Below are 56,371 nucleotides of genomic sequence, written 5' to 3'. Positions count from 1 at the left end.
ATTATTTCTGGAGAAGTTGGAATAGACCCGTACAGGATGAAGGATAAAAATCCATGCCAGTTCTGTTCCTATAAGCCTGTCTGCCAATTCGATGAGTCGATTGAAGGTTCGAAGTTCCGCAGGCTTGTTCCGAAGAATGACAAGGAAGCAATTGAGTTGATCCGAAAGGAGGTAAACGAAAATGAGTAAGGTTGTCATACCGCCGATGCCACAAGGGCTGAAATGGACGAATGACCAGTGGAAGGCCATTATGGCCGGTGATACCGATATCCTTGTTGCGGCGGCGGCAGGTTCTGGAAAAACTGCTGTCCTCGTTGAAAGGATTATCAACAAAATCATCTCACCAGACGATCCCATTGATGTTGACCAGCTTCTTGTCGTAACCTTCACCAATGCGTCTGCTGCTGAAATGCGCCACCGAATTGGTGATGCGCTTGAAAAGGCGATAAATGAAAATCCGGAATCCCGCCATCTTCGCAAGCAGTTCAGCCTGCTGAACAAAGCGTCGATATCAACACTTCACTCCTTCTGCCTCGATGTTGTAAGGAAATATTATTACCTGATAGATGTTGACCCCGGTTTCAGGATTGCCGATGACACAGAAGCCCAGCTTTTAAGGGATGAAGTGATGGACGCGATGCTTGAAGAGGAATATGGCACAAAGGGCAATGAACCATTTTTCCATCTTGTTGACACGTTTACCTCGGACAGGACTGACGAAGCACTTCTGGAAATCGTTTCTGACATGTTTGATTTTGCGCGGTCAAATCCAAATCCTGAACGCTATCTTGAGGCCATTGTATCAATGTACGATACTTCAAATACATCAAAGGTAGAGGAACTGCCTTTCATTGACGCACTTTTGTTCGACATTAAGCTTCAGCTAAAAAGTGCAAGGCATTTTGCGGAAAAGGCTTTGGCGGTTTCAAAGCTTCCTGATGGGCCGGCGCCCCATGCCGAGGCGTTTGTTCAAGATATAAACCTGATTGATTCAATGCTGGCTGTAAGCGATTCATGGGATGCGCTTTATGTAGCCATGCAATCCTATACCTTTGCTAAGGCAAGTTCGATCAGGAAGGGAACAGTTGATGATGAATTAAAGAAAAAAGCCGGTAAGTTCAGAGATAAGGCTAAAAAAATTGTCAACGACCTTCGAGATGAACTTTTTTCAAGAAGGCCTGAAAGCTTCCTCCGGGACATGGCTGATATGAAACCGGTCATTGAAACCCTGGTTTCGCTCGTGGCGAAATTTGCCGTCCGGTTTGAAGCAGCCAAGAGGGAAAGAGGTTTGGTCGATTTCTCTGACCTCGAGCATTATTGCCTTGATATCCTTGGGCAAGGGGAAACCGAAGAAGGGAACAGGATTCCTTCAGCAGCGGCACTTGCTTACAAAGAGCGGTTCCGTGAAGTCCTGGTTGATGAATACCAGGATACAAATATGGTTCAGGAGACGATCCTGCAGCTCGTTTCCGGAGGCCGTGGACAATCAGGCAACCTGTTTATGGTCGGCGATGTAAAGCAGTCCATTTACCGGTTCCGGCTTGCTGAGCCCAATTTGTTTCTTGGAAAGTATAACCGTTTTTCAAAAGAAGGTACCTTATCCGAAGGCTTGCGGATTGACCTTGCCCGAAACTTCCGGAGCCGTCGGGAAGTCCTGGATGCGACCAATTATCTGTTCAGGCAAATCATGGGTGAAAAAGTTGGCGAGATTGTCTATGATGAGTCAGCTGAACTCAAGGAGGGCGCGAAGTATCCTGCGGAGCCATTCCCGGTTGAGTTACTCGTCATAGATCAAGGCGCGAAAAGTGATAAAGAAGACACAGTGGAAGAGTTTGATGGTGAGTTGCTTGATGCTGAAGATCTTGAGCAATCGCAGCTTGAGGCCAGGGTGATGGCTGCGAAAATTAAGGAAATGATTGCATCAGGCCGGCCTGTCTACGATGCAAAAACAGACACATCAAGGCCCATCCGTTATCGTGACATCGTTATCCTGCTCCGCTCAATGACATGGGCACCGCAAATCATGGAAGAGTTCAAACAGCAAGGTCTGCCAATCTACGCGAATTTGTCGACAGGCTACTTCCAAGCAACTGAAGTCGCAATCATGATGTCTTTGCTAAGGGTCATTGATAACCCGTATCAAGATGTTCCGCTTGCTGCGGTACTGCGCTCTCCAATTATTGGACTGAATGAAGAAGAGCTCGCATTTATTAAAATCCAGGATAAGAAAGGCTCTTATTGGGACAGCGTGATTGCTTTTTGCAAAAAAGCTTCTCCAACAGGGCGAGAGGAGATGCATGAGAAAATCCGCCGCTTCAGTCAACGTCTTGAAGACTGGCGGTCGCTGGCAAGACAAGGCTCGCTTTCGGAACTGATTTGGCAGCTCTACCGCGATACAGGCTTTTATGACTTTGCTGGAGGATTGCCGGGTGGAAAACAGCGCCAGGCAAACCTGCGCGCCCTTTATGACAGAGCAAGGCAATATGAAGAGACTTCATTCAGGGGATTGTTCAGGTTCCTGAGATTCATTGAACGTATGATGGACCGGGGAGATGACCTCGGTGCGGCGAGGGCGCTGGGTGAACAGGAAGATGTTATCCGGATTATGACAATCCACTCAAGCAAGGGACTCGAATTCCCTGCTGTTTTCATTGCGGGGCTAGGCAGGAATTTCAACATGATGGATATCCGCAGTTCCTATATGCTTGACAAGGAGTTCGGGTTTGCCACAAAACACATCAATCCTAATAAACGGATTGCCTACCCATCACTCCCGCAGCTTGCTTTTAAGCGGAAAAAGAGAATGGAAATGCTTGCTGAGGAAATGCGCGTCCTATATGTAGCGATGACACGGGCAAAAGAAAAGCTCTATATGGTTGCGACAATCATGGATGTAAACAAAAAACTTGAACAATGGGAAGATATTACCGTCCATCGCGACTGGCTGCTCAGTGACTCCGAAAGGGCCGCTGCCAATGGCTACTTTGACTGGATAGGTCCAGCGCTTGTCCGCCATGCCGATTGCCTTCAGCTGCGCAGGAAGGAGATTGGCCCTGAGGTGGATGAAAGCATATGCAGGGATTCTTCCAAATGGGCAGTGCAAATAATTGAAGCTGACGACATCCAGCTGGAGACGGAACAAAACAGCCTGGAAAATGACGGTATGCTTGAAGCAGTCAAGGAGATGCGCCCTGTCCCGATTACGTCACAAAAGGAAACAGAAGTCGTCGGCAGGCTAACCTGGGAGTATGCCTTTAAAGATGCCTCCAGCCACAGGGCGAAACAGACCGTATCGGAAATGAAGCGCAACCGGGAAATTGCTGATGAGCAAAGTGGTACTGAAATCCTTAGAAAAACGAGAAAGACGATCCTTGACAGACCGAGGTTCATGCAGGAAAAGTCACTTAGCCCTGCTGAACGAGGCACAGCCCTTCACAGTGTTATGCAGCACGTTAATCTTGCAGAACCAATTACGGATGAATCGGTGAGAGAGCTCGTTAAGCGTATGGTTTCAGAAGAATTTCTTACTGAGGAACAGGCCGAAGTCATCGACCCGCAGCTTGTTGTCCGCTTTTTTGAAACTGAAATCGGAAAACGGATGATTTCAGCAGATAAACTTTATCGTGAGGTTCCGTTCACCGCTTCACTTCAGGCGCAAGAGGTTTATCCCGGCTGGAAGGATGAAAATGAGCAAATTTTCATCCAGGGTATTATTGACTGCGTATTTGAAGATAGCCAGGGGCTTGTTATGCTTGATTTCAAATCGGATCGGATTACCGGCCGATTCCATAGCGGCTGGGCAGGTGCGGCTCCAATCCTTGAAGAGCGTTACAGGCTGCAGATTGAGCTATATACCAAAGCGCTTGAAAAAATCTGGCGCCGCCAAGTTGATGAACGGTATCTGTTTTTCTTTGATGGAGCCCATATATTAAAGCTTGAAAGGGAAGGCTTGTAGTAAGTCATAAGGATGGAGGGCGTGTGATGAAATCTGCAATCGGCCAATGCGAGCTTTGTTTGCGTAAGGAAGTTGAAACAACGGTTCATCATCTGACACCAAGAGAGATGGGCGGAACCTTCATGCCTACTGCAGACCTATGCAAAGCATGCCATAAACAGATTCACGCTCTCTATTCTAATGAAGAACTAGCGGCAAGGTTATCTACAATTGAGCGATTGAAGGCTGACCCCGAGATAGCCAAATTTTTAAAATGGATTAAAAAACAGCCGGCTAGCCGCCTTCCGAGAGTAAGCAAGTCAGCCAGGAGAAAAAGGTAATGGCATGAACCAATTGGTTCATGCCATTTATTTGTTTCCTGTCATCGGCTGGTCTAGCAATTTTGTATCAAGGACGTTTGTGCCGCTTACAGCACTTCCTGTTCCAATTAACACACCGGTATTAGCACTGCCTGCCCCTGTAAAGGATTTTGAAGAGCTTTTCGGTGAAATATTTAGGGCGTCACCAAAGTGAACTGTCCCTCCACTGACATTATTGATGTGAATAGGACCAATGAGTGCTGGCATAGGATCGCCTCACTTTACTGTCATGTTTGATTTTACTGCTGGCCTTACTGGTAATCATCGCGCTCTTCAAGCTGGCGGATATGTTTTACTCTTCCCTCCAGGCTAATGTGATTAACATTACCAACATGGAGGAAGGAGCTTGACGAAATACCGTTTATTTTTATGGATCCGACTTTAATAATTGGATTTTCATTAAAAGAAAGGAGTTGAATCGGCTCATCAATAAGCGGAAGTGGAATTTCTTTGTAAAATACAGGAAATTTAGTGAATTCCCCTTCGCTACTAAAAAAAATTTCTTGCTCCCTGTGAACAGCGAGGGCTCTTGATATCCCATCTATCATCGATGTGTCTCCTAGTTGAACCGTTGAGGAATATTGGACTGATTCAACAATAATACTGTTTACAGAGGACGACCGCTGTAACATTAGCTTCCCTCTGGAGCAAGCGGGACGAATGGGCCAATAATTAACGATTCTGGAGGGGTATCAAAAGCGGAGGCAAGCAGGATTGTTTGGGCATCCCCAACCAAAAGAATCGATGAACTTGACACACCTAAAACCTTAATGCTGCCCACCGCCAGTTCTTTATTATAGACTTGAAAAATCATAAGGATCCGCCTTTCAATTGATCGGGTAGATTAGCAAGGAATGTCCGGATTCCGTTTTCAATTTCCTGTTTCAAAGCAGAGAGGATCATCTCATTTTCAACCTCTTGGCCTGTAGCACTTGCCCGTCTTATATGTGATTCAATTCTTCCGGGAAGCTGTTTTTTTACGTCACTTTTTATAAATGAAAGATAGTCATCGGATTTGGGGAGCCCCAATTCTTCCTGGAGATGCCCAAGTCTGGATGGAAGCTCTTGCTCGAGATACGTATGGATTGCATCATTAATTTCTGTGCTTCTCTGCATGAAGTTGGTTGGATCGATGGGCTGAATTGGTTGTGGATTATATCCGGGATTTCCTTCGAATCGCTGCTGGCCGGGTGAAGCAAAATCCCCTGGTGACCCAGGCTGACCTGGAAATCCATTTTGACCCTCAGCAATTGCCATTTCCTCGATCCCCTGTAGGTCATTCGGGTTCAAGCCGATACTTAAGGTGCCCTCTAGTGATTCTACTTTCAACTGGTCAAATTTATATTGAATAGTGCCAACCTGGATAGTAGGCTTCTCCTTCAGGAGTCTAATCTCCTCTTCAGCGCAGCGGAGCGATTCCTCCAAAACGGCAATTCTTTGATTGAATACTTGCAATTGTCCCTGCATCCATTGAAGGGCCTGATAAAGATCCATGGTCACACCTCAACTTTTCTGTATATTCAAGTATTTAAAGAGGAACCGCTGGCGTTTGCGATATAGGTAGATGGCCGCCTGTGTCCTGTTGCGGCGCAGGCTGGAATGGCTTTTGAGCCTTGGGAGCAGGACCCGTAAAGCCGCCTGTATTGGAAAGATAGGATGCAGGCTTAATGATGCCGGAACTGCCAATTTGAAAGACGGAGGAGTTCGAAATCCCTCCGATTCGAATGCTTTGGATATGGATGGATTGCTGGATATAGATATTCATTTACCGGCCTCCTTAGACATTGAATGTAATTGGCTGGTCAATTCCTTCGGTGTCATTAACATTTGTCGAGCTTATATGGTTGAGGTTTTGGATGGCATCACCTGTATTGAACGAGCCGGCACCTGCAAACGTCTTTGCGTTTGAAACCGGGGATATGCTATATACATCACCGATATTGAAAATTGAACTGCTTCCAAGTGAAATGACTTGGACAACTCCAACAATTGCTGGCATGGACTACACCCTTTTTCATCATTCTTCTTTTTATCCTATGTACATGGGCAGTATATGTGAGCAATTTGCCCGATTTTTACTAAGGTGTTCCAATGGATGTTTTTTCCGGTATAATGAAAACTTATTATATGAAGCTGCAAGGGGATGGATGAATGAAAGACTTAATGAGACCTACTAGGGAAAAGGGGAGAATAGCATCATTGGATGCAATGAGAGGTCTGGCGATTCTAGGTATCTATTTCGTCAATATGATGTCCTTCCATTCTCCATTCATGTTCATTGATCCTTTGGAATGGTGGGAGAGCGGTCTTGACCGAATTGTCTATATCGGAATTGATATATTTGCCCAGGCTAGCTTCTATCCGCTTTTCTCAATGCTGTTCGGCTTTGGGCTCGAATTGACAAGGGAGCGCGTACTTGAAAGGGGCGGCAGTTTTTCCAGCCTTGCTTTAAGAAGATTATTGTTCTTATTAGTTGTGGGAGTTATCCATGCCTTCTTTATCTGGCCAGGCGATATTTTAATTACATACGCAGTTATCGGCTTTTTATCATTATTTTTTCTTCGCTTGAGTGGAAAGGCGTTGCTCGCTGTGGGGATTGGTATGTATGCCATTCCTAACCTTATGCTGGGCTTGTTGTTAGTGGTGGCCGATTTATTTAGTCCTGGGGCTGCCGTTTCATATGAGCCGGAAGAAGCGGAAAAGGCGTTAAGCATCTATGGGCAAGGCTCTTTCCTTGAAATAACCCGGATGAGAACGGAAGAGTGGCTTTCCAACAACAATCCTGAAACAGCTCCAATTTTGCTGTTTTCTCTCCTTCCGTTGTTCCTGATAGGAGCGGCGATTTCAAAATTAAAATGGCTTGAAGAAGCGTCTAAACAGTTAAATAAATTGAGGATAGTGACCTTTATAGCTTTATTCATCGGCTTGCTAATTAAGCTGCTTCCTTATTTTATACCTGGCAGCTATCCAGCTGAATTTTTCCAGGATTTCTTTGGCGGGCCTCTACTGGCATTCGCCTATGCCGGGCTTGTGGCACTTTATACTGAAAAAAGAGGCGCTGGGAAAGGGTTTGTTTCAAATGTCGGGCGGATGTCGATGTCTAACTATCTTTTCCAATCTCTTGTATCAACAACTATCTTTTATGGCTACGGCCTTGGATTGTATGGAAAGGTAACACTTTTTCAAGGTGTATTGATTGTCATAGCAGTCTATTTGCTTCAGGTATTTTTAAGCAGGTTATGGCTGCAGAAATTCAGGTTTGGCCCGGTTGAATGGGTTTGGAGAAGTTTTACGTATTTATCCCGGCAAAAAATACGCAAGGGGGAAAGGGCATGAAGAAGAAAATTATGATTATCGGAAGTGGCGGAGCCGGTAAAAGTACTCTTGCCAAAGAACTCGGCAGAAAGCTTGGTATTCCAGTGCATCATCTAGACACGTTATTTTGGAAGCCTGGCTGGGTTCCAACCGACAGAGAGGAATTTCAGCAAATCCAAAATAGTATTCTAGCAGAGGATTGTTGGATTATTGATGGAAACTTCAGTGGAACAATGGACGCCCGGCTGGAAAAGGCAGATACAATTATCTTTCTTCATTACTCAACACTCCGATGCCTATACGGGATTATTAGGAGAAGGATTCAGTACCATGGGAAATCACGCCCTGATATTGGTGAAGGATGTCCTGAAAAACTCGAATGGGCATTTGTTAAATGGGTTGCCGAATTTAATAGAAAAAAAGCGCCGGAACTGCTAGAAAAGCTTAGTGCAACAACTGGTAATGATATCCATATTTTAAAAGGCAAAGAGGAAACAATTGAATTTCTGAGGGTTATAAGATAAAATAGGTGTTTTTCACTAGTAATTTTTCCTGAAAAATAGTGAAAAAGTCTGATTCTAATACCCCCATAAACGATTTACTATGAGTGTAAGAGAACAGTCGACAAGAATTGCACTGTATCTCGATAAAGGCAAAGCTGATGAAAATCAGTGACGCAAAGCTAAAGGGGCTAAGGTACTTAAGTACTATGCCAGCCAGTTACCGAAAGATCAGGGTGCACCATAGGTATGTCTTCCCATGATCCCCCTTTCGGTAAAGGCGGGGTCATTTTATTTTTTCGGAGGTGAAAATATTGAAGGTCGTGAATCTGTCGAACGGGACGGAAATTGCAGACAACATTGGATGCGCCGATAGCTTTTTCAAAAGGCTGAAGGGGCTGATGTTTACAAAAAATCTGCCAGCAGGACACGGCCTGTTGATCAAGCCCTGCCAATCGATCCACACATTCTTCATGAAATATCCAATCGACGTTGTGTATTTGGACGGAAACAACGAAATAGTCGGCCTGGATGAAGACATGAATCCTGCAAAGATTGGAAAAGTACACCGAAAATCAAAATCGGTGCTCGAGCTTCCATCCGGGACAATACGGAATGCAGAACTGAAAGTTGGTCATTATTTATCTATTAATTAATTACAAATATAACTAAAAAGGGAGTTTTTGAGAATGATGAAAAAAATGAAAGCATTGCTTACAGAAGAACAAGGACAAGGTATGACTGAGTACGGTTTGGTTTTGGGTGTAATTGCGCTGGGTGTTGTTGCTGTACTAGTTGGTTTTAGAGAAAAAATAGTTGATCTATTTGAAGATGCCAAAACTGCTCTTACAGATGCAGATACTAGGACTGAGTAATAAAGAAATCTCTTTCTATATTTTCAATTCGAATGTTTTTGTTGTTGTTAAAAGGAAAAGCCTTGCGTTTGTTTTAAAACGTGGGGCTTTTTTAAATCAAAGCATCTGCAAGAAAAGAGGGTTTCCTATGATTCAAGCGATTTTGCTTTTCCTGCTTCTGCTAATTTGTACAATCACTGATATTAGAGAGCGCAGGATTTATAATAAGGTTCTTTTGCCTTTCTTAATAATTGCCTTCCTGGTAAACGGGATAACAAGCGGATGGGACGGGCTTGAAATGGCCTTGTTTGGAACGTTTGTTGGTTTCGGAATTTTGTTGATCCCGTACTTGATGGGAGGGATGGGCGCCGGGGATGTCAAATTGCTTGCAGTGATTGGCGCGCTGATGGGGGCTAAGTTTGTGGCATTGTCTGCTATTTACATGGCAATTGCAGGAGGACTATTCGCTCTGCTAATTATTGCAGTTAAAAAAAGCCCTAAACAGTTGATAAAAAACCTGTTCTTTTCACTAATAGGGAGAGTAAATGGTTTTAAGATTCCTGTTCTGATTGATAAAGATTCCATGAAAGCTACCTACCCATACGGTGTAGCGATCGCAGCAGGGGCAGTCATACAATTCTTCCGGGCAGGAATGCTGCTATGAGAAAGGATGAGCGCGGCCAATCCTTAGTGGAAACAGCGCTTGTTTTGCCCCTTTTGTTGCTGTTAATTGTAGGAATTCTTGATTTTGGCCGTGTCACGTATTCCTATGCCCATCTTCAAATGGCAGCCCAGGAAACTGTCAGGAAGGGCGGTCTTGGCAAGACGGATGTCGAAATCACTTCATTTGCCAAAAACTATGTACATCTTGGAGATTCCAGCAAGCTGATTGTCGAAATCTCTTATCTTTCGGATAACACCTTACAACCAGTTGCAGTTGCGCCTGGTACAAAAGGAAAATCAGGGAATTATATAAAAGTTAAGCTTAAATATCCTTTAAAGTTATACACTCCTTTATTATCAAGCCTCTTCCCATCTCCGTTATATGCCGAAACAGAGTCAACGATCCGGGTTGAGTAAGGAGGGATACAGAGATGAGAAAATTTCGCAGGGACGAAAAAGGAAGTGCGATTGTTCTTGTAGCGCTCTCAATGGTAGCTTTGCTTTGTATAACCGGGCTTGCAATTGACGGTAGCATGCTGTATATGACAAAAAGCAAACTCCAAAAAGTCGCGAATGCAGCAGCTTTGTCAGGGGCGCAGGAGTTAACGAATACTGAAGAAAAGGTAACAAAGGTTGTAAACAATATTTTAACTTCCCATAAAGAACCAGATTCTTTAGAAGGCTTGGCAATTCTGGAGAAAAAGAAAGTGCAAGTAAATCTATCAAAAAGAATGCCATTATCGTTTGCAGGGCTTTTGGGCTTTCAAGCTGTGGATGTAAAAGCGGCCGCTGCGGCCTCAATTGCACCGATGGGCAGGGCTGTAGGTGCTGCCCCGCTTGGCATCGATGAGAGAGTCCCTCTTGAATACTATAAAGAATATAAATTAAAAACAGATGAAACGGGTGTTTCAAGCGGAAACTTTGGGATCCTGGCTCTAGGTGGACCGGGTGCGAGGACATATGAAGAAAATCTCCAATATGGTTACAGGGATGAAATTAAAGTTGGGGCTATTCTAAACACGGAAACCGGTAATATTGCCGGGAAAACAATATCAGTCGTCAATGAACTGGTCAAAGGGTGTACTTACCTCCCTGAAGATGTAAGTGAAAGAAATTGTTCCCGAATTATTCTTATCCCTGTCTATAAAGAGTACGATAAAACTTCCAACCAGCTGAAAGCTGTACAGGTCACTGGTTTTGCATATTTCTATATTACACAGCCAATGAGTAGCAATGACACATCCATCACCGGCATGTTCATAAAAAGAGCAGGTACAGGTTTTTCTGAAGTAGGAAGCCTAGATAAAGGTGCTTATATCATCCGGTTAACAGAGTAGGTGAGAGAAAATGCGTTCAAAAACAATCATGCTGCTGTCTCTCGTGATGGGCGTTATCACGACAGCATTATTTTTTCAATACATGTCCAAGTATGAAACACAGGAAACGGCTTCAGGAGCTTCTGTACCAATGGAAGAAATACTTGTTGCAAAGGATATCATCAATAAAAATGAGAAAATTACAGCTGAGAAACTTGAGGTTGTAGAAGTGCCTCAGCAAAGTGTAACTTGGCAGCCGCTAAAAACGGTTTCGGAAGCGGAAGGGAAGCTGGCGGGGGCCAAAATTGACAAAGGCGAACCGATCCTCGCCCACCGCCTCCTTTCGCAAAAGGATGAAACCGTATATGTATCCCGTAAAGTAAGGGAAGGCTATCGGGCGGTTGCTGTTTCGGTAAATCTTCCTCAATCCGTATCCAATCTGATTGAAGCTGAAGACAGAGTCGATGTCATTTTTTCCAAAGAGGATAAGGAAGCAAAAGCTGATAAACCAAAAGTAAATACGAAAGTGCTTCTGAAAAATGCAAGGGTCCTTGCAGTTGGTCGTAAATTGATCATTCCAGAGGAAGAGAAAAAAGAGGGAGAACAGCCTGAGGAATATACAACGGTTACGTTAGAATTAAAACCGGACGATGCATTTAACCTTATCAATTCTTCGGAAGAAGGAAAAATACACTTTATCCTTCATACACGGCCGGCAATGAACGACGACGGAAGCCCTTTGGAGAATGAAAATGAAGGCTAATTGATTGGTAATCATTTTAATGGGAGGGTAGAGAAAATGACAACTTTAGAAAGAAACTCTCCGGGAGCCCATGGCAGGATGATAGCCGTTTGTAGTGCAAAGGGTGGTATCGGCCGTACAATCCTTTCAGTCAATCTAGCCGTATCATTATCTAAAGGGAACAATACTGTCGCCATTCTCGATGGTGATTTCCAGTTCGGCGATGTGTCCCTTGCGATGGACCTCCAGCATAGCTTTACAATTAAGGAGGCTGTGGAAAGTATCGCTTCCCTCGATGAACACAGGTTAGAGGAATACATGACTAGACATACCAGCGGGGTACGTGTTCTTCCGGCACCCGACCGTCCTGAATTTGCTGATCTTCTTACAAAGGAATCAGTTTCAAAAATGGTGGATTTTCTTTTAAGTAGAAACGATTTTGTTGTATGTGACACAGGAGCCGGTTTAAATGAGCAGACGCTGAATCTGATTGAGAAAGCAGATGAAATCCTAGTCATTGCCACTCTCGAGATGGCAGCGATGAAGAACACGAAGCTCTTACTGGAAACACTCGGCATCCTCGGTTTGCGCGACAAAGTGAGAGTTGTTCTGAACAGGGCTAATATGGAGAGTGTCATTAAAGCAGAGGACGGAGCTAAAATTCTAGGTGAAGAGGCGCCTATTTATATTCCGAATGATTTTCAAATTTGTTCTAAATCATTGAATATGGGAACCCCCTTTGTTATAAGCCATTCCAAATCGGAGATTGCGAAATCCATTTTTAAAATGGCTGAAATAATCGGATCCAATGATTCCGGTACAGCTATTAAGAAAAAGGGAAAATCAATTTCGATATTTCCTTGGAGAAAAAAAGGGGGAACAGCTAAATGAAGCTTCTGGATCGTATTAATCAAAAAAATAATCCAGCTCCATTCGATCTCGGGCCTCAGCCAATGGAGACCTCCAATTCATCAATCCCGGCCATGAAGACCGAAATATTAGAAAATCATAAAACCATTGAACTTCCCAGAGAGCATGCAATTCAACCAATCCGCAAGAAGCAGGCGGACAAACAACAGGAATTAAAAAGTATCCTTCATAAACGCATTCTTCAGGAACTGAAGGATGAAGAAGTTGAGGTTATCATTCCAAAGTTGGATGGAATGGCGCTGGAGGCTATTAAAGATGATGATTCTTTCCGGGGAATCGTTGACCGTAAGTTAGTTGTGGAAGAATTGATCAATGACCTTACAGGATTTGGCCCGATCAATCCCCTCCTCCTGGATGAAGAAGTTTCGGAAGTGATGGTAAATGGACCCAATCAGGTTTACTGTGAAAGAAAAGGGAAGCTAATCCTGACAGACATTACTTTTCGCGATAATGAGCATGTCATGAACGTTATTGAAAAAATTGTTGCCCCAATCGGCAGAAGGATTGATGAGAGTTCACCGATGGTTGATGCAAGGCTTCCGGACGGGTCAAGGGTAAATGCAATCATTCCTCCTCTAGCATTGAACGGCCCGACAATCACAATCCGTAAGTTCTCAAAAGACCCTTTTCAAATTGAAGACTTGATTAATTTTGGAACAATCACGAAGGAGATGGCAATTTTTCTTGATGCTTGCGTAAAAGCGAGGCTGAACATTTTCGTAAGTGGAGGAACAGGGTCAGGTAAAACGACAACGCTCAACGTACTTTCGAATTTTATTCCGAATGACGAGCGTATTGTTACTATTGAGGATGCGGCTGAACTACAGCTTGGCCAGGACCATGTTGTTTCACTTGAGTCTAGACCGCCCAATATAGAAGGTAAAGGCGCCATTACAATACGCGATCTTGTCCGGAATTCTCTCCGGATGAGGCCCGACCGTGTCGTCATCGGGGAGGTCAGGGGCGCGGAAGCATTGGACATGCTCCAAGCAATGAATACTGGCCATGATGGTTCATTGGCAACCGGCCATTCCAATTCGCCAAGAGATATGATTTCCAGGTTAGAAACCATGGTGCTGCTCGGTGGAGTTGAACTTCCTATCAAAGCGATCCGCGAACAAATCTCGGGAGCACTCGATGTCATCATCCAGCAGTCCCGGCTAAAGGACGGCTCAAGAAAAATAACCAATATCACTGAGGTTCAGGGGATGGAAGGAGACGTCATTGTTCTACAGGACATCTTTGTATATGAACAGACCGGATTAAATGAAGCCGGAAAGTATGTCGGAAGGCTTGTGCCGACTGGCGTGCGCCCTAAGTTTTATGAACGGCTTGAGAATTCAGGGATTCACATTCCTCCTAATGTCTTCATTGAAAGGGAGGATTGACTATGAAGCTTATTTTCCTGGCACTTATACTCTGTTCTTCCTTTTTAATGTTCTACGCAGTTTTATCTAGTTTTTTTTCCCGCAGCCAGAAGATTGAAAAAAGGATGGAAAGGTATTTGGCTTCACCTGAGAAGGTTGAAGTGGACGATAATGATATTGACTTGTTTGCACGCTATGCGGCAGCCCGCAAAAATCTCACAAAAAGGTTTGTGACGAAAAAGAAAAATAGTAAACTCGAAACGATGCTTGCGAGGTCAGGAGTGCCCCTAAAGCCTGATGAATATGTTACTTTCCAATGGATAGCGACTGGTTTTTTCGGGATTTTGATGGTTCTATTGTTCACTCATTGGTTATGTGCAGTCCCCGGGGGAATCGCGGGTTATTTATTGCCAGGTTTTATTTTGAAAAAGAAAGAAAAAGAGCGAGTGGAGAAGTTTAATGAAGGACTTGCCGATATGATTTCGACAATAATCGGTTCATTAAGAGCGGGTTTCAGTTTCCCACAGGCACTGAAATCTGTTGCGGAGGAATCCGATTCACCCATCAAAGAAGAAATTGAATCGGTTATAAAATCCATGCAATACGGAAGTAGTGTCGAAGAGGCTCTTAATGAACTAAAGGAACGCATGCCGAGTGATGATTTGGATTTGATGATTCAAGCCATTCTTATTCAACGACAGGTTGGCGGGAATCTGGCAACAGTCCTGGAGAAAATTGTTGAAACAATTAGAGACCGGACCAAAATTCAGCGCCAAATTAAAACCCTGACAGCCCAAGGGCGAATGTCAGGAATGGTCATCGCCTTGCTCCCGCTTTTTCTTGGTATAGTCCTTTATTTTATTCAGCCAGATTTTATTTCACCTTTATTTACTCATCCAGTCGGGATCGGAATGGTAGCGGCTGGAGTTACTTCAGGCGTTATTGGCTTCATTTTGATTAGGAAAATAACGCAGATTGAGGTGTAATGGTTGATTTATCTAACATTTTTTCTGACGATTTCGCTCTTTGTTTTAAGCTTATTTATGGGCAAAACAAATAAAAAATCAACTGTGGAAAAACGTGTATCGGTCTATATTACCAGAAATCAAGACGATAAGGATCCTGGTAAGGAAAAAGAAGAACAAATTTCCTTTTACCAGCGATTTTTTAAGCCCGTAGTAAATGATTTTAAAAAGAGCTTTAAAAAGAGAATGCCTGGGGAAAAAGAGGCAAAGCTGGAATTAAAGCTTCAGCGTGCTGGCAACCCATTTGGCATGATGCCGATTGATTTTCGTCTTTTCCAGGCAGGTTCGGCTGTAATACTTCCAGGTGTTTTTGCAGGATACGCGGCCTTGTTGAGACTCGGTTCATCAGCAATTTTCTTTGCGGTAGTTTTTGGGCTGACATTTGGGACGATTTTGCCACATTTTTACCTAAAGCAAAAAACAAAGGTGCGGGAAAAACAGGCACTGAAGGAGCTGCCTGATACGCTAGACCTGCTGACAGTTAGCCTAGAAGCCGGCTTGGGATTTGACGCCGCTATCAGCAAGCTCGTGTCCAAAAAAGAGGGTGTCCTTGCTGATGAATTCCAACGTTCATTAGAGGAAATGAGACTTGGAAAAGTCCGCCGAGAAGCTTTAGGCGGCATTAAGGACAGACTCGAAGGCGTAGATGCGGTAAAAAACTTCATTAGCAGCATTCTCCAGGCTGAAAAACTTGGGATAGGGATGGTCCAGGTCCTACGTGCCCAATCCGTCGAGGTGCGTGAGCAAAGGAAGCAAAGAGCTGAAGAGGCTGCCATGAAGGCACCTATCAAGATGTTGTTTCCCCTAGTTTTGTTTATTTTCCCAAGTTTATTTATTGTTCTTCTTGGACCAGTGGTAATCTCATTAATAAATGGTTTTTAAAACAATTTAATTAGTTTAAATGCAAGCCCTTTCCTTTATCCAGGAGGGGCTCTTTTTGTATACTAGAAGAAAGTGGATGGAAGGGGCGAAAATGAATGAAACTTGGAACCATGATACATAAGGAAGAAACGCTTGCAGTTTTGGTTAGCGCGGATGGGCAGGCTGTTTTGCCGCTTAAGGAGGCATCATCCATAGGAGTAGAGTTTCCGGTTACACTTTTGGGATGCTTAGAAGAAGGAAATTCTTTTTATGAAAAGGCGAAGTCCTTTGCTCAGTGGGCAGAAAGTGCTGAGGAAGCTAAGGCGCTTTGGATTCCAATTAGCGACGTTGAACTTCTTGCCCCAATACCACGGCCAGCCAAAAATGTCATGTGCATCGGCAAGAACTATGCCGAGCATGCGATTGAAATGGGAAGCGCGGATGATATTCCGGAGCATGTCATGGTATTTACAAAGCCTCCAACGGCAGTTATTGGACCTGATAAAGCAATCCCATCTCATTCAGAAATTACTGACCAGCTTGATTATGAAGGGGAACTGGCTGTCATTATCGGTAAAAAGGGAACGGGGATTACAAAGGAAGAAGCAAAAGACTATGTATTTGGCTATACAATTTTGAATGATGTCACGGCCCGCGATTTGCAAAAGCGGCATAAGCAATACTTCCTTGGAAAAGGACTCGACGGTTCAGCTCCAATGGGCCCATGGATTGTTACAAAGGATGAAATTCCTCATCATGGGAACCTCGGTATACAGACAAAGGTAAACGGAGAAATAAGACAGGATTCCAATACAAAGCATCTGATATTTCCGATTGAGCAGCTGATTGAAGATTTGTCGAAGGGAATGACACTAGAACCTGGAGACATCATTGCGACTGGCACGCCAGCTGGTGTAGGTAAAGGCTTTAAGCCGCCTAAGTTCCTTAAGTCTGGTGATACGATCGAGATTATGATAGAAGGAATCGGGGTATTGAAAAACACTGTATCTTAATAGCCATATAGTTATTAAATTTCTCTTAATTTTTAGGATTTACACTGTGGCTATGGTATGATAAGTGCGAAATAGATAGAGGAGGGAAACGGTTTGACACACGCTCATATTACAACGTGGGTTCTAGGTGCGATTTTATTTTTCGTTGCGCTTAACCTGTATAAAGGCGGCAATGAAAAAGGGGCTAAAATCACCCACATGATTCTTAGGGTAATGTATATTCTTATTTTAATTACAGGATTCATGATTTTATTCTCGATACCTAAAATTGGACTACTTTATATTCTAAAAACCGCTGTCGGATTGTGGGTCATTGCCATCATGGAAATGCTGCTAATCAAGACAGGGAAAAAGGCAGATGCAAAGGTTCTTTGGATTCAGTTTGTCATTGCCTTTGTACTTATCCTGCTTCTTGGATTCAGCATGCCAATGGGCTTTGATTGGTTTTAAAATGATAAAAAGCTGCCAATCGGCAGCTTTTTGTGTTTGCAGGAAGATTCCTATGGGGATGCTAGCTTTTCAATGATAAGCCTTTTTCCGGTGTTAAGGGTAAACTCGAACCGGTCACTTTCCTTTTCATAATAGGTGAAATGATGCTGGACACTGCAAATCTCGTCCTGATTATCAAAAATCATAATATTGACGCCATTCCGTTTGGTTTGGTCATTTAAAAAATTCAGGTGGTTATAGCAATACAGGCAATCAAAAATAGAAAAGTTAAGTGAGTTGAGAGTAGTGATAAATTGGAAGAATGCGTCGTCATTGATTTGTTCGAGCAGTCTTTCAAGTGAATAGATTAAATGCTTCCTCACCCTGATCTGGTCATGGTCGCGGAGCAACAGGCTATCGTCATTGAACGTTAGCTTACCTGGCTCAACCAATAACCCTTTTTTCCAGCGGTTCAATTTCAATACTTCCACTTCCTGAAGCAGATAGTCATCAAGCAGCGAGGCTTCTTCCGTTTCTTCATCAAAAAACACCCATTGGCCATTTATTTGTTCAACTGACCCTTCGGTATAGGCTCTTTCCTGGTCTTCGTATATTTTTTCGCGCTGCTGTCGATTCATCACTTTACCTCCGTGAATGGTGCTATTTCCTTTGTAGACATAAACACTCCCTTTTATAACTCCTTTTAATAATTCCCGGGACAATTAACCCATCTTTAAAACCTGCATACACTATAACCACTCAAAAATAGATTGAAGATAGAGTGAATTCGAGTTCCCAATGGCTTAATAAGGGAACCGTACGGAGGAGTGAAAGTATGTGCGGGATTGCCGGCTGGGTTGATTTTCGTCGGGATATGGAAAAAGAGAAAATAATTCTTGAAAAAATGGCAGATACATTATCAAAACGAGGTCCGGATGACACAAATATTTGGACCGATCGCGACGCCGGATTTGGCCATAAGCGCCTTGCGGTAGTGGATATCGCTGGTGGCAGGCAGCCGATGACAAAAAAAGGCGTAGGCAGCAATTATACAATTTGCTACAATGGTGAACTTTACAACACAGAAGATTTGCGTAAAGAACTCCTCCTTAAAGGATATTCTTTTAGTGGTCATTCTGATACAGAAGTGCTGCTCGCTTCTTATATGGAATGGAAAGAAGAGTGCGTAGACAGGCTGAACGGAATTTTTGCTTTTGCAGTTTGGGACAGCGCCGCGGAAAAATTATTTTTTGCACGTGACAGGCTGGGGGTGAAGCCGGCATTTTATAGTGAAAAGCAGGGCTTTATTTTCGGCTCTGAGCTTAAGGCTCTGCTCGCTCACCCCGAGATGAAAGCAGAACTGGATCGGGAAGGGCTTGCTGAACTATTTGGTATGGCTCCATCCAGAACGCCGGGTGCGGGCGTATTCAAGGGAATCAAGGAGCTGCGGCCCGGCCACGCGCTCACATTTTCCCGGAACGGCTTGAAAATTTGGCGGTACTGGAATGTGAAAAGCCAAACGCATTCAGAAAGTCTTGATGAAACTGCGGAAAAGGTGCGCTTTCTCGTCGATGATGCCGTGAAACGGCAGCTTGTGTCCGATGTGCCGCTTTGTACGTTCCTCTCCGGAGGGCTTGACTCAAGCATCATTACCGCAATTGCTGCCAACGAGTATCAAGGAACAAATCTTGCCCCGCTTCGAACTTTTTCGATTGACTATGAAGACAACCAGCATTTCTTTGCATCCAATGAATTTCAGCCCGATTCTGACGAGTTCTGGATTAACCTGATGAGCAGCTCCTTCCAGACGCATCATGTAAAGAGCATCATTTCCCAGAAACAATTAGCAGAAGAGCTAAAAGAGGCAATGGAGGTCCGCGATCTCCCAGGAATGGCGGATATTGATTCATCCTTGCTATGGTTTTGCCGTGAGATTAAGAAAGAGTACACGGTAAGTTTATCGGGGGAATGTGCAGATGAGATTTTTGGCGGGTATCCCTGGTTCCATCGTAAGGCGGATTTTGAGCGCGAAGGATTTCCATGGATGCGCTCAACCGATATGAGGCTTTCGCTCCTAAAAGAAGATTGGCGGAAAAAGTTGAAAATCAATGATTATTTAATGGAAAGGTATTTGGATACTGTCAAAGAAACGCCGGCACTTGAAGGAGAAAGCATGGAGGATGCGAGGAGACGGGAATTATTTTACCTGAATATGGTCTGGTTCATGACAGCGCTGCTCGACAGGAAGGATCGGATGAGTATGGGAGCGAGCCTTGAAGTGCGTGTTCCATTTGCTGACCATCGGCTTGTGGAATATGTATGGAACATCCCTTGGGAAATGAAAATGCATGGCAACCGTGAGAAGGGAATTCTTCGGAAGGCAATGGACGGAATTCTCCCCGCTGATGTCCTATATCGGAAAAAAAGTCCTTATCCAAAGACGCATCATCCTGCATATACTGAAGCTGTCCAAAAGCTTGCAAGTGAAGCTCTTTCTGACCGGTCATCTGCTTTATATGAATTCTTTGATAAAAAGCAGCTTGAGGATTTGGTGGAAAGCGGAGGCAATTCTTTTACGGAACCATTCTTCGGCCAATTGATGGCAGGCCCGCAGCTGCTGGCTCATTTTGTCCAGATGCATTCCTGGTTCAAGAAGTATAATGTAAATGTAGTAGAATGCTAATTTTCAACAATTTCCGAGGAAATATTCAAACGCCAACCGAAACGGTTGGCGTTTGTTATTTATCCCACTCTTAGGGACCCACTGGAAAACTAGTAGTACTAAAAGGCTATATCCCGAAGGTAACTCTTTTTTATTAGGTGTATGCGGAACATGGCAACTTATCACTAGTGCTACTTAGAGACTCACTAGCAAACTTTCTGTAAAAACTAGTTGTACTCAGAGTAGTACTAAAAGTGCTATATCCCGAAGGTAATTCTTTTTTACTAGATGCATGTGGAACATGGCAACTTATCACTAGTGCTACCCGGAGACTCACTAGCAAACTCGCTGTAAAAACTAGTAGTACTCAGAGTACTACTAAAAGTGCTATTTCCCGAAGATAACTCTTTTTTACTAGATGCATGTGGAACATGGTAACTTATCACTAGGGCTACTTAGAGACTCACTAGCAAATCCTAAAAAAATAGTAGTAATCCGAGTAGTACACCAGTAGGGAATGGACAATAGACCTACTGATGGAGGGTTCAATTTATGAAAATTTAATAATCGTAAATCCCATGCTGTCCAGTTCAAGCTGGCTGCTGCCATTTTCTTTAGGTGCAACTTCTTTTTCTGTCCACAAATCTACAGCGTTCCTGCCAGCAAATTCTTCAGGAAGCGAGTATGTGGCAGGCTTGTCCGTTGCATTCAGTACCACAAGGATAGTTGCTTGATCGTCAGAGCGTTTGTAGGCAAGGCACTGATCATCAGCATCTGCAGAAATGAAATGAAGTGTGCCCCCATTTGCTAGCAACGGTTCTTTCTTCCTAAGCGCAATCAGCTTTCGGACATGCTCAGAAAGCTCAGTGTTTTGGTTATCTTCATCCCACTCCATGCATTTCCGGCAGCCTGGGTCCTGTTCGCCATCCATCCCGATTTCATCACCATAATAAATGCAAGGGGTGCCATTGAAGGTTAAGAGAATAGTAAAAATCTGCTTTACTTTCTCCATATCCCCGCCGCATTCCGTAAGGATCCTTGGTGTATCATGGCTGCCGATCAGGTTGAACGCAACTGCATTGACATTCTCAGGATACATATGAAGCACTGAAGTCATAGCTTCCACGAATTGTTTTGGAGTAATCGCTTCTTTTGCAAAAAGGTCGAGAACGTTCATTGTAAAAGGATAATTCATGACAGCGTCGAATTGGCCGCCGCGCAGCCACGGCATTGAATCATGCCAGATTTCTCCAAGTACATACAAGTCCGGTTGGATTTTTTTAACTTCCTTGTTGAACAGCTTCCAAAATTCCGGGCTGACTTCATTAGCGACATCGAGCCTCCAGCCGTCGATATCAAACTCTTCAATCCAGTAACGGCCCACTTTTAATAAATAATCGGAAACCTCAGGGTTCTCGGTATTCAACTTTGGCATTTCCGCTACAAAGCCAAATGTATCATAATTAGGGAGGGGCTCGGTTTTTACCGGGAACTCCCACAGGTGGAACCAATCCTTATATTTTGATTTCTCGCCTTTTTCAAGAACATCCTGGAATTGTGGGAAGTAGAAGCCGCTGTGGTTGAAAACGGCATCAAGCATAACCTTAATTCCATTTTCGTGGCATATCCGTACAAGCTCCTTCAACGTTTCCTTTGTCCCGAAAGCAGGGTCAATTTCCAAATAATCAATCGTGTCATATTTGTGGTTTGAGAACGCTTTAAAAATCGGCGTAAAATAAACCCCGGTAATTCCAAGTTCCTTCAAATAGCCGATATGGTCAATGACTCCCTGAAGGTCTCCGCCAAAGAAATTATCTCGCTCGGGCTCTGCGCTGCCCCAAGCTAGTGCACCTTCCGGATCGTTATCAGGATCACCATTGGCAAAACGTTCAGGAAAGATTTGATACCAAACCGTATCCTTCACCCATTCAGGTGCCTGGAATAAAGCGGATGGATGCATATATGGGATTGCAAAAAGGAATCCGATATCCGACGGAACATCCTCAGCAAAACCGCGTTCCCCATATAGGATTGTTTCGTCCCCACTTTGGATTTTAAAACCATACCGTACTCTTCGAAGCGGAGGCTTTACAGATATAAACCAATAATCATATAAGGCATCAGTTCCCGTTTTCTCCATTTCAGTTTCTTCAAAAATCCACGTTTTCCCCTCAAACCCATAGGGGTCACCGTGAACGAGTGTAACTGAATCAACATCCTTTTTTTTTGTTCTCAAGCGTAGATGCAATTCGTCTTCCTTCGACAGGTAAGCATAATTATCAAGCGGTCGGTGGTAAATAGCTTCTCTAAACAAGCGGGTTGCTCCCTTCAATTAAACTATATACTTATTACCAATAGATTCAGGGTACTAAACGGCTTTAGAAAAATCAATTTTAAGCGAAAGTGACAAAGGTTCATAGTATGGTAAAATACTATGGGAGAATAAGATGGATTTTAATACATAGTGGCAGTTCAACTGCCTGAAAATAAGGGGATGGGCACATGAAAGGCAAATTGGCGGCATTCTTCCTGATACCGTTTCTGCTTATATGGGCATTGCCGGTACAGGGATTCGAAAGAGAAGCAAGGCTTTGGCAGGACGAAATGGTATATTCGATCATGATAGACCGCTTTAACAATAGCAGCAAGGATACCGCTGGCATAAATGCAAAAGATCCCCTCGCTTATAACGGAGGCGACTTCCAGGGAATAATTGATCGTCTTGGCTACATAAAGGATATGGGATTCACAGCCATTATGCTCTCGCCGATTTTTGAAAATGTGGAAAATGGCTACCACGGTTACTGGGTGGACGATTATTTTAAAACGGAAGAGCATTTCGGTTCTGTAAAAAAGTTTAAAGAGCTTGTCAGTGAGGCACATAGCCTCGATATGAAAGTAATAATTGATTTTCCGGCAAACAATGTTGGCAAAAACAGCAAGCTTGTTCAGGAAAAAGGGCAAGACTGGTTTCATGCTGAACAAGAGGCGGGAAGCGATGGCAACCGGCAACAGCAGTTGAATGGCTGGCAGGATGGCCTTCCTGACCTGGCCCATGAAAATCCAGATGTTCAAGATTACTTGATTGATGCTGGAAAGTGGTGGATTTCCGAAACGGATATTGATGGTTACAGGTTAAGTGATGCTGATAAAGTACCTGCGGATTTCTGGAGCGAGTTTTCAAAAGCGGTAAAGACTGAAAAGGAGAATGTCTACCTGATTGCCGATTTTGGTACATCGGACTCTGAACTTCTTAAAGAATACAGAAATGCTGGTTTTAATGGATACTATGACTATACTTCCTTTGATGAAATTAGGAAGGCATTCTCACAGCCTGATGGGGACCTAGGCGGTATTTTTACAAAATGGGAACAGGCTCAAGTTAACAGCGATAATCCTTATGAGACTGGGACCTTCATGGATCATCAGGATACAGTCAGGTTTACAAGGGAAATCATTTCAAATAATATCTTCCCGGGCACTCCCTGGAAGCAGGCACTCACGTATATGTATACAACACCGGGCATTCCGATTGTCTACTATGGAAGTGAAATCGCCCTTGATGGGGGAGAGGCACCGGACAATCGAAAGCTGATGAATTTTCGATCCGACAAAGAATTGATAGACCACATCGGTAAATTGAGTGATTTGCGGCAAATGCTGCCTTCGCTTACTAGAGGGACAATGGAAAAGCTGTATGAGCAGGATGGTATCGCTGTTTTCAAAAGGGTATTTGATGATGAAACAACGATCATTGCAATAAATAACTCGAGTAAAACCAGGGAAATAAAGCTCGCACCCGAACAGGTTGAAAGTGAAGGAATGGAGCTAAGAGGCTTGCTGAAGGGCGATGAGTCAGAAGGAAGCGACGAAGGCTATACGCTTATTCTTGACCGTGAGGAAAGTGAAGTATATGTCCTGTCTGAAAAGCAAGGACTGAATTTGGCCTTGATGGGTTCTGTTGCACTTGTTTGGATAGGATTTGCGGTGTTTTTAATTATCCTTGCCAAACGCAGCAGGAAGAAAACTAATCAGGAATAAGGCAATACAGCAAGGTGGGGGCGATCCAGGAGGGTCGCCCTTTATTTATATCACTCAGTAATACAGCATCGCTTTCGTTAGTATAATAGATAAATTGTATTCAAGATTTAAGACTTTTGTGCAATCGCGTGCCTAACAATACTTGATTCATTTATGAGCTGGGAAACCTCTTAATTTATATTGAATTGGCAAAAAAGTTCTTGTTAGTAGTGAGTTTATACTATTACAAAATTAGAATGAGTATTCTAACTAAAGTAAAAAGCTAACATTTTTTAAAAAAATTAGTTGTCAAATTGTCCAAATGCTCTATAATTAAAATTAAGTTGTGCAATCGTTTTCACTAAATGTAACCGTTTTAATTCTATCCCTGAGAAAATGGTTGGACAATCTATTAAAACATAGGAAGAAATTCCAGGAGGGGTTCAAATGAAAAAAGCTTTATCCATGCTTTTAATGGTCGTTCTTGTGCTCGGCGCCCTAGCAGCTTGCGGACCTAAAGAAACAACCGGAGGCACAGACACTGGCAAGAAGAAGGAAGAAGCATCTGAAAAGCCTGAAAAGCTAGTTGTTTGGGAAGATAAAGACAAATCCGGCTGGCTTAAAAAGGTAGCTGCAGATTTCGAAGCAAAAGAAGGCGTTAAGATTGAATTCAAAGAAGTAGAGATGGCAACTAAAATGCGTGACCAGCTTCGCCTTGACGGCCCTGCTGGAACTGGCCCAGACATCGTGACTCTTCCGCATGACCAAATCGGCCAGGTAGCTACTGAAGGCCTCATTGCTCCACTTGAAGTTAGTGATGCTGTAAAGGGAACTTTCTCTGAATCATCCATTGCTGCCCAAACATATGATGGCAAGCTGTATGGACTGCCAAAATCAGCTGAAACACCAGTTCTTATTTACAATAAAGCTCTTATGACTGAAGTTCCTGCGACAATGGAAGATCTTTATGAATTTGCAAAGGCAAACACTAAAGGCAGCAAATATGGTTTCCTAGCTACTTGGGATAACTACTACTTTGCACATGCAGTAATCGGCGGCAACGGCGGTTATGTATTCAAAGACAATGGCGGCACGCTTGATCCTAAGGATGTAGGCCTTGCTAACGAAGGCGCAATCAAAGGTGCTGAATATATCTCTAAATGGTATTCTGAAAAGCTGTTCCCGGCAGGTATCGTTGGTGAGTCCGGCGGTTCTGCATTGGATGGATTGTTCCAGGATGGCAATGCTTATGCGGTTATGAGCGGACCATGGTCATTCGGCCCTTATAAGGATGCAGGCATCGATATCGGTATTGCTCCACTGCCAAAGTTTGCTGATGGCACTCCTATGACAACTTTCATGGGTGTTAAAGGCTGGCATGTATCTTCACACTCCAAAAACAAAGAGTATGCAACTAAATTCCTTGAGTTCATCACGAACGATGAAAATGCAAAATACCGTTTTGAACAAACTGCTGAAGTTCCAACAAACGTAGCGCTTGTTGAAGATGAAGCAATTAAGAACGACCCGGGTGCACAAGCTGTTGCCCTTCAAACACAAGTTGCTATCCCAATGCCAAATATTCCGGAAATGGGAGAAGTTTGGAAGCCAATGGCTGACGCACTTCAAACAATCGCAACTGGCAAGAGTAAGCCAGACGCTGCAATGAAGTCTGCAGTTGACCAAATCAACAAAAACATTGAGGCTAATCACTCTAAGTAATGTTTTTAGCAGAATAGCGGTATCCCCTTGCAAGGGGATACTGCTATCTTTTTAAGAAAATAGCAATACCAGAATATTCCTTAGATGCTTGTTGAGAAAGAGAAGTAAATTCTTTTTCTGAGCAAGCCTCTGAACTTGAAAACAGTTTGGACGCCCCGGGATGCCTAGCCGGCAGAAAAAACACCAGAAGGCCACTTCGGCAGAGCATGAGTCTTTACTACGAAGATTCAAGTCTAGTAAGCAGTTAGTTTTTAGAGAGAGGCTGTTTTAAAGGAGATTGTTGATATTAACAATGTTGATTGGAGCGTAAGGTGCGAAGACTCCCGCGGGAGAAAAGGTCAGTGGGAGACCCCACAGGCGCCTGCGCCGAGGAGGCTCCCAGGCCGCCCGCGGAAAGCGAAGCACCTGGAGCGCAAATCAACCCCCTTGTTTAACACAGCCTAGAGAAAAAGAAAGGGGAATAGAGGATGTCTGATTCCTATTCAACCAAGCACCGCAAAACCGCACTACTATTATCAATTATTCCGGGGTTAGGCCAGTTTTACAATAAACAGGCCCTTAAGGGAAGTGCTTTCCTTATCCTGGCAGTGTCATTCTTTATTGTATTCGGAAATTTACTGAATTACGGTTTTTGGGGGATTTTCACTCTCGGCGAAATTCCATTTGAACATCATTCGATTTTTTATATGGTATATGGCATCCTTGCCATTATTGTTACCGTTTTCGGGCTAGCCTTTTATATCTTCAACCTGAATGATGCCTATAAAATAGGAAGAAGACGGGATCAAAATGAACCGATCAGCACAATCAGGGAGCAATACAAAAATCTGATTGACAATGGTTTCCCATACCTGATTATGTCACCGGGATTTATGCTGTTAGTGTTCGTGGTTATTTTCCCGATTATTTTTGTCGTGCTGCTTGCATTCACAAACTATGACCTTTATCACTCGCCTCCTGCAAAGCTAGTCGATTGGGTAGGATTTAAAAACTTTTTTGATATTTTCAAAGTTGATATTTGGAGACAGACATTCTTCTCCGTATTTGGCTGGACGATTGTATGGACATTCATTGCCACGACCTTCCAGGTTGCATTGGGAATTTTCCTGGCAATCCTGATTAATCAAAAGGACTTGAAAGGCAAAGCAATCATTCGTACTGTGTTCATCTTGCCTTGGGCGGTACCTGCTTTCGTTTCTATCCTGGTTTTCGCGGGTATGTTCAATGAATCATTCGGTACAATCAACATTCATATTCTAGCATTCTTTGGAATTGAAAATGTTCCTTGGATGACTGAGCCATTCTTCACAAGGCTCGCATTAATTCTGATCCAAACATGGCTGGGCTTCCCGTTCATCTTTGCAATGACAACTGGGGTACTCCAGGCAATCCCGAACGAACTGTACGAGGCGGCAACTGTTGACGGGGCATCCATTTGGCAGAAGTTTAGGAACATCACACTTCCGCTTGTATTGTTTGCGACCGCGCCTATTTTGATTACGCAATACACGTTTAATTTCAATAACTTTAATATCATTTATCTGTTCAATGGCGGAGGCCCTGCAATCACAGGCCAAAATGCCGGTGGTACCGATATTTTGATTTCTTGGATTTACCGCCTGACAATGACATCAGCGCAGTATTCAAAAGCGGCAGCCATTACACTTCTGTTATCTCTCATCGTTATTACAGTAGCCGTGTGGCAGTTTAAGAAAACGAAGTCATTCCAGGAAGAGGATATGATGTAGCTATGAATATGAAAAAACAAAAAATAATCCGTTTGTCCCTAACGTATTTAGTCGTTGCAATCATGTTTGTAATTATTTTGTACCCGCTCGCCTGGATTGTCGGTTCATCCTTCAATCCCGGCCAGAGTCTTTCAGGATCATCGATTATCCCTAAAAACGCAACCACGGCCCACTATCGCGAGCTATTCGATCTTAGTCAAAGCAATTACTTGCACTGGTACTGGAATTCATTGAAGGTCAGTGTGATGACAATGGTGCTAACTGTTGTCCTTGTCAGCTTTACTGCCTATTCGTTCTCCCGCTACCGGTTTGTTGGAAGGAAGAACAGCTTAATGACTTTCCTTGTCCTGCAGATGATTCCGAATTTTGCAGCGCTGATAGCTATCTTCATCCTGGCACAGCTGACTGGGCTTTTAGATACACATCTTGGACTTGTACTTGTATATGCCGGTGGACAGATTCCAATGAATACGTGGTTAATGAAGGGTTATCTTGACACCATTCCGAAAGAGCTGGATGAATCAGCGAAAATTGACGGTGCGGGACATATGAGAATATTCGCCCAGATTGTCATGCCGCTGGCAACTCCAATTATTGCAGTTGTTGCTCTTTTCGCTTTTATTGCCCCATTCGGTGACTTTATCATCGCGAGTATCCTGCTTAGGACTGAAACAAAATATACCCTTGCTGTTGGGCTTTACGACATGGTAGCCAAGCAATTTGGCGCAGAGTTTACAACATTTGCAGCCGGGGCTGTACTAATTGCGGTACCGATCGCGATATTGTTCCTGTCCTTCCAGCGTTTCTTCGTATCCGGCCTGACAGCAGGCGGAACAAAAGGGTAATAAGGCCAGCCGAGTTGGGCTGCCAGACACCTTTAATGGAAAGGGAAGGGGGGAAGCCTCCTTCCCTTTTTTAAAGCTGATTGAATTAAATGACAAGGAATTTTTACAGAACCATATAAGCATTCTTCATACAAGTTGCGCAAAAAGAGGAGAAACACTATGGGGAAAAGTGCAGCAATTCTGCTACTGGCAATCTGTTTTGCCCTTGGTGCATTACCGGTTCAAGCTGCCCAAAAGATTGACAGGCAGTGGCAGGACGAGACTATTTACTTCCTAATGGTTGACAGGTTCAGCAACGGTGATGCCAATAATGATTTTAATGCAAATCTTGATGACCCAAAGGCTTATCATGGCGGTGACTTCAAAGGAATAATCGACAAGCTTGACTATATAAAGAATATGGGTTTCACAGCCATCTGGCTGACACCAGTTTTTGATAATGAAGAAGGTGGCTACCATGGCTATTGGATTAATGACTTTTACAAAACCGATGAACATTTCGGAACGATTAGTGAGTTTAAGAAGCTGGTAGAGGAAGCGCATAAGCGTGATATCAAAATCATTCTTGGTTTTGTTGTCAACCATGTCGGCCCAAGCCATCCATGGCAAAACGACCCGGATAAAGCAGACTGGTTCCATGACAAGAAACCTATTGTTAATTGGGAAAGCCAGGAGGAGCTTGAGAATAATTGGCTGTATGATCTTCCGGATTTTAATCAAGATAACCCGGCTGTTAAAAACTACTTGCTTGATGCAGCCAAATGGTGGATTACCGAAACTGGGATCGACGGCTACCGCCTTGATACGGTCCGCCATGTACCCGTCAGCTTCTGGGAAGAGTTTTCAAAAGAAGTAAAGGCGCAGAAAGAGGATTTCTATCTAATTGGCGAGGTATGGACGGATGATCCGAATTATATCGCCCAATATGATAAGGCTGGGATTGATGGGTTCGTTGATTTCCCGCTTCACGAGCAGCTTCGGGAGGCATTTGCCAAACCGGATCAGACGCTGGACTGGCTTTTTTCAACAGCCGCTAGAAACAAAGTATTGTATGAAGACCGATTTCTAATGGGAACTTTCATTGATAATCATGACATGGTCCGTTTTACACGAGAAGCATTGCTGGCAAAGGAAGACCCGGTTTCCCGATGGAAGCTGGCGCTTACCTATATGTATACAGCACCTGGAATCCCGATCATCTACTACGGCAGCGAAATAGCCTTAGATGGGACGAATGATCCGGACAACCGCAGGCAAATGGATTTCACTGTTGAAAATGGACTGATTGACTATATTACCAGGCTCGGGGAACTCAGGAAAGAACGTATTTCACTTACAAGAGGAAGCCTGGAAAAGTTACACGAGAAAGACGGCATGGCAATTTTTAAAAGACAATACAATGACGAAACAACTATTATAGCAATCAATAATACATCCAGTGAACAAACTGTCAAAATTCCTATTGAAAAGCTTGGTGAAACCAAATCCCTCCAAGGATTACTCGACAACCAATCTATTTCTTCCGATAGCGATGGATACAGCATCTCGGTTGGTAGTGGAGGAACTGGAATGTATTCATTGGAAGAGGAGAGCTTTAATAGCACGCCTTATCTAATCGGTTTTGCAGCCATTTTAGGTACTGGTATGGCATTACTTTTTATCAAAAGTAGAAAAAAACAAGAGAATGTTTAAGTTTGGGAGTGGTGTTAATGCTGGATACAAGTTTTGCAATACAGCCAGGTAAGAAAATGGCCGAACTAGCTGTTAAGAACATCGATATCGGTAAGGTAGTCGAGCACACAGTATTGAAGCATGGGCTTGATTTGAAGGCTGAAAATGGGTTTGTGAAAATTAAATTTTATAATGAACAAATTGTACGAATCATTGCCAACTTTTCCGATAAAGCGTTAGAGGATACAAGTCCGGCCGTAACTTTCCAGGGCAAAGAAACAAACGTGACCTGCAACGAGGATGATGAGCGTTTTAACTTATCTACTCCAGAATTGAAAATTATCATAGAAAAGTCGCCGCTGAGGATTAAGGTTGAGGACTCGAATGGCGTAGTGCTTGCCGAGGAAACGCCAGGGGGAATGTTTACTTCTTATAATAAGGAAGTTAAATGTGTGAAAAGGCTTAATGAAGATGCGCAGTTTTATGGATTTGGCGAAAAAACTGGCCACCTCAACAAGCGTGGTGAGAAGCTTGTTATGTGGAATAGTGATGTTTTTGCGCCACACAATCCTGAAACCAATGCACTCTATCAGTCTATTCCATTTTTTATGGTTTTAACGGGTGGCCAAGCGTTTGGTGTTTACTTTGATAATACATTCAGAACGATGTTTGATCTTGGTACCGATGGAGAAACTTATTCATTTGCTGCCGAAGGGGGACAGCTGGACTATTATATACTGTCTGGGCCAACTCCTAAAGAAGTCATGGAACAGTATACGAAATTGACTGGGCGGATGCCGCTTCCGCCGAAATGGGCAATTGGCTATCACCAATCCCGGTATAGCTATGAATCCGAGCAGGAAGTAAGAAGGCTTGTTGAGCTATTTAAGGAAAAAGGCATTCCGCTTGATGCTATTTATCTGGATATACATTATATGAATGAGTACAGAGTTTTCACAACGGACAAGGAGCGATTCCCAGACTTGAAAAAACTCGCTGATGATTTGCGGGCAGATGGCATCCAGCTTGTCCCGATTGTTGACCCAGGGGTAAAAAAGGATCCTGACTATGGGGTGTATGCTGAAGGGGTACGGATGGATCAGTTCTGCAAATACATTGAAGGTGACATTTACTTCGGCGATGTTTGGCCAGGAACAAGCGCATTCCCCGATTTTACGGATAAAAAGGTTCGTGACTGGTGGGGAGAGCTGCATCATTTCTATACTGAAAAAGGAATCGAAGGCATATGGAACGACATGAATGAGCCGGCCGTCTTTAATGAGACGAAAACAATGGACCTGAATGTCATCCATAAGAACGATGGAATTCCAAAAACACATAAAGAACTTCATAATGTGTATGGATTAAGGATGGCGGAAGCTACTTATAATGGAATGAAAAACCTGCTTAAGGGGAAGCGCACCTTCATTCTGACGAGAGCTGGCTTTGCCGGAATCCAGCGCTATGCCGCGGTTTGGACCGGGGATAACCGCAGTTTTTGGGAGCATCTGCAAATGTCTCTGCCTATGGTCATGAATCTAGGCTTGTCTGGTGTCCCGCTGGCCGGACCGGATGTTGGCGGGTTTGCCCATGATTCAAATGGAGAACTGCTGACACGATGGATGCAGGTTGGCGCTTTTACTCCTTACTTTAGGAATCATTCTGTTCTTGGATCGGTCAGGCAGGAGCCATGGTCATTCGGAGAAAAATATGAAGAGATCATTAAGAGCTATATCCGCCTTCGCTATGAGTGGATGCCCCAGCTTTACACCTTGTTTTCGGAGGCAAGCGCGACGGGAGTACCTGTCATGAGGCCGTTGCTGATGGAATATCCGGACGACCCGCAAACCTGGAATATTTCTGACCAGTTTATGCTTGGAAACAACGTCATTATTTCACCAGTCGTGCAGCCGGGAGCCGTTTGCAGGGCTGTGTACCTGCCAGAAGGAGAATGGGTGGATTTTTGGACTGACCAACCTGTTCAAGGCGGGAAACATCATCTTGTAAGCGCCGGGATTGAAACACTTCCGATTTTTATAAAAAAAGGAACGGCTCTCGCTCTTACGGATGCAAAGCTATCCGCAGCCCTTCCTGATCAGCGGCTTATTATCCATCTTTATTATAAGGAAGGTTCTTCTAGTGAATTGGAAGTTTACGATGATGATGGCAGTACATTCAGTTATGAAGAAGGCTGCTATATAAAACGCAGGTTTGCCTTTGAGCAGAGGAATAATATTGTTTCGGTGTCTTTTACCGATGAGGGAAGCTTCAAACCTGTCTGGGATGAGATCGAATTGGTTATCCATGGCATTGAAGGTGAAGTTACGGTGAACTTGGACGGCCAGATAAAAAAATCCTTTGAAGAAACGGCAAAAACGATAGCATTTCGTTTATAATTATTGAAAAATAGTATTGTCAGCAAATAGTATATTTTTAGATATTTTCTTTTGGAAAGGGGTGAGTAAGATGGCCGTTACAATTAAAGATGTAGCCAAAATGGCAAATGTGGCCCCTTCAACCGTTTCGAGGGTAATTGCCAACAATCCAAGAATTAGTGAGAAGACAAAGCAAAAAGTAAAAGAAGCTATGGAGAAGCTTGGCTACCATCCAAACTTTATCGCAAGGAGCCTGGCTAGCCAATCAACCCAGGCAATAGGTGTAATCATGCCATCCGCTGATGTTGGTTTTCAGAACCCATTTTTCCCTGTCGTCCTTCAAGGGATTAGCGAAGGGGCAAGGGCAAAAAATTATGCGCTTCAGATGACCACTGGAGGAACGGATGAAGAAATCCTCGATGCGGTAATTCATATGGTACAGGGAAAGCGTGTCGATGGTGTCGTCCTTCTATATTCGAAGGTGAAGGACAAAGTCATCAATTATCTAAGGGAACGTGATTTTCCGTTTGTGGTTGTCGGCAAGCCATATAAAGACGTTGGACAGATCACCCATGTAGACAATGACAATGTCCAGGCAGCTAAACAGGCAACAGAATTCCTGATTGAACTCGGCCACCAGAAAATAGCGTTTATTGGAGGCAGCCAAGATCTCGTTGTCACGATTGACCGCTTGAATGGATACAAGCTTGCTCTTGAGGAATTCGGCATTAAGTTAAGGAAGGAATTTGTTACCCATGAAGAATTTCTCCGGGAAGGCGGCATGGAGGCAGTCCGTGAACTAATGGAACACACTGACCAGCCAACGGCCATGCTTGTTGCCGATGATTTCATGGCACTGGGTGTTCTCAATATGCTGGATGAGCTAGGTGTTCGGGTTCCTGAGGATATATCGGTCGTCAGCTTCAACAATGTCCTTTTGGCAGAAATGGCCCGGCCACCGCTTACTTCAGTCGATATCAATATCTTCGAACTCGGATTCCAGGCGTCCAGAAGCTTGATTCAAATGATCAAAAAGCCAGAAGAACCGACGAAGCGGATTATTATCAAGCATCATCTGGTCGAAAGAAGCTCCTCGGCTGGCCCGAGCGGGGAAAGAATTATTTTATCAAAAATATAAACAAGCCGCTCCTTGTGGGGCGGCTTGTTTGTGAATTAGTGGTTATCCGTTTAAGACCTTTCCTCCGTTAATATGGATGACTTGTCCGCTAATATAGGAAGAATCATCGGAAGCAAGGAATACATAGGCTGGTGCAAGCTCAAATGGCTGTCCTGCACGGCCCATTGGCGTATCAGACCCGAACTTGGCAACTTTTTCTGCATCGAATGTTGCCGGGATAAGCGGCGTCCAAATCGGACCTGGCGCAACACCATTCACACGGATTCCATCTTTGGAAACAGAATTGGATAGTGCGCGGGTAAAGGAAACAATCGCGCCCTTTGTGGATGAATAATCAATAAGTGTTGGATTTCCTTCATAAGCCGTCACAGAAGCAGTATTAATAATGGACGCTCCTTTTTTCAAGTGTGGCAGAGCTGCCTTAGTTAAATAAAACATTGAAAAAATATTGGTACGGAATGTCTTTTCAAGCTGCTCCGATGAAATGTCGATCAAGCTGTCCTGCGGATGCTGTTCCGCAGCATTGTTCACTAAGACATCAAGCTTGCCGAACGTCTCAATTGTTTTCTCAACGGCGACCTTACAAAAGGACTCATTGCCAACATCACCAGGGATAAGCAGGCACTTTCTTCCTTCATCCTCAATCTGGCGCCGTGTATCATCGGCATCTGATGTTTCATCGAGATAAACAATCGCTACATCCGCGCCTTCCTTGGCAAAATAAATCGCCGCTGATTTACCAATACCGCTATCGCCGCCGGTAATCAGGATAGCTTTGTCCTTCAATTTCCCGCTGCCCTTGTAGTTAGGGTCAACTGAAATCGGTTCCGGATCCATTTTTCCTTCAACCCCAGGCTGGTGTTCCTGTTCCTGTGGCGGGAACTTCTTTGGAAGTTTTTCTTCGTTCATCGTATCAGCCTCCTATAATTAGTCCTACCCCCATATTTCCTTTTTTAAGGCAAATACTAACGTGGAAAAAAACGGAAGAACCCTAATTTTAGGAGTGAGCATGTTTCCAATTGGCTTATGAAGATGGGAACAAGCGGGAAAATAGTGGGCTGCCCACCTTCATTGGGTTTATGAAGTCGGGAACAGGCGGAAAAACCAAAGCTATCCATCCTTTATCAAGAAGGGGAGGTTGAGTTAGTATTCGTGCTAAGGAATGACTGGTTTTAGAGGGTTGGACTCAAGATATTTCGGACCATTGAATAAATCGGCTATTGAAGGGAAAGTTTTGGGGGTATTTAAAGGAGTAATTGCTTTAGGGGATCTAAAAAGTGATCTTTAAGGAAAACCAAAAAAACTGCTCGCTTCCAGGTCAAAAATATAAAAACAACCGGGACATTTTATCCCGGTTGTTCACAATACATTTAGCGGTAGTTAAGGAACTGAACATCAACTGTGAGGTCTGCTTCCTTGACCGCGGCAATGATCCGTTGCAGGTCATCACGGCTTTTTGCCGTTACACGGATTTGGTCATCCTGAATTTGGCTTTTCACCTTAAGGCCGCTATTTTTAATAAGCGTATTGATTTTCTTGGCATTGTCTTTGTCGATACCCTGAACTAGCTTTGCACGCTGGCGAACTGTACCGCCAGAGGCACCCTCGATTTTTCCATAATCAAGGTTCTTGATCGGCACGCCGCGCTTGATCAGTTTGCTAATCAGAACATCTTTCAGTTGGCCCAGCTTGTATTCATCGTCAGAGACAAGCACAAGCTCTTCTTTATCCAGGGTTACCTGGCTTTTCGATCCTTTGAAGTCATAGCGCGTTGAGATTTCCTTGGCAGTTGCAGTTAAGGCGTTTTTCACTTCTTCAAAATCAACTTTGGATACAATATCAAATGAGCTATCTTTTGACATGAAATACCTCCGATACGATTTTTCTTTCCATGTTCCATTATAGTAGAATATAGAAGGTGAAACAATAGATGGCAAAAGAGAGGGATAGTGCCAAACGGAATGTGGAATATGTTCCGTACCAGGTCCCAGAAGAAATAGATGGAGGTACAATAATGGCTTTAATTGAACAGGTAGGACAAATAGTAACATTGGATGTAGCAAGGAAAGCTGCTTATGGGTTCTTTTTGACTGATGGGGAAGAGGATGTGCTGCTTCACAGCAATGAGGCTGAGTCAGAATATGAGGAAGGGGACAAAGTTGAGGTTTTTCTATATCCCGATGCTCATGGACGGGTGGTCGCGACGTCTAAAATGCCGTCGATTAAAGCAGGCGAGTATGCCTGGCTGAAGGTTGTTGATACAAAACCAGGCATTGGTGTGTTCCTGGATATCGGTATCCAGAAGGACATTTTGCTGGGCGAAGAGGATTTGCCAGCTCACAAGTCCATCTGGCCGGTAGTGGGGGATATGGTTTATGCCACAATCCGAGTGAATCGCCAGTACAGGCTATATGCGAAGCTTGCAACAGATCCAGTTATCCAGGAGATTTCAGCAAAAGCAACACGCTCTGATTTTAATAAAAATGTCCTGGGTCATATTTACAGGACCGCGAAGGTAGGAAGCTGGATTCATACGCTAGAAGGTTTCAGGGGATTCATTCATGAATCACAGCGTGCCGAAGAACCGCGTCTCGGGCAAAAAGTTGAAGGGAGGATCATTGATGTAAAAGAGGATGGTTCCGTGAATGTATCCTTGCTTGCGCGGAAACAGGAATCACTAGAAGAGGATGCGGAATCCATCTTTGATTACCTGCTGTCTCGAAATGGCGCGATGCCGTTTACCGATAAAAGCCAGCCCGAGGATATCAAGGAGCGTTTCGGGATGAGCAAAGGCGCATTCAAGCGGGCGCTTGGAAAATTAATGAAGGATGGCAAAGTGTATCAGGAAGGCGCCTGGACGTATAAAAAGGAACAATAAGTGCAATTGCAGCCGGATCCAATTCATGGGTCCGGTTTTTTTTACGGATAATTGTTGGTGAAAAAGTGCTGTATTCAGTATGGTATTAGTACAATACAGCGTGATGTTTTCAGTGTTACTATATTTTCGGAGTGGGTAACTAGTGAGTCTCTGAGTAATACTAGTGAAAAAATGCTATGTGCAGGTTAGGTGTAGTGAAAAAGTGGAGCTTTGATTAATAGTACTTTCTAGTACTACTCAGAGTATTACTAGATTTTTATACCATATGACTAGTGAGTCTCTGAGTATGACTAGTGAAAAATTGCCCACCTGCAGGTTAGATTTAGTAAAAAAGTGCAGCTTTGATGAATAGTACTTTGTAGTACTACTCAGAGTATTACTAGATTTGTATAGCGTATGACTAGTAAGTCTCTGAGTACAGCTAGTGAGAAATTGCCATGCTGAGTTGGGTTTTTGTAAAAAAGTGTAACCCTAATTAGCATTTAACTTGAAATCAACCAAGTCCGACATTCCTATAAAATAAAAAGGCCCGTATATCCGGGCCCCTTCCTTAACTTATAAATGATCGGTCTTCTTGGAATACGAATCCCTGCCGGCTTTCCGGTTCTTTTCGCGCATCATGTTTTTTTCGTGGCGGAGCGCGTTATTGTCTTTTGCTTTTTTGTCATTGTCTGATGTGTGGGGCATAGTAAAAACTCCTTTCCAGATAATACAGACTTAGTGTCTGTAGAACCGGAAAGGAGTATGCAGAACGCTTTTACAAAAAAATTAGGAACGACGAAGCTCATTCAGAAAGAAAATCGCAATAGTTCCGGGTCCTGTATGCGCGCCCACTGCCGAGCCGATGTCGGTAATATAGACTTCCCGCGGGCTATATGCGTCAACAATCATTTGCTTCATTTCAGTTGCGGTTTCAAGGTCATCGGCATGGCTGATCCCTATTACCTGCTGATTCAAATTCTGTCCGCGCTCTCCCATCACTTCAACGACACGGCGCAATAGCTTTTTCTTGCCGCGAATTTTTTCAATCGGGACAAGTTTGCCGTCCTCAACATTCAGCAGCGGTTTAATATTCAAAAGCCCTCCAAGGAATGCTGACGCTTTTGAAACACGGCCGCCCTTTGCCAAATGATCGAGGTCTTCGACTGTAAACAAGCTCTCCATATGCCTGCTTCGGAATTCTACATCGGCAAGAATTTCTTCTTTTGATGCCCCTGACGCTGCGAGTTTGGCCGCTCCAAGGACAATAAGACCATAACCAAGAGAAGCATTTTTTGTGTCCACGATAGTCAGTCTGAAATCAGGATATTTTTCTTTCACCTGTTCGAGGACCATGACTGCTGTCTGGTAAGTACCGGAGAGCTGGGATGAAAACGCTATGTATATTCCATCTTCCTTATTTTCTGCCATTTCGGTAAATGCTTTTTCGAAACCAGCAGGCGAGGCCTGGGATGTCTTTGGCATCTTGCCGTTTCGGATCGCTTCAAATACTGTTTTTGGGGAAATGGTCCGCACGTCCTCGTATTCTTCACCGTCCAGAAGGACCTTCAATGGGAAAAGGCCGACCCCATTCTCTTCATAAAAAGCCAGCGGCAAATCACATGCGCTGTCCGCAAATAGTCTTACTGCCATACTATCACCTGCTTTCAAACTTGTTCTCTTACTTCAGTTTATCGGTTTCACCTAAAAAATACAATGAAGTTTGGACATATTTAGCTGAAAACGGGAACTATACAGGTAAGTATGGAAAGGGGCTGAACGAATGAATTGGCTTCATACAAAGAAACTGTTCATTGTCATCATCGGTGCCTTACTTAATGCAATCGGCATGAATTTGTTTTTAATTCCAGCCGATGTGTATGCTTCTGGGTTTACTGGTGCCGCACAGCTGCTTTCAAGGATTCTTACCGGAATTACACCTTTTGAAATCTCAACAGGCTTATTGGTACTCATATTGAATATTCCTGTTACCATCCTTGCCTGGAAAAAGGTAGGGAGGTCCTTCACGATTTACAGCTTTATCAGTGTTGTCCTTATGTCTTTTTTCCTTGAACTCATCCCGGTAAGGCATATATCCAATGATATCCTCCTGAATGCGGTTTTCGGGGGAGTCATTGCTGCAGTTGGCATTGGCATTACGTTAAAATGGGGCGCTTCAACAGGGGGACTCGATATCATTGCGATGGTCCTCTCCAGGGTAAAGGACAAACCGGTTGGAATCTATATATTCGCTTTAAATTCAATCATCACTTTGTCGGCTGGATATTTATTTGGCTGGGAAAAAGCCTTATATACCCTTGTGAATCTTTATGCCTCCACAAGAGTGATAGATGCGATTCACACCCGGGCCCAGAAGCTGACGGCGCTAATTGTTTCGAAAAAAAGCAAGGATTTAAGCAAAGCCATTCAGGCTTTGTTGGTCCGTGGGGTTACAGAAATACCAGCCAAAGGAAGTTATACAAATGAACAGAAGCAGATTCTTATGGTCGTCATTACCCGTTATGAGCTATTCGATCTTGAACGGATTATTAAAGAAATAGATCCTAATGCTTTTACCAATATTATGCCCACCACCGCCGTACTGGGATTATTTCGGCGGGACTGATGTATTTTTTAGCCGGTAAAAAAAGAACCTATGAATGGTGTCAATTTTAAAATATGGAGGGAACATCATGAATCTGCTAATCGCTTCCTGGCTGCTTCTTTCTGCCTGGATTCCAGTTATCCAAAATCAAGAGAACCCGGAACCAGGTGTGACAGTATCAATCCAGGCCGACCCTGGGGCGGAGGCTGCACAATTCCGCATCATTCTCTTTAATCCTACCGACAGGCCAGCAAAACTTGAATTTCCAACCTCGGAGTTTTATGAAGTCGTGGTTCTCGATAAAAATGGAAGTGAAGTGTACTCCTCCTCGAAAGGAAAAGCCTTTCTCCAGGCATTCCAGTATGTAACAGTTCCTGCAGGAGGGACGAAGGAATGGAAGGATGCGTGGAATTATTCTGCGGACGGAATACGGGTTCCAGAGGGACTGTATAAAGCAGCAGTTCATATTAAAGCTGTAAAGTTCAATGGCAAGCAAGTAAATCCTGAAGGTATGAAGGCACAAACAGAAATTAAAGTTCCAGGAACCGGAGACAACCTCCGTTCAGAAGAACCGTCAGAAAACACTGTGTTTCATACTATTAATGTAACTGGTTCAAACGGCCGTTATACGGTTTCTGGCAAGGCCAGGCCACGGACAGGGGAATTCTTTTATACAGTTGAGGATGGACACAATCAGCTGATTAAAGAGATGAAAGTTGTTTCGGGGAGTAAATATCCTGAATGGGCACAATTCGAATTAACACTGAAGATACCAGCAAATCAGCTTCCCAAAAACGGAACACTCATTCTAAACTTGTATGAAAAGGATGCAGGAGGTTCAATAACAGGTGAACCTGTAGCCGTTGTCCTTCAACAATTTAAAGGTGCCAATCAATAAGAAAAGCGCTGGCTAGGCGCTCCTCATTACGCTAACGGGTAATTTCGTGCGATACAATATTGGGGAAGATTTCCTTGTGGAGCTAGACAGAAAAAGCCGGGACGGATGTCCTGGCTTTTCCTACGCTCATGTTGACGTACAGCTGCATCATGCAATCCTGTTATTCGAGGTTATCAAGCCTTGATTGCATTTCGCCAAGCTGAATCTGCTCAGCCCTGGTGGAGTTGGCATATGCAGAGCTAAGAGCGTTTTTCGCTTTGTCTATGGCTTCCTGCCTTCCTTCAGTTGGTGCAGTCAGAGCAGCTGCTGTAAAATGCCTTGCCTGTTGAAAAAGCTGATTGGCCATGTGTTATATACCTCCGTTCGAGGACTCACGGTTATCTGCCAATTTGCGTTCCTCGGCCTCGGCATACGTCATATGGTACGGGATGCGCTGGCTATGCCTCGATACTGAATCCGACCCTTGCTTTACAAAACGCCTTGATCGTCGACCCATTCGGTATCCCTCCATTTATGAGCTTACAGTTTGAAACAGACAAGCTGTTTCAATGTTAGTATGTGCTTATAGGGCACTCCCTATATAGGAAAACGATGACAGATTGTCTATTTGATTTCCGCTCCAGGCGCTTCGCTTTCCATGGGCGGCCTGGGAGCCTGTCTAGCTCCGGCTCCTAGCTCCTCGAGGTCGCTTCGGTCCTTCAGCTGAAGTCAAAGAACGACTTCTGCTTCAGGCCCTCCAGCGCTTGTCGGATCTGGGCAGTCGCCTTCGCTTTCCTTTCTCCTCGGCGCAAGCGCCTGTGGGGTCTCCCACTGACCTTTTCTCCCGTAGGACATTGAATAATCATCCTTGAAAAAAGCACCGCAGGAGAAAATGCGTTTTTTGCATTTTCGAACGAGTCTTCGCGCCTTCCGCTACAATAAATTCAGTTTAAAAAATGCAATATTATCCCCTTTAAAGCAGCAATGATAATAAAAGCCCCGCTGATTATCACGGGGCAAAAACTTCTCTAATAGATTTTTGTTTTTAAATTTAGAGCATTCTCAAGGTACACGCCTATTCCATCTTCCTGATTGGTCAGGGTAATATCCTTGGCGATAGTTTTTAGTGCATCAATTGCGTTGCCCATAGCTACACCTTTACCAGCGTACTCAATCATTTCAAGGTCATTATCTTCGTCACCAAAGGCAATGACTCGCTCTTTTGGAATTCCATAATAATCTGCAACACGCTTTACTCCGACAGCTTTATTCATCCCGGTTTTTATAATTTCAATAACATGCCATGGAGCCGCCCAGCTGCGGTGGTCAATGACCTCGGCATGTACCTCGCTTAGATGGGCACGGATTTTTTTGACATCCTCTTCCTCGCTGTGGATTAGCATCGCTGTTGGTGAATCCTCAAGCTTTTGGGCAAGGTCACCTGACGTGATTTTTGGATTTCCCCACGTGAACAGGTCAATCAGTTTTTCATCATGGTAATGGAAATATACATCATCAATAACTTCGGCAATAATATTATGGAATGTAAAGTTCCTGCATGCCTCAACAATATCTTTTGCAACCTTAATATCGAGTGGGGTATGATACGCTCCCCACGTTTGGTCGAGAGGATGATGCACGAAGGCTCCATTGAAATTGACGATTGGGGTGTCAAGACCAAGCTCATGGTAATACATCTCGCTTGAACGATACGGCCGGCCTGTTGAAATCATCACAATATGGCCTTCTTCTCTTGCTTTCGCCAGAACATTTTTCGTTTTATCGGAGACAACCTTATCATCCGTTAGCAGCGTTCCATCCAGATCAAGTGCAATCAAGTGTTTTTCAGTCATGGCATCTCCTTCTTAGTGCAAACTTTTTATATAAGGGTATTTTTTATGATTCCCGCTGTAAAAATGATAAACTAGTGGTGACATTTGTTACAGCGTCTATAAACAACATGTTACCAATAAAACAGCCAGGGTGTAAAAAAATTCACACCAAACGGATTTTAAATCCGATATAATCCAGATGTGTGGGAGGGTTTTTCGTTTGATTGGAATAAATAAGGAAGTAGTTAACAGTATTCCCGTCCTGCATGTGATTAATGAGCACCTACAAACGGAACAGCTGCCTTTTATTATTTTTGTCCATGGCTTTGGAAGTGCAAAGGAGAATAATCTCCATATTGCTTATTTGCTTGCTGAGAAAGGTTTTCGCGTTATCCTCCCAGAAGCAGTCCATCATGGAGAACGTGAAGCGGGCCTGTCCCAAAATGAGTTATCTGTTCGCTTTTGGGAAATTGTAATAAATACAATCCATGAAGTAAATGGCCTGAAGGACTATTATGTTGAAAAAGGTCTTGCCGACCCGGACCGAATTGGGCTTGCAGGGACTTCAATGGGCGGGATTGTCACACTTGGTGCACTAACCCAGTATGATTGGATTCGTGCAGCGGTAAGTTTGATGGGTTCCCCTAATTATTATGATATGGCTAACTGGCAAGTTTCCGAGCTTCAAAAGCAGGGCTACAACCTTCCCCAATCCGAAGAGGAGTTAAGGGTTCAGCTAGAGGCATTAAAGGAATATGACCTGACCCTTCAGCCGGAAAAACTGGCAGACAGACCTCTTTTATTCTGGCATGGTGAAGCCGATACGATTGTTCCTCACCGATTTGCCTGGGAGTTTTACCAAAGCTTGCAGGATAAAGGACGCCAGGGAGCTCTGAAGTTTATTTCCGAAAAATATGTTGGGCACAAGGTGACAAAGCAGGGTACATACGGCCTTGTCGATTGGTTTGACCTTCACCTTGGATCTGGAATTTTGGTGGATGAAAAGCATCTCAACAGGGTATTGGACTAAAAAAGGAATAATGCTTTTAAAAATATATGATAGGAGCGATATAAATGGATCAGGATTTAAAAGATAGTATCATGGGAGCATTGGAGCTTGTTATCGACCCTGAACTGGGCATTGATATTGTTAACTTGGGTTTGGTTTATGATGTAGAGATGGATGAGGAAGGCGTTGCAACGGTTACCATGACATTGACTGCAATGGGCTGCCCGCTCGCAGGAACAATCGTCGACCAGGTAAAGCGTGCACTGGCTGATATTCCGGAGGTTAAGGATACAGAGGTAAACATTGTGTTCAATCCGCCTTGGAGCAGAGAGATGATGTCCCGCTATGCGAAAATCGCATTAGGTATCAGGTAAATCAAACGGAAGGCGGGTCATTCTAATGAAGAACAAAGTAATCCTAGCCAGCTCCAGCCAGCTTGGCAGAGGTGATGAGCAGCTTGGTGAAAATGTCCTCGAAACATTTTTCACATTGTTAAAGCAGCGAGATGAGTTACCGAGGGCAGTATTCTGCATGAATTCTGGTGTATATTTGATGACAGATGATTCGTTCGTGTCTGTTCACCTGAAGGAGCTTGAGCAGAAGGGCGTTGAAATTCTTGCTTGTAAAACATGCGTTGAGCATTATGGACTAACCGAGGCCATCTCGGTAGGCAAGATTAGTACAATGGGTGAATTTGTCGAACTTGCCGCCAGCTATGAAGTATTGACGATTTCCTAAAAATGCAATATGTCAATTAGACAAAAAATGCTTGGGGCAAAATATGCTCCAGGCATTTTTAAAACTACCAAATTTGTACCCATTTAGCCTAAATTTAGAACGGTAATGTCTACAAGTTTAATACTCATTAGTGACCTCAATATATTGTTCATCCTACCCCTTTCCCGTAGCCCATTTCCTTCCAAAGTTTTTCCCGCCTATGATCTTTGTGCCAGTTGGGCCTAAAAATAAAAAACGTGAACCAAAAGGTAGCACGCTTTTTAAAAATTTTTATTCTTTATACAAATCTTCTATGTTGTAATGTGGTGTTCCCTTTCTCAGCAGTTCTTCATAGATATGTATTTCTTGCATTGATTCCATTGTTGAATAATCATAGGAGGGGTGTTCAGATAAAGTAATGTTCTTTCCATTTATATAATAGTTAAAGATGGTAGTGGTTCCGCGCTGTTTGGTAACCATATTGAGTTTAGGAATAATGCTGAGAATTTTTGTTTCCATTGCTTCTAGTGAAGAAGGGTCATCGACGCTCAGGCTAAAATAATAAGCAGAATTAGAATGTGCATTTTGGAGCTGAAAATTCTTAAAGTCATATACATCCTTGTAATTTTCCAATACTTTGTCTCGATTTTGCTCGTAAGCCAGTTGATTAATCGTTGCGGCTTGATGGGCATCCACTAAATCGAGAGTAGCATCGGGAATAGTACCTAGTTCATTCCTCAATTCTGAAAAGTAAAGATTTAGCAAGTGCCGGTGCAGGCTATAAAGGATTCCTTCGTTATTTACCATATGGAAAGTTTGTTCCTTGCCGTCGCTGGCTTTATAGCGGATGTCCCAACTTATGTACTCTTCATCATCTTCTAACGCCTCTGAAGCTGGCTGAAATTCCTCCTGGGTATTCTCCAATGTCCAATCCCCTAAAAAATGATCAAGCATTTGTTTGTGGGTCTTCGTGTAATCCTCGTCATACGCTGTGGTACAGCCGCTCAAAATTAATGAAAGACTGAGCAGAAAAAGTAATCCGATTTTCTTCATAAAAAAGTCCTCACTTCCGTAAAAAGCTGAAATATATCAATATGCAGGTCTTTAATAAAAATTACACAGTGCAGCGTCCAATCACGTGATGTTTATATTTAGTATATAAACATGTTGTTTATGTTGTCATCTTTCACAAATACGCCATAGAAACTTCCAGCGATGTGACGTACCTCACATTTTCACTATCCTGACAGTTTTATAATACGAGTAACAAGGCTAGTAACTGTAAGTCAATTAGGAGGCGTTTTAGTATGGCATTTATTCCAAATATTGCTTTCGACCCTGAACAGGTTATGAAAAAGAACCCCTTCGCGAGGGACTTTAATGAAAATCCTTTCATCGTTATATGGGAACTGACTCGTGCCTGCCAGCTTAAGTGTCTGCATTGCAGGGCAGAAGCACAATATATGCGTGACCCGCGTGAACTGTCTTTTAAAGAAGGCAAGAACCTGATTGACCAAATATATGATATGCAAAACCCGATGCTTGTTTTTACAGGCGGCGACCCGCTCATGCGCAAGGATGTATTTGATATAGCCAAATATGCCGTCGAAAAAGGTGTACGCGTTTCAATGACACCAAGTGCAACGCCAAATGTCACAAAAGAAGCAATCGAAAAGGCAAAGGAAGTAGGGCTCTCCCGCTGGGCGTTTAGCCTTGATGGTCCGAATGCTGAAGTCCATGACCATTTCAGGGGTACAGCAGGATCCTTTGATCTGACACTTGAACGGATTAAATATTTGCATGAACTTGAAATTCCGATTCAAATCAACACGGTTATTTCACGATATAACATTGATTATCTTGATGAAATGGCTCAATTGATGGAGGAACTTGAGTGTGTCCTCTGGAGCGTTTTTTTCCTTGTCCCGACAGGAAGGGGCCAGGAAAGCGATATGATTTCGCCGGTACAGCATGAGCATGTTTTCCGCTGGCTGTATGACTTGAGCAAGAAAGTTTCATTTGACATAAAAACCACCGCGGGCCAGCATTACCGCCGTGTGGTTATTCAGCAAAAAATGCGTGAGGCCAAGCAGCAAAAAGGGGATATTGAATACCTTGATGCATTGACTGAAAACGGACTGACAGGTTCAATTGACGGCCTTGGTCGTGCCCCAAAGGGAGTAAATGACGGCAACGGCTTTGTATTCATCTCCCATATCGGTGATGTATACCCAAGCGGCCTGCTGCCAATCAAGGCAGGCAACGTAAGAGAAACTCCGCTTGCCGAGATTTATCGGAATTCTCCAGTGTTTAAATCATTACGAAACCCGGATGAATACAAGGGCAAGTGCGGTGTCTGTGAATTCCGCCACGTATGCGGAGGATCTCGTTCGAGGGCCTATGCGATGACTGGGGACTATCTTGAAAGCGAACCATTCTGCGTTTACATCCCGAAGGCATTAAGGGCGAAGCAAACCCAGAGCTAAATAGCTCCAAAAAAGATATACCATCTTAATAGTACAAAAAAACAGGGAGCCCTGTAGCTGCAGGGCTCCCTGTATTGCTGTTAGTAAAATAAAAAGGCCAAAACAATGCTGCTCTGGCCCCATCAAAAAAACTTATTATTCTATACTGCAATACACTGCGGGGCAGTTCTCGCAGCCAATTTCAAGTTTAAGATAATCAAGGTCGTGAACAGTAATCTTTCCTTTTTTAATAGAAACAATACCGTCACGCTTTAACTCACTTAATATCCGGTTTGTACTTTCTCTGGATGTGCCGCAGAAATTGGCAAGGTCCTGGTTTGTTAATGGTAAATCAATTAGGATACCAGTATTGAGGTGGACACCATAGCTGTTAGTCATTCGGATTAGTGTTGAAAATAGTGCTCCGCGTTTGCCGTTCAGGACGAGGTCCCGAAACTTGGTTTGTGTTTTCCTGAAATGGTCACTCATCCATTTCATAAATTCAAAAGCAAGAGTACTGTTCTGGAAAATTTCCGTTTCAATAATTTCCTTGCGAATTGCCGCGACTTCGCCCTCCTCAAGTATTTTAGCACTTAGGAGATATTTCGGATTGGCGGTAAATAAAGTGAGTTCTCCGCAAATATCATTCTCACCACAAATCCGGAGAGAAAGCTCCCTGCCGTCTGAGGTAATCTTGCTTATTTGGATCTTCCCGGATAGGACGATGTAGAGTTCTTCGGCCTCCATCCCTTCCTGAAATAAAAACGTGCCGCGCTCTGTTTTAAATTTTCTATCCGCAAAATGGAGAATCTCTTTTATTTCGATCGAGTGGGTAGGTTTCATTGTTTTAACAGCGCCCATTTCATCCACCTCTTTAGTTTATGATAAATACGTATCCGTCTGTGATTTAAGTTACTATTATTGTACATTAAGTGAAAAGGTTGAAACCCAATTAACAATGACAATACAGTGAAAACTGTTAACATTTGGCCCAAACGTGAACTTTCTTTGACAACTGCTTCAGAAAAGGCAAAGACATAACCACAGAGATTTGTTCTATGCTAAAATAAGATAATAAAGTAAACAATATGCAAATATGTAATTCTTGTTAATAGATGAACGATTTCCAAATGGTATTGGGAGAAAGCAAGAGTTCCTTGTAGCTACACCGTTTTTTGATAGTCTTTGATTAAGTATGCGATGCCTGAAGTGAACCCCATATATTGGAGTTGATAAAATGGAAAAATTCATTATTAAAGATAAATTGAACCGGCCACTAAGGGATTTAAGGATTTCGGTCATCGATCGCTGCAATTTCCGCTGCCAATATTGCATGCCTGCAGATAAGTTCGGTCCTGATTTTGTATTTTTACCAAAGACGGCCCTGTTAAGTTATGAAGAGATTGAGAGGCTTGCCAGAATTTTTGTTAGCCTCGGGGTTGAAAAAATTCGCCTAACCGGCGGTGAGCCGCTACTCCGCAGGGACATGCCAGTGCTCGTTGAAAAGCTTTCAAAGATTGAAGGACTGAGCGATATCGGGCTGACAACAAATGGTGTTCTGCTTCCAAAGTACGCTGAGCAGCTAAAAGCCGCGGGACTAAAAAGGGTAAATGTCTCCCTTGATAGCCTGAATGACAAGCTCTTTGGTGAAATTAATGGCAGAAATGTCGGAACAAAACCGGTCCTTGATGGGATTGCCGCAGCAAGAAACGCCGGCCTTGGCGTCAAGGTGAATATGGTCGTCAAAAAAGGCCTGAATGACCAGGAAATTCTACCGATGGCGGAATATTGCAAGAACAATGGTCTGCAGCTTCGATACATTGAATTTATGGACGTCGGCAGCACGAATGGCTGGAAAATGGACGATGTTATTACGAAAAAGCAAATCTTTGATATGCTTTCAGAAAATTATGAGCTTGAAGCAGTTGATCCTGCATATTTTGGCGAAGTGGCCAAGCTGTATCGTTATAAAGGTACAGATATGGATGTAGGTTTCATTACATCAGTTTCAGAATCCTTCTGTTCCAGCTGTACACGCTCCCGCCTGTCTGCCAATGGCCAGATCTTTACATGCTTGTTCAACGGGAACGGCCATGACCTGCGCAACTTTATGCGGAACGGTGCAACAGATGAGGAAATTGCAGAACGGGTAACATCGATTTGGAACGGCCGCTCGGACCGATATTCGGATGAACGGACTGAAGAAACAACAGCCAACCGCAAAAAAATTGAAATGTCCTATATTGGCGGATAATAATCCCTCGGAGGATTAAGACAAGAAGCTTGGACCTTATAATTTAATGAATAAACTGCCCGGTGTAACTCTCCAGGCAGTTTTTTTACTTAGTCCTCAAATTTAAAATAATATGCTTAAGAGAATTTAAGACCAATTTATTTAAAGTGGAAGGTGCAAAGACTCTCTCATAATGCATCGCTTTTCTCTTTGGGTGCTTTTTCTAGTAAGATTAATTCAACCTACTAAGAAAAGGTAGTGAACCTCTATTGACGACCGCACCCACGATTACATAACAAGCAGAGTCGTCAAGAATCACTATTGACGACCACACCCCCGATTACATAACCAGCAGGGTCGTCAAGAACCTTTATTGACGACCGCACCCATGATTACATAACCAGGAGGGTCGTCAAGAATCACTATTGATGACTGTACCACGATTACATGACTAGCAGGGTCGTCAAGAACCGGGGCGACGCTACTGGCTCTTGCTCCCAGTGGAATAGGAAACCCCTCGTGAAAGGTAAAAGCCTCCTCTGCGATAATGATTCTCTAGAACGTCCCTTTGTGAATCAAAATCAACATGTTGTTTATCACAGCTATTATTAATAAGGATGTAGGAAACCGCCTCACGTTAAAAGGAAGGTAACAAAAATAAAGAGCTGCTCCTAAAAGGTAGTCATTTCAACTTACCTTTAGAAGCAGCTCTTCATATAAAACTTCTTATATTAGAAATATCTTGGGAACAGGATATTGTTTTCAAGATGGACATGCATGAAGGTTTGATCTTCAAGCATTTCCAGTCGGCGGTAGACGAGCCGGTATGTTCCGCATGCATCGATTGGCGGAGTAAAGTCGCCCGTTACCTCACGAAGCTGCTTCAGGATGGAACCGGCATGGTCATGCTCCTGTTCCAGCTCCTTAATATAATTAAGGGCCTGTTCACGATCCTCAATGGTGTCCGCCTCAAGCTGATTAATAAGAGGGAAGACAGTTGCTTCTTCTTTGTCTACGTGCTCAAGCATTTCTTTTTTCAATTCATAAAAAAGTTCATGCATTTTCAATAACTCTGGATGGTTCTCGCCATGTACGCGGGCAACCTTGGTTACATACGGGCTCAGTGCCGCAAATTCCTCGCGGAGTGGGTTATGGTACTGAGCAATCACATGATCGATAATTGACGGTGAGCTGGAATCCATCCATACCTTAAGGTCATTTTCTACTCCGCTGCTTTTTTGAATAACTTCTTCAAGATTCCCCATTAAGGTTTCAAGATCCACGTTGCCGGCGGCTGCTGCTGCAGCAATAGGAGTGGCTCCTCCGCAGCAAAAATCTATACGAACCTTTTTAAAAACATCCGCAGTTTTTGGGAAATCATTCACTAGGTCTCTGACAAGAGTCTGTTCGGAATACGTTTTTAACATTAGTTATATATCCTCCTTGTAAAAGGTAATAATTCAGCTTCTATATCTAAATTACTTCATATGAATAAAGAAGTTGGTGATGTGCGTCACACTTGAGAATATTTTTCAATTAATTCAGGATTTAGACATAAAATATACACGATTTACACGTTTGCCATAGGGCATTGTTTCGAGTACCCTAATAGTGGAGATAGTTAAATGAACAAACAGTATTGGCTCAGGAGATGATTACATGCTCGAAATGAGAAAACCAATCTCTATTGGTGAAGCGGTTCAACGGATTATGTCACATAAACAAAACGGCCAGTCCGAATTCATATCTATTAACGAGAGCTATGGTCGTTTTTTGGCAGAGGATCTTGTTGCAACCAGCGATGTTCCCCATTTCACGAGAGCGCCATATGACGGGTTTGCAATTCGTTCAGAAGACTCACTTGAGGCAGGATTGGACAATTCTGTTGAATTTGAAGTGATTGACCATATCGGGGCAGGACAAACAACCTCAAAGGTACTTGGGAAAAGGCAGGCAGTCAGGATTATGACCGGTGCAATGATGCCGGAAGGGGCAGACGCAGTCATGATGCTCGAGCTTGTTAAAACCGCCGAACGCAATGGAAAAAACTTTATGACTATTAAACGCAAAATAAAAAAGGGCGAGAATGTTTCCTTTAAGGGAGAAGATGCCAAAGAGGGAGAAGTTCTTGTTAAAAAAGGGACCATCATTAATCCTGGAATCCAGGCAATGCTCGCTACCTTTGGATATGCGGAAGTGCCTGTAGCTAAAAAGCCGATTGTCGGCCTTTATGCAACCGGAACAGAACTCCTTGAAGTCAATGATCCGCTTGTCCCAGGCAAAATACGCAATAGCAATTCATACATGATTGCGGCGCAAATCGAACGTGCAGGGGCAAAGGCTGACTATTTTGGCAGCCTTCCTGATGATTTTGACACATGTTTTGAAGCTGTTAAGGAATCATTGGATAAGGTTGATATGCTCATAACTACCGGTGGCGTTTCTGTAGGGGACTTTGATTATATGCCTGCGATTTATGAAAAGCTGGGGGCTGAGGTGCTTTTCAATAAAGTTGGAATGCGGCCGGGCAGTGTGACGACTGTTGCTCATTTTAATGGAAAGCTGCTGTTTGGCCTGTCCGGCAATCCTTCCGCCTGCTACGTTGGCTTTGAGCTATTTGCAAGGCCGATCATCAGAACGATACTTTGCTCGGAAAAGCCGCACCTGCGTAAAGAACTAGCCATACTTGATACAGATTTTCCAAAGGCGAATCCTTTCACCAGGTTTGTCAGGAGCACAGTTTCATTCCAAAATGGAAGGCTGATTGCCACTCCAAGCGGGCTGGATAAATCAAATATTGTCATGAGTCTTGCCGGAGCAAATTCACTTATGATTTTGCCAGGCGGGACCAGGGGATTTGAAGCGGGAACGGAAGTGGAAGCCCTCCTACTTGATGATCAAGAAGGAAGCGAATGGCCATGGTAAGGCCATTCGTTTTTCAGGTTGTCGGCTATCAAAACAGCGGTAAAACAACCCTGTCAGAAGGGCTGATTCGTCTGTTAACAAAAGAAGGGCTTAAAGTGGCAGCCATCAAGCATCATGGACATGGGGGTAAGCCGGCGGTTCCTGAAGGCAAAGATTCGACCAGGCATATGGATGCGGGAGCCATTGCTTCGCTTGTAGAAGGAGATGGCTCTCTTATTATGCACGCGGAACAGGAGAGCTGGGAACTGCAACAGCAGGTCTCTCTGCTTGCCGAGCTTGGCCCGGATATAATTCTGATCGAAGGACATAAACGGGCAGGTTATCCCAAATTTGTCCTCGTGCGAAACCAAGGGGCTGAAGAGCTGCCAAACCAGCTTGACCAGGTTATGGCAGTTATTCATTGGGAAGCCGCTCCTCAAAACCTTTACGAAGTGCCCGTCTTTCCAATAAAGTCTCATTCCATGCTGGATGAGCTTTTTCAAATAATCCTTAAAAAAATGCGCTGATAGATAAATTAGATGAATAATTTTCCAAAGCAGTTACTTTTGTCACTGAATTGTCATGATTCCTTCTATAAAATGAAACATGTGATTTGTTAAGAGGAGTGACTGGATGGAGATGTTTCATTGGTTTGCCTGGCTGATTTATCCTTATACCGTCGCAGCTGTTTTTGGAATGGGAATTGTATGGCAATATGGCTCTCCCGGCATTTTTCAGGAAATAGCCCCAAAGATGAGCCAGTTCCTCAATTGGTTTGTAAAATCGTTATGGTTGCTTACAACTGTAACAGGCATTGGATTAATTCTTTTTTATAGATCGACTGGGGACTTGTCTAATATGTTTGAATGGCTGATCAGTTTGTTGCATTTCAGGCCAGAGTTTGAATTGCTAAAAAGCGCATCAATCTTGACGCAGGTCCATTTATTATTGTTATTTACCTTTCTATTATTCATCTCGTTTACAAAGTATATTTCCTTTATTTCAAAGCCTTTCCAGTTCATAAAAGCAATCACTAAGAAATATGTTACTCGCTAATTAGAAGGCAATTGCCTTCTTTTTTTATGATGTGTTAAAAAAGTGCGTTGATCTCCGCTACACAAAGGGAAGCTTCTTAGAATAATCATCGCAGAGACAGGCGTTTTTTTGCCTGTCACAAGGCGCTTCGCTTTCCGTGGGGCTGGCGGTGAGCCTCCTCGTCGCTTTGCTCCTGCGGGGTCTCACCTGTCCAGCTGCTCCCACAGGACGTTGAATAATCAACCCTGAAAAAGCATCGCAGGAGAAAATGCGTTTTTTGCATTTTCTATCGAGTCTCGCGCCATCCGCTCCAATCAACTCTGCTATAAAATCAATTTTCAATGCCATAGCCTTTTTTAGTAAGTTGATTCGTTCTCAATTTCGTCATTTTAATAAACACTATCTGTGACGTACTTCACACTTTTAACTGTTTTGCTCGCCTATGATAAAGGTAAGAAAAAGCAAACAGGGGTGTTTTACATGAGATTATTTATGCCAAAACAGCACGGTGCATGGGCGATGCTGATTGTTCCTTTCTGGCTTGGAGTTGTGGCCTCGGGGTTTGTTTGGGAGCATGTCCCATTCTTTTTAGGATGGATATTTCTTTATTTGGCGACATACCCAATGCTGCTTCTTTTTAAAAAGAAGAAAATTGCCTTCCATGCAAAATGGACAGTTATTTACCTGGTACCAGCGCTCTTGCTTTTGCTCTTCCCATTGTTTGAGCGGCCGTCAGTTGTCTATTTTGGTCTAATGATGCTTCCCTTTTTCGCTATTAATGCCTACTTTTCGTCAAAAAATCAGGATCGCCATATAATAAATGATTTCAGTGCGATTTTTGCATTTTCCTTCGCTGGACTGGCAAGCGCATATTTGCCGGCTGGTGCAGTATCAGGAGAAGCAATGCTCGTGTTTATAGTGTCTGTTTTGTTTTTCATCGGCAGCACATTCTTTGTTAAATCTATGATACGTGAAAAGAAAAATAGCAATTTCAAGTGGATATCCTGGGGATATCATGCTGCTGTCACGGTCTTCTGGATCATCATGGCTCAATGGCTGATTACAGTAGCTTTCCTGCCAAGCCTCGCAAGGGCAATCGGCTTTTATGGAAGGAAAATGAGTCCGTTTCAAATCGGTGTTGCAGAAATCGTTAACTCGGTGATATTTTTCATTTTCATAGCAGTGCATCTAATATAAGAGATTGAAGGAGGAGAGGCAACTGCCATCTCCTCCTTTTACTTAGTTGATAATTTGTATGGACGGATAGAGCATCAGGAATTTTGTTTTGCCATATGCATGTTTGTTAGTGGTGCGGGGGGAGACTTCTTCCAAGCTGAGGGTATGAAAAAAACCTGCCGAAATGATTCGGCAGGCATTATTTATGTTAATCAATATTACAAATTTCCTTCGGGCAGTTTTCACAATCAATTTCTCTTCTTAGGAAGGGGAGCTTGTGAATCGTAATGATTCCTTTGTCTATTGAAATTATTCCTTTTTTTCGGAGCTCGCTCAACAGACGGTTAACCACTTCCCTTGACGTCCCGCAGAAATTTGCGACCTCCTGGTTTGTCAAGAGCAAGTCAATCATGATGCCATTGCTTGTTTTAACTCCATAACTGTTGGCCATCCGAATTAAGGTGGAGTATAGGGCGCCTTTTTTTCCGTGAAGGACAAGATCACGGAATTTTGTCTGTGTTTTCCTGTATTGCTGGCTCATCCATTTCATGAATTCCAATGCCAGCTCATTGTTCTCAGCCAGCTTGGCCTCGAGATGATCTTTCATGATAACTGCGACTTCTCCGCTTTCCATCGCCTTTGCACTTAAGAGGTTCCTGGGAGTTGCACAGAAGATGTTCAACTCACCGATAAGATCACCCTCCGAACAAATCCTCAATGTCAATTCCCTGCCATCAGGAATGATTTTGCTTACCTGAATTAATCCGCTAAGAAGAATGTATATTTCCTTTGAAGGAGAGCCTTCCTGGAACAGGAAGTTCCCTTTTTCAATCTTCTGGATATGATGAGTCTCTCTAAGAATTTCATTTAGTTTTGCCGGTGCTCCTGCAAGAGATTGCATGATTGCCACCTACCTTTAGAAGGATACTTTATTTTCCATGTCAAGATTAGTTATTACTATTATTATATTGCTAACGAAATAAAAAAACTATATGTTGGGAAGAAGGTTCATACAAATGACAAATTCAACCACGTTTTCATTCCCTTGTTTGACAAAACTTCCCTTCGATGTTGTTCGGGACCTCGGAAATACTAATGGTAGGCAATAAGCCATTAAGCAAGGAGGATTCTCATATGGGACAAAACCATCAATTCAAACCTGGCCAAAAGGCTCCGAATAATGGTACGTATATTGAAATAGGGGACACTGGGAGCCCGGTAACCAATCCGCAGAAAATTCATCTGAAGAAAGGCCAGCCTTTCCCTGAAGCGTCAAATCATGAGAGGATATGGACCTACACTGATAAAAGAGGCCACTAAATAGTAGTTCATTTTTAGCCATCGAAGACGATGGCTTTTATTTTTTGTTCATTAGCTATGAAATAACACTTTGTACCTGAATAGTTCCAGCGGTTGAATCATTTTTAATTCGGGTAAAAGAAAGGGGATGAAAAGTAAAAGGCCATCCGTTTAGGATGACCTTGCATGGATTAATGATGGTTTTCAACAGGATCGTTAGGAATTAAAACAGGAACGAATGATACGATTGCAGCGGTAATGATACCTAGGACCGCAGCACCCTTGTAGTCGAACGTGGCTCCAAGCATGGATGTCGAAACATAAGCCAACATTTCTACTAAAAGAATTACCCAGAAAAATGTCCAAAAATATTTCATATTGTCACCTCAACCCGTCATAATCTCTTTTCATCTTATCACAATGACCAAAGAGAAGAAAACCAAAATATAGTTAAAAAACATGATATGGTTGCATTTTGGGAAAAGTCCCTATTTCATTCCTTGCGTGGCTACATACACTAGTTAGTGGATAAAGGCAGAAGGAGTTTTAAGTATGGAAAATCGTCATTTTCAACTGGAAAACGAATGGAGTGCAATCTATTACCCCGAAAAACCAACCGGATTCGGAGTGATGATCTTTGGTGATGAACGGCATTTTGTGAATGAAGAAACAAGCTTCTGGAAACAAAATCCCGGGAAACAACAAATACTCTCCACATTGAAGGAAGCTGGCTATACGCTCTTTACTTCAAATTTCCATGGAAGGCATTGGGGTTCGGCGAAAGCTGTCCTGCTAGGCTCCTTGCTATATAGCTATGTAATGAAAAATGAGATCCTGAATAATAAAATCCATATTATTGCCGAGGGAATGGGGGCCCTGGCTGCTTTAAAAATGGCGAACGAGATGAAGGAGAATATCCGGTCGGTAGTTTTAATTAACCCAATCCTTTCGCTGAAAATGCATATGGAACAGGAGAAAGAACATAGATTTTTTTACAAAAAAGTTTTGCAGGAGATAGCCGATGCCCATGAAATGGACAGCCGAATTGCGGCACGGCATATCGAATCTGAAAGCAAGCCTGATTTATCATTTGGTATCCCTATACGAGTAGTGTACATCCTCGCCGGGGGAAGGTCATACCAGCAATCCCGCACATGCAAGAATATAACCGATGCGGTCCGTGGCCAGGCGCAGATAACCGAAACCTTTATGCTGCCGGAAAAAGCCAGTCAGTTGGGAGGCGAAATCGCTAAATTTTTTTCCAGGCATGAAAAAGTCCTATAAGATGGATCTTCTGTAAATCTTTTTAGCCTGCAGGCATACGATACAGTGAAACCTGCAAGGAGGAAATATCATGGAAAAGGCAACAGTCATTGGAGGATTCGGTTTTTTTGGATTTCATCTTTGTAAGATTTTACTTGAGCGTGGTTACGAGGTTGTAGGTATTCCATATGGAAATGAATCAGCATCCTATAAGGAAGATATGATGAATGAAATAGGCAGAAACGGCAATTTCCAAAGTATGCCGTACGAATCAAAAGCTGAGTTCTTGGAAGATCCAGGAGTCATTGTTATCTCGATGTATGATTGGCTCAACCTTGATGATCATAAGAATTGTCTACAGAGCCTTAGGTCTATTATTGAAAAAAAAGACTGGGAAGGGCCAGTGGTTCTTGTTTTACCCATTGAACTCGCATTCACAGAAGACTGCATTGCCGAAAGTGAAAGCGAGACCATCATGAAAGTTTATCTGCCGACACTATTTGGTCCATATCAGCCTGAAAGATATATATTTCAAAAAATGATTTTAGGAAAAACTGACTCACCGGATCCTAACCAGGAGTATACGGGG

General features: G+C 43.3%; 61 protein-coding genes and 1 riboswitch (2 of these 62 cut by a window edge). Of the genes, 40 read left to right on the top strand and 21 right to left on the bottom strand.

Translation table 11 applies throughout. The features are described 5' to 3' along the window. The 3 genes in view from addB to TY16_RS17535 are tightly spaced (at most 26 nt apart) and all read left to right on the top strand, a layout consistent with a single transcriptional unit that may run on beyond the window. On the top strand, positions 1 to 189 hold the end of the coding sequence (gene addB, locus TY16_RS17545; protein ID WP_043933116.1) for a helicase-exonuclease AddAB subunit AddB. Its footprint begins 3,309 nt before the window's first position; 189 of the gene's 3,498 nt are visible here — the last part of the coding sequence; its start codon lies beyond the left edge, outside the window; the stop codon is at positions 187 to 189. Next, positions 182 to 3,955: a helicase-exonuclease AddAB subunit AddA gene (gene addA / locus TY16_RS17540; RefSeq protein ID WP_043933115.1), complete on the top strand. Its 3,774-nt coding sequence runs from the start codon at positions 182 to 184 to the stop codon at positions 3,953 to 3,955. The genes addB and addA overlap by 8 nt, the downstream gene beginning before the upstream one ends. Positions 3,956 to 3,981: 26 nt before the next feature. Further along, positions 3,982 to 4,275, top strand: coding sequence for an HNH endonuclease signature motif containing protein (locus TY16_RS17535; RefSeq protein WP_043933114.1), 294 nt, complete (start codon positions 3,982 to 3,984; stop codon positions 4,273 to 4,275). A 27-nt stretch (positions 4,276 to 4,302) separates the two neighbouring features. Here TY16_RS17535 and TY16_RS17530 read toward each other — a convergent pair whose 3' ends face one another. Genes TY16_RS17530 through TY16_RS17505 form a run of 6 tightly spaced genes read right to left on the bottom strand, consistent with a single transcriptional unit; the run spans position 4,303 to position 6,313 of the window. Continuing rightward, positions 4,303 to 4,521, bottom strand: coding sequence for a spore germination protein (locus TY16_RS17530; RefSeq protein WP_043933113.1), 219 nt, complete (start codon positions 4,519 to 4,521; stop codon positions 4,303 to 4,305). 44 nt (positions 4,522 to 4,565) lie between these two features. Continuing rightward, complete coding sequence (locus TY16_RS17525; protein WP_043933112.1) at positions 4,566 to 4,946, bottom strand: spore germination protein GerPE; 381 nt, start codon at positions 4,944 to 4,946, stop codon at positions 4,566 to 4,568. Then, the gene (locus tag TY16_RS17520) at positions 4,946 to 5,128 is read right to left on the bottom strand and encodes a hypothetical protein (RefSeq protein ID WP_043933111.1); all 183 of its coding nucleotides are present in this window, start codon (positions 5,126 to 5,128) and stop codon (positions 4,946 to 4,948) included. Before TY16_RS17520 ends, TY16_RS17525 begins: the two co-directional genes overlap by 1 nt. Next, positions 5,125 to 5,808, bottom strand: coding sequence for a spore germination protein GerPC (gene gerPC, locus TY16_RS17515; RefSeq protein WP_043933110.1), 684 nt, complete (start codon positions 5,806 to 5,808; stop codon positions 5,125 to 5,127). Before gerPC ends, TY16_RS17520 begins: the two co-directional genes overlap by 4 nt. Before the next feature lie 34 nt (positions 5,809 to 5,842). Beyond that, on the bottom strand, positions 5,843 to 6,079 hold the full coding sequence (locus tag TY16_RS17510; protein ID WP_043933109.1) for a spore germination protein GerPB: 237 nt from the start codon (positions 6,077 to 6,079) through the stop codon (positions 5,843 to 5,845). A gap of 12 nt (positions 6,080 to 6,091) precedes the next feature. Next, entirely contained in the window at positions 6,092 to 6,313 is a 222-nt protein-coding gene (locus TY16_RS17505) for a spore germination protein (RefSeq protein ID WP_043933108.1), read from the bottom strand. Positions 6,314 to 6,465: 152 nt separating this feature from the next. On the opposite strand from TY16_RS17505, the gene TY16_RS17500 reads away from it, so the two are divergent. The 14 genes from TY16_RS17500 (at position 6,466) to TY16_RS17435 (ending at position 17,350) form a co-directional block, all read left to right on the top strand. Further along, entirely contained in the window at positions 6,466 to 7,650 is a 1,185-nt protein-coding gene (locus TY16_RS17500; protein WP_043933107.1) for a DUF418 domain-containing protein, read from the top strand. Continuing rightward, positions 7,647 to 8,153 (top strand): DNA topology modulation protein, encoded by a 507-nt coding sequence (locus tag TY16_RS17495; protein ID WP_043933106.1) that lies wholly within the window; start codon positions 7,647 to 7,649, stop codon positions 8,151 to 8,153. The genes TY16_RS17500 and TY16_RS17495 overlap by 4 nt, the downstream gene beginning before the upstream one ends. Before the next feature lie 117 nt (positions 8,154 to 8,270). After that, a riboswitch (cyclic di-GMP riboswitch) is annotated at positions 8,271 to 8,357 on the top strand. Positions 8,358 to 8,452: 95 nt separating this feature from the next. Continuing rightward, entirely contained in the window at positions 8,453 to 8,785 is a 333-nt protein-coding gene (locus tag TY16_RS17490; RefSeq protein WP_231505711.1) for a DUF192 domain-containing protein, read from the top strand. Between the two features lie 33 nt (positions 8,786 to 8,818). Next, the gene (locus tag TY16_RS17485) at positions 8,819 to 9,004 is read left to right on the top strand and encodes a Flp family type IVb pilin (RefSeq protein WP_043933104.1); all 186 of its coding nucleotides are present in this window, start codon (positions 8,819 to 8,821) and stop codon (positions 9,002 to 9,004) included. A 127-nt stretch (positions 9,005 to 9,131) separates the two neighbouring features. Beyond that, on the top strand, positions 9,132 to 9,647 hold the full coding sequence (locus TY16_RS17480) for an A24 family peptidase (protein WP_043933103.1): 516 nt from the start codon (positions 9,132 to 9,134) through the stop codon (positions 9,645 to 9,647). Beyond that, a complete protein-coding gene (locus tag TY16_RS17475) occupies positions 9,644 to 10,063 on the top strand; it encodes a TadE/TadG family type IV pilus assembly protein (protein WP_052342780.1) in 420 nt (139 codons plus the stop codon). The genes TY16_RS17480 and TY16_RS17475 overlap by 4 nt, the downstream gene beginning before the upstream one ends. Before the next feature lie 14 nt (positions 10,064 to 10,077). After that, positions 10,078 to 10,983 carry a TadE/TadG family type IV pilus assembly protein gene (locus tag TY16_RS17470; RefSeq protein ID WP_043933101.1) on the top strand — a complete coding sequence of 302 codons (906 nt, stop codon included), beginning with the start codon at positions 10,078 to 10,080 and terminating at the stop codon, positions 10,981 to 10,983. 10 nt (positions 10,984 to 10,993) lie between these two features. Beyond that, positions 10,994 to 11,725, top strand: a complete 732-nt coding sequence (cpaB, locus tag TY16_RS17465; protein ID WP_043933100.1) for a Flp pilus assembly protein CpaB — start codon at positions 10,994 to 10,996, stop codon at positions 11,723 to 11,725. 36 nt (positions 11,726 to 11,761) lie between these two features. Beyond that, a complete protein-coding gene (locus TY16_RS17460) occupies positions 11,762 to 12,595 on the top strand; it encodes an AAA family ATPase (protein ID WP_043933099.1) in 834 nt (277 codons plus the stop codon). Beyond that, positions 12,592 to 14,022, top strand: coding sequence for a CpaF family protein (locus TY16_RS17455; RefSeq protein ID WP_081773025.1), 1,431 nt, complete (start codon positions 12,592 to 12,594; stop codon positions 14,020 to 14,022). The genes TY16_RS17460 and TY16_RS17455 overlap by 4 nt, the downstream gene beginning before the upstream one ends. Positions 14,023 to 14,024: 2 nt before the next feature. After that, positions 14,025 to 14,987: a type II secretion system F family protein gene (locus tag TY16_RS17450; protein ID WP_043933098.1), complete on the top strand. Its 963-nt coding sequence runs from the start codon at positions 14,025 to 14,027 to the stop codon at positions 14,985 to 14,987. A 3-nt stretch (positions 14,988 to 14,990) separates the two neighbouring features. Beyond that, positions 14,991 to 15,908 carry a type II secretion system F family protein gene (locus TY16_RS17445; RefSeq protein ID WP_043933097.1) on the top strand — a complete coding sequence of 306 codons (918 nt, stop codon included), beginning with the start codon at positions 14,991 to 14,993 and terminating at the stop codon, positions 15,906 to 15,908. Positions 15,909 to 16,003: 95 nt separating this feature from the next. Next, positions 16,004 to 16,900, top strand: coding sequence for a fumarylacetoacetate hydrolase family protein (locus TY16_RS17440; RefSeq protein WP_043933096.1), 897 nt, complete (start codon positions 16,004 to 16,006; stop codon positions 16,898 to 16,900). 93 nt (positions 16,901 to 16,993) lie between these two features. Then, positions 16,994 to 17,350 (top strand): YisL family protein, encoded by a 357-nt coding sequence (locus TY16_RS17435; protein WP_043933095.1) that lies wholly within the window; start codon positions 16,994 to 16,996, stop codon positions 17,348 to 17,350. 50 nt (positions 17,351 to 17,400) lie between these two features. On the opposite strand, the gene TY16_RS17430 is transcribed toward TY16_RS17435, so the two are convergent. Beyond that, positions 17,401 to 17,967: a DUF2777 domain-containing protein gene (locus tag TY16_RS17430; RefSeq protein WP_043933094.1), complete on the bottom strand. Its 567-nt coding sequence runs from the start codon at positions 17,965 to 17,967 to the stop codon at positions 17,401 to 17,403. Positions 17,968 to 18,164: 197 nt separating this feature from the next. Here TY16_RS17430 and asnB point away from each other — a divergent pair, with 197 nt between their 5' ends. Beyond that, positions 18,165 to 20,012: an asparagine synthase (glutamine-hydrolyzing) gene (gene asnB, locus TY16_RS17425; protein WP_043933093.1), complete on the top strand. Its 1,848-nt coding sequence runs from the start codon at positions 18,165 to 18,167 to the stop codon at positions 20,010 to 20,012. Between the two features lie 529 nt (positions 20,013 to 20,541). On the opposite strand, the gene TY16_RS17420 is transcribed toward asnB, so the two are convergent. Continuing rightward, positions 20,542 to 22,305: an alpha-glycosidase gene (locus TY16_RS17420; protein ID WP_043933092.1), complete on the bottom strand. Its 1,764-nt coding sequence runs from the start codon at positions 22,303 to 22,305 to the stop codon at positions 20,542 to 20,544. A 188-nt stretch (positions 22,306 to 22,493) separates the two neighbouring features. Between TY16_RS17420 and TY16_RS17415 the strand changes: the two genes are divergently transcribed. From TY16_RS17415 to TY16_RS17385, 7 genes are all read left to right on the top strand, one after another. Then, entirely contained in the window at positions 22,494 to 24,032 is a 1,539-nt protein-coding gene (locus TY16_RS17415; RefSeq protein WP_043933091.1) for an alpha-amylase family glycosyl hydrolase, read from the top strand. A 426-nt stretch (positions 24,033 to 24,458) separates the two neighbouring features. Beyond that, entirely contained in the window at positions 24,459 to 25,733 is a 1,275-nt protein-coding gene (locus tag TY16_RS17410; RefSeq protein WP_043933090.1) for a sugar ABC transporter substrate-binding protein, read from the top strand. A gap of 467 nt (positions 25,734 to 26,200) precedes the next feature. Then, positions 26,201 to 27,481 carry a carbohydrate ABC transporter permease gene (locus tag TY16_RS17405; RefSeq protein ID WP_043933089.1) on the top strand — a complete coding sequence of 427 codons (1,281 nt, stop codon included), beginning with the start codon at positions 26,201 to 26,203 and terminating at the stop codon, positions 27,479 to 27,481. A 2-nt stretch (positions 27,482 to 27,483) separates the two neighbouring features. Beyond that, positions 27,484 to 28,326: a sugar ABC transporter permease gene (locus tag TY16_RS17400; protein WP_043933088.1), complete on the top strand. Its 843-nt coding sequence runs from the start codon at positions 27,484 to 27,486 to the stop codon at positions 28,324 to 28,326. A gap of 159 nt (positions 28,327 to 28,485) precedes the next feature. Beyond that, positions 28,486 to 30,018 (top strand): alpha-amylase family glycosyl hydrolase, encoded by a 1,533-nt coding sequence (locus TY16_RS17395; RefSeq protein ID WP_043933087.1) that lies wholly within the window; start codon positions 28,486 to 28,488, stop codon positions 30,016 to 30,018. A 17-nt stretch (positions 30,019 to 30,035) separates the two neighbouring features. Then, on the top strand, positions 30,036 to 32,393 hold the full coding sequence (locus tag TY16_RS17390; RefSeq protein WP_043933086.1) for a glycoside hydrolase family 31 protein: 2,358 nt from the start codon (positions 30,036 to 30,038) through the stop codon (positions 32,391 to 32,393). 70 nt (positions 32,394 to 32,463) lie between these two features. Next, on the top strand, positions 32,464 to 33,510 hold the full coding sequence (locus tag TY16_RS17385) for a LacI family DNA-binding transcriptional regulator (RefSeq protein ID WP_043933085.1): 1,047 nt from the start codon (positions 32,464 to 32,466) through the stop codon (positions 33,508 to 33,510). A gap of 42 nt (positions 33,511 to 33,552) precedes the next feature. Here TY16_RS17385 and TY16_RS17380 read toward each other — a convergent pair whose 3' ends face one another. Continuing rightward, complete coding sequence (locus TY16_RS17380) at positions 33,553 to 34,419, bottom strand: SDR family oxidoreductase (protein WP_043933084.1); 867 nt, start codon at positions 34,417 to 34,419, stop codon at positions 33,553 to 33,555. A 461-nt stretch (positions 34,420 to 34,880) separates the two neighbouring features. Beyond that, positions 34,881 to 35,372, bottom strand: a complete 492-nt coding sequence (locus TY16_RS17375; RefSeq protein ID WP_043933083.1) for a YajQ family cyclic di-GMP-binding protein — start codon at positions 35,370 to 35,372, stop codon at positions 34,881 to 34,883. Positions 35,373 to 35,524: 152 nt separating this feature from the next. Between TY16_RS17375 and TY16_RS17370 the strand changes: the two genes are divergently transcribed. Continuing rightward, entirely contained in the window at positions 35,525 to 36,388 is an 864-nt protein-coding gene (locus TY16_RS17370) for a CvfB family protein (protein ID WP_043934817.1), read from the top strand. Positions 36,389 to 36,943: 555 nt separating this feature from the next. Here TY16_RS17370 and TY16_RS25820 read toward each other — a convergent pair. Further along, a complete protein-coding gene (locus TY16_RS25820; protein WP_077247798.1) occupies positions 36,944 to 37,075 on the bottom strand; it encodes a DUF3941 domain-containing protein in 132 nt (43 codons plus the stop codon). Positions 37,076 to 37,156: 81 nt separating this feature from the next. Further along, entirely contained in the window at positions 37,157 to 38,020 is an 864-nt protein-coding gene (locus tag TY16_RS17365) for a DegV family protein (protein ID WP_043933082.1), read from the bottom strand. 130 nt (positions 38,021 to 38,150) lie between these two features. Here TY16_RS17365 and TY16_RS17360 point away from each other — a divergent pair, with 130 nt between their 5' ends. Then, entirely contained in the window at positions 38,151 to 38,993 is an 843-nt protein-coding gene (locus TY16_RS17360; RefSeq protein ID WP_043933081.1) for a YitT family protein, read from the top strand. A 67-nt stretch (positions 38,994 to 39,060) separates the two neighbouring features. Beyond that, entirely contained in the window at positions 39,061 to 39,870 is an 810-nt protein-coding gene (locus tag TY16_RS25335) for a BsuPI-related putative proteinase inhibitor (RefSeq protein ID WP_052342779.1), read from the top strand. A gap of 160 nt (positions 39,871 to 40,030) precedes the next feature. On the opposite strand, the gene TY16_RS17345 is transcribed toward TY16_RS25335, so the two are convergent. The 4 genes from TY16_RS17345 to TY16_RS17340 form a co-directional block, all read right to left on the bottom strand. Continuing rightward, the gene (locus TY16_RS17345) at positions 40,031 to 40,216 is read right to left on the bottom strand and encodes a DUF3813 domain-containing protein (RefSeq protein ID WP_043933080.1); all 186 of its coding nucleotides are present in this window, start codon (positions 40,214 to 40,216) and stop codon (positions 40,031 to 40,033) included. 3 nt (positions 40,217 to 40,219) lie between these two features. After that, entirely contained in the window at positions 40,220 to 40,366 is a 147-nt protein-coding gene (locus TY16_RS26650) for a hypothetical protein (RefSeq protein WP_197028416.1), read from the bottom strand. Between the two features lie 212 nt (positions 40,367 to 40,578). Continuing rightward, a complete protein-coding gene (locus TY16_RS27135; RefSeq protein ID WP_269320307.1) occupies positions 40,579 to 40,704 on the bottom strand; it encodes a hypothetical protein in 126 nt (41 codons plus the stop codon). A gap of 173 nt (positions 40,705 to 40,877) precedes the next feature. Then, on the bottom strand, positions 40,878 to 41,702 hold the full coding sequence (locus TY16_RS17340; protein WP_043933079.1) for a Cof-type HAD-IIB family hydrolase: 825 nt from the start codon (positions 41,700 to 41,702) through the stop codon (positions 40,878 to 40,880). Between the two features lie 199 nt (positions 41,703 to 41,901). Here TY16_RS17340 and yjfP point away from each other — a divergent pair, with 199 nt between their 5' ends. The 3 genes from yjfP to TY16_RS17325 are packed head-to-tail and all read left to right on the top strand — an operon-like array spanning position 41,902 to position 43,428. Further along, positions 41,902 to 42,711, top strand: coding sequence for an esterase (yjfP, locus tag TY16_RS17335; protein ID WP_043933078.1), 810 nt, complete (start codon positions 41,902 to 41,904; stop codon positions 42,709 to 42,711). 44 nt (positions 42,712 to 42,755) lie between these two features. Further along, positions 42,756 to 43,064, top strand: a complete 309-nt coding sequence (locus tag TY16_RS17330) for a metal-sulfur cluster assembly factor (protein ID WP_043933077.1) — start codon at positions 42,756 to 42,758, stop codon at positions 43,062 to 43,064. 25 nt (positions 43,065 to 43,089) lie between these two features. Next, positions 43,090 to 43,428 (top strand): DsrE family protein, encoded by a 339-nt coding sequence (locus TY16_RS17325; RefSeq protein ID WP_043933076.1) that lies wholly within the window; start codon positions 43,090 to 43,092, stop codon positions 43,426 to 43,428. 270 nt (positions 43,429 to 43,698) lie between these two features. On the opposite strand, the gene TY16_RS17320 is transcribed toward TY16_RS17325, so the two are convergent. After that, complete coding sequence (locus TY16_RS17320; protein WP_043933075.1) at positions 43,699 to 44,460, bottom strand: hypothetical protein; 762 nt, start codon at positions 44,458 to 44,460, stop codon at positions 43,699 to 43,701. 296 nt (positions 44,461 to 44,756) lie between these two features. Between TY16_RS17320 and TY16_RS17315 the strand changes: the two genes are divergently transcribed. Next, positions 44,757 to 45,893: a TIGR04053 family radical SAM/SPASM domain-containing protein gene (locus tag TY16_RS17315; protein WP_043934814.1), complete on the top strand. Its 1,137-nt coding sequence runs from the start codon at positions 44,757 to 44,759 to the stop codon at positions 45,891 to 45,893. A gap of 135 nt (positions 45,894 to 46,028) precedes the next feature. Here the strand turns inward: TY16_RS17315 and TY16_RS17310 are convergent, their stop codons facing one another. Next, positions 46,029 to 46,733 (bottom strand): Crp/Fnr family transcriptional regulator, encoded by a 705-nt coding sequence (locus TY16_RS17310; protein ID WP_043933074.1) that lies wholly within the window; start codon positions 46,731 to 46,733, stop codon positions 46,029 to 46,031. 376 nt (positions 46,734 to 47,109) lie between these two features. Here TY16_RS17310 and moaA point away from each other — a divergent pair, with 376 nt between their 5' ends. Continuing rightward, on the top strand, positions 47,110 to 48,126 hold the full coding sequence (moaA, locus tag TY16_RS17305; RefSeq protein WP_043933073.1) for a GTP 3',8-cyclase MoaA: 1,017 nt from the start codon (positions 47,110 to 47,112) through the stop codon (positions 48,124 to 48,126). Between the two features lie 710 nt (positions 48,127 to 48,836). Here the strand turns inward: moaA and ric are convergent. Then, the gene (ric, locus tag TY16_RS17300; RefSeq protein WP_043933072.1) at positions 48,837 to 49,532 is read right to left on the bottom strand and encodes an iron-sulfur cluster repair di-iron protein; all 696 of its coding nucleotides are present in this window, start codon (positions 49,530 to 49,532) and stop codon (positions 48,837 to 48,839) included. A 232-nt stretch (positions 49,533 to 49,764) separates the two neighbouring features. On the opposite strand from ric, the gene TY16_RS17295 reads away from it, so the two are divergent. The 4 genes from TY16_RS17295 (at position 49,765) to TY16_RS17280 (ending at position 53,241) form a co-directional block, all read left to right on the top strand. Beyond that, entirely contained in the window at positions 49,765 to 51,030 is a 1,266-nt protein-coding gene (locus TY16_RS17295; RefSeq protein ID WP_043933071.1) for a molybdopterin molybdotransferase MoeA, read from the top strand. After that, on the top strand, positions 51,018 to 51,536 hold the full coding sequence (gene mobB, locus TY16_RS17290) for a molybdopterin-guanine dinucleotide biosynthesis protein B (protein WP_043933070.1): 519 nt from the start codon (positions 51,018 to 51,020) through the stop codon (positions 51,534 to 51,536). Before TY16_RS17295 ends, mobB begins: the two co-directional genes overlap by 13 nt. Before the next feature lie 106 nt (positions 51,537 to 51,642). Then, positions 51,643 to 52,065, top strand: coding sequence for a respiratory nitrate reductase subunit gamma (locus TY16_RS17285; protein WP_043933069.1), 423 nt, complete (start codon positions 51,643 to 51,645; stop codon positions 52,063 to 52,065). 459 nt (positions 52,066 to 52,524) lie between these two features. Next, complete coding sequence (locus TY16_RS17280) at positions 52,525 to 53,241, top strand: YwiC-like family protein (RefSeq protein ID WP_043933068.1); 717 nt, start codon at positions 52,525 to 52,527, stop codon at positions 53,239 to 53,241. A gap of 187 nt (positions 53,242 to 53,428) precedes the next feature. Here TY16_RS17280 and TY16_RS17275 read toward each other — a convergent pair whose 3' ends face one another. Then, complete coding sequence (locus TY16_RS17275) at positions 53,429 to 54,121, bottom strand: Crp/Fnr family transcriptional regulator (protein ID WP_043933067.1); 693 nt, start codon at positions 54,119 to 54,121, stop codon at positions 53,429 to 53,431. Positions 54,122 to 54,354: 233 nt separating this feature from the next. Between TY16_RS17275 and TY16_RS17270 the strand changes: the two genes are divergently transcribed. Continuing rightward, complete coding sequence (locus tag TY16_RS17270) at positions 54,355 to 54,540, top strand: YjzC family protein (protein ID WP_043933066.1); 186 nt, start codon at positions 54,355 to 54,357, stop codon at positions 54,538 to 54,540. 170 nt (positions 54,541 to 54,710) lie between these two features. Here TY16_RS17270 and TY16_RS17265 read toward each other — a convergent pair whose 3' ends face one another. After that, a complete protein-coding gene (locus TY16_RS17265; protein ID WP_043933065.1) occupies positions 54,711 to 54,896 on the bottom strand; it encodes a YjzD family protein in 186 nt (61 codons plus the stop codon). A gap of 175 nt (positions 54,897 to 55,071) precedes the next feature. Between TY16_RS17265 and TY16_RS17260 the strand changes: the two genes are divergently transcribed. Then, on the top strand, positions 55,072 to 55,803 hold the full coding sequence (locus TY16_RS17260; RefSeq protein ID WP_043933064.1) for a hypothetical protein: 732 nt from the start codon (positions 55,072 to 55,074) through the stop codon (positions 55,801 to 55,803). A 70-nt stretch (positions 55,804 to 55,873) separates the two neighbouring features. Further along, positions 55,874 to 56,371: the 5' portion of a hypothetical protein gene (locus TY16_RS25330; RefSeq protein WP_052342777.1), read on the top strand. Its footprint extends 276 nt past the window's final position; only the first 498 of its 774 coding nucleotides appear in the window; it begins with the start codon at positions 55,874 to 55,876; its stop codon lies beyond the right edge, outside the window.

Source organism: Bacillus sp. EB01 (genome assembly GCF_000613125.1).
Taxonomy (GTDB): domain Bacteria; phylum Bacillota; class Bacilli; order Bacillales; family Cytobacillaceae; genus Bacillus_D.
This window is presented reverse-complemented; position numbering and strand designations above follow the sequence as displayed.

Excerpts from the sequence above, each read along its gene's own strand:
- addA (WP_043933115.1), top strand. The coding sequence starts at position 182 with ATGAGTAAGGTTGTCATACCGCCGATGCCACAAGGGCTGAAATGGACG.
- TY16_RS17535 (WP_043933114.1), top strand. The coding sequence starts at position 3,982 with ATGAAATCTGCAATCGGCCAATGCGAGCTTTGTTTGCGTAAGGAAGTT.
- TY16_RS17530 (WP_043933113.1), bottom strand. The coding sequence starts at position 4,521 with ATGCCAGCACTCATTGGTCCTATTCACATCAATAATGTCAGTGGAGGG.
- TY16_RS17525 (WP_043933112.1), bottom strand. The coding sequence starts at position 4,946 with ATGTTACAGCGGTCGTCCTCTGTAAACAGTATTATTGTTGAATCAGTC.
- TY16_RS17520 (WP_043933111.1), bottom strand. The coding sequence starts at position 5,128 with ATGATTTTTCAAGTCTATAATAAAGAACTGGCGGTGGGCAGCATTAAG.
- gerPC (WP_043933110.1), bottom strand. The coding sequence starts at position 5,808 with ATGGATCTTTATCAGGCCCTTCAATGGATGCAGGGACAATTGCAAGTA.
- TY16_RS17510 (WP_043933109.1), bottom strand. The coding sequence starts at position 6,079 with ATGAATATCTATATCCAGCAATCCATCCATATCCAAAGCATTCGAATC.
- TY16_RS17505 (WP_043933108.1), bottom strand. The coding sequence starts at position 6,313 with ATGCCAGCAATTGTTGGAGTTGTCCAAGTCATTTCACTTGGAAGCAGT.
- TY16_RS17500 (WP_043933107.1), top strand. The coding sequence starts at position 6,466 with ATGAAAGACTTAATGAGACCTACTAGGGAAAAGGGGAGAATAGCATCA.
- TY16_RS17495 (WP_043933106.1), top strand. The coding sequence starts at position 7,647 with ATGAAGAAGAAAATTATGATTATCGGAAGTGGCGGAGCCGGTAAAAGT.
- TY16_RS17485 (WP_043933104.1), top strand. The coding sequence starts at position 8,819 with ATGATGAAAAAAATGAAAGCATTGCTTACAGAAGAACAAGGACAAGGT.
- TY16_RS17480 (WP_043933103.1), top strand. The coding sequence starts at position 9,132 with ATGATTCAAGCGATTTTGCTTTTCCTGCTTCTGCTAATTTGTACAATC.
- TY16_RS17475 (WP_052342780.1), top strand. The coding sequence starts at position 9,644 with ATGAGAAAGGATGAGCGCGGCCAATCCTTAGTGGAAACAGCGCTTGTT.
- TY16_RS17470 (WP_043933101.1), top strand. The coding sequence starts at position 10,078 with ATGAGAAAATTTCGCAGGGACGAAAAAGGAAGTGCGATTGTTCTTGTA.
- cpaB (WP_043933100.1), top strand. The coding sequence starts at position 10,994 with ATGCGTTCAAAAACAATCATGCTGCTGTCTCTCGTGATGGGCGTTATC.
- TY16_RS17460 (WP_043933099.1), top strand. The coding sequence starts at position 11,762 with ATGACAACTTTAGAAAGAAACTCTCCGGGAGCCCATGGCAGGATGATA.
- TY16_RS17455 (WP_081773025.1), top strand. The coding sequence starts at position 12,592 with ATGAAGCTTCTGGATCGTATTAATCAAAAAAATAATCCAGCTCCATTC.
- TY16_RS17450 (WP_043933098.1), top strand. The coding sequence starts at position 14,025 with ATGAAGCTTATTTTCCTGGCACTTATACTCTGTTCTTCCTTTTTAATG.
- TY16_RS17440 (WP_043933096.1), top strand. The coding sequence starts at position 16,004 with ATGAAACTTGGAACCATGATACATAAGGAAGAAACGCTTGCAGTTTTG.
- TY16_RS17430 (WP_043933094.1), bottom strand. The coding sequence starts at position 17,967 with ATGAATCGACAGCAGCGCGAAAAAATATACGAAGACCAGGAAAGAGCC.
- asnB (WP_043933093.1), top strand. The coding sequence starts at position 18,165 with ATGTGCGGGATTGCCGGCTGGGTTGATTTTCGTCGGGATATGGAAAAA.
- TY16_RS17415 (WP_043933091.1), top strand. The coding sequence starts at position 22,494 with ATGAAAGGCAAATTGGCGGCATTCTTCCTGATACCGTTTCTGCTTATA.
- TY16_RS17410 (WP_043933090.1), top strand. The coding sequence starts at position 24,459 with ATGAAAAAAGCTTTATCCATGCTTTTAATGGTCGTTCTTGTGCTCGGC.
- TY16_RS17405 (WP_043933089.1), top strand. The coding sequence starts at position 26,201 with ATGTCTGATTCCTATTCAACCAAGCACCGCAAAACCGCACTACTATTA.
- TY16_RS17400 (WP_043933088.1), top strand. The coding sequence starts at position 27,484 with ATGAATATGAAAAAACAAAAAATAATCCGTTTGTCCCTAACGTATTTA.
- TY16_RS17395 (WP_043933087.1), top strand. The coding sequence starts at position 28,486 with ATGGGGAAAAGTGCAGCAATTCTGCTACTGGCAATCTGTTTTGCCCTT.
- TY16_RS17390 (WP_043933086.1), top strand. The coding sequence starts at position 30,036 with ATGCTGGATACAAGTTTTGCAATACAGCCAGGTAAGAAAATGGCCGAA.
- TY16_RS17385 (WP_043933085.1), top strand. The coding sequence starts at position 32,464 with ATGGCCGTTACAATTAAAGATGTAGCCAAAATGGCAAATGTGGCCCCT.
- TY16_RS17380 (WP_043933084.1), bottom strand. The coding sequence starts at position 34,419 with ATGAACGAAGAAAAACTTCCAAAGAAGTTCCCGCCACAGGAACAGGAA.
- TY16_RS17375 (WP_043933083.1), bottom strand. The coding sequence starts at position 35,372 with ATGTCAAAAGATAGCTCATTTGATATTGTATCCAAAGTTGATTTTGAA.
- TY16_RS17370 (WP_043934817.1), top strand. The coding sequence starts at position 35,525 with ATGGCTTTAATTGAACAGGTAGGACAAATAGTAACATTGGATGTAGCA.
- TY16_RS25820 (WP_077247798.1), bottom strand. The coding sequence starts at position 37,075 with ATGCCCCACACATCAGACAATGACAAAAAAGCAAAAGACAATAACGCG.
- TY16_RS17365 (WP_043933082.1), bottom strand. The coding sequence starts at position 38,020 with ATGGCAGTAAGACTATTTGCGGACAGCGCATGTGATTTGCCGCTGGCT.
- TY16_RS17360 (WP_043933081.1), top strand. The coding sequence starts at position 38,151 with ATGAATTGGCTTCATACAAAGAAACTGTTCATTGTCATCATCGGTGCC.
- TY16_RS25335 (WP_052342779.1), top strand. The coding sequence starts at position 39,061 with ATGAATCTGCTAATCGCTTCCTGGCTGCTTCTTTCTGCCTGGATTCCA.
- TY16_RS17345 (WP_043933080.1), bottom strand. The coding sequence starts at position 40,216 with ATGGCCAATCAGCTTTTTCAACAGGCAAGGCATTTTACAGCAGCTGCT.
- TY16_RS26650 (WP_197028416.1), bottom strand. The coding sequence starts at position 40,366 with ATGGGTCGACGATCAAGGCGTTTTGTAAAGCAAGGGTCGGATTCAGTA.
- TY16_RS27135 (WP_269320307.1), bottom strand. The coding sequence starts at position 40,704 with ATGTCCTACGGGAGAAAAGGTCAGTGGGAGACCCCACAGGCGCTTGCG.
- TY16_RS17340 (WP_043933079.1), bottom strand. The coding sequence starts at position 41,702 with ATGACTGAAAAACACTTGATTGCACTTGATCTGGATGGAACGCTGCTA.
- TY16_RS17330 (WP_043933077.1), top strand. The coding sequence starts at position 42,756 with ATGGATCAGGATTTAAAAGATAGTATCATGGGAGCATTGGAGCTTGTT.
- TY16_RS17325 (WP_043933076.1), top strand. The coding sequence starts at position 43,090 with ATGAAGAACAAAGTAATCCTAGCCAGCTCCAGCCAGCTTGGCAGAGGT.
- TY16_RS17320 (WP_043933075.1), bottom strand. The coding sequence starts at position 44,460 with ATGAAGAAAATCGGATTACTTTTTCTGCTCAGTCTTTCATTAATTTTG.
- TY16_RS17315 (WP_043934814.1), top strand. The coding sequence starts at position 44,757 with ATGAAAAAGAACCCCTTCGCGAGGGACTTTAATGAAAATCCTTTCATC.
- TY16_RS17310 (WP_043933074.1), bottom strand. The coding sequence starts at position 46,733 with ATGGGCGCTGTTAAAACAATGAAACCTACCCACTCGATCGAAATAAAA.
- moaA (WP_043933073.1), top strand. The coding sequence starts at position 47,110 with ATGGAAAAATTCATTATTAAAGATAAATTGAACCGGCCACTAAGGGAT.
- ric (WP_043933072.1), bottom strand. The coding sequence starts at position 49,532 with ATGTTAAAAACGTATTCCGAACAGACTCTTGTCAGAGACCTAGTGAAT.
- TY16_RS17295 (WP_043933071.1), top strand. The coding sequence starts at position 49,765 with ATGCTCGAAATGAGAAAACCAATCTCTATTGGTGAAGCGGTTCAACGG.
- mobB (WP_043933070.1), top strand. The coding sequence starts at position 51,018 with ATGGCCATGGTAAGGCCATTCGTTTTTCAGGTTGTCGGCTATCAAAAC.
- TY16_RS17285 (WP_043933069.1), top strand. The coding sequence starts at position 51,643 with ATGGAGATGTTTCATTGGTTTGCCTGGCTGATTTATCCTTATACCGTC.
- TY16_RS17280 (WP_043933068.1), top strand. The coding sequence starts at position 52,525 with ATGAGATTATTTATGCCAAAACAGCACGGTGCATGGGCGATGCTGATT.
- TY16_RS17275 (WP_043933067.1), bottom strand. The coding sequence starts at position 54,121 with ATGCAATCTCTTGCAGGAGCACCGGCAAAACTAAATGAAATTCTTAGA.
- TY16_RS17270 (WP_043933066.1), top strand. The coding sequence starts at position 54,355 with ATGGGACAAAACCATCAATTCAAACCTGGCCAAAAGGCTCCGAATAAT.
- TY16_RS17265 (WP_043933065.1), bottom strand. The coding sequence starts at position 54,896 with ATGAAATATTTTTGGACATTTTTCTGGGTAATTCTTTTAGTAGAAATG.
- TY16_RS17260 (WP_043933064.1), top strand. The coding sequence starts at position 55,072 with ATGGAAAATCGTCATTTTCAACTGGAAAACGAATGGAGTGCAATCTAT.